Here is a 50,046-nt window from a genome sequence, read left to right as displayed (position 1 = left end):
GTGTTGGTTTAACTTGTTGAAAATTATAGCCTGCTCGGATGGGCTTTTAAATGGATTTTTTACTGGTACTGGAGATTCCGGCTTTCGCCGGAATGACACCGAGGCCGTCATCCTGAACTTGTTTCAGGATCTTTTGAGGTTTTGCACTGTCGGCTGGAGATTCCGGCCTTCGCCGGAATGACAGGGTGTGCGCGGTTGGCTGGAGATTGCCGCATCGTTGCGCTCCACGCAATGCTCGGCATTTTTTAACTTAATGGCCGTGACGCACGGCGTGGGAACGAGGTTAAATGGGCTTAGTCAACTAACTCGGCACAAACAAAAAAGCCACCGCGAAGGTGGCTTTTTTGCATGCAACATAAAGACATTCAGGCTAAGCGGTGGTGTTCACGTTTTGGCCCAAATGACTTGGCAAATGCTTCGCTGGAACAGGTGCAATCCCTTCCAACAACATCAATGCCGCGTCTGATTGCACATCCATCGCTTTCTTTAGCATCCCCACTTGTACTTCACCTTTGTCATAGATCTCTTTTTGCGCGAGCGCCGCAGAGACTGCGCCGGCCGCAGTGACGCCATCAGAAATAGCCATGTTAACTCTCCTTTTTTTCGCTGCTTTTATTATTCTCAACGTCCTCAACAAGCAACGTTGGATCTTTTTTTTCAGATTGGTCATCGCAGCGATGCCCTAACCAACCACATCCACACTCTGGCACAGGGTCAACGCCCCCATCATTCGCTGGGTGACATTTAGCTATGCGTTTAATCGCCAACCATGAACCATATAACACCCCATGCACCTTAAGCGCTTCGATGGTGTAATGAGAACAGGTTGGATAAAACCGACATCTTGGCCCAAGTATTGGGCTAATAAACAATTGATAAAATCGTACCAGCCCAATAAACAACCATTTTATCGGGTTAATTTTTTTCAGCAGTGACCAGATTTTCACTCACATCTTCCTGTGCTTCTTGCTCTGCTGATTTTTCAGCAAAGGCCGCCACTAGTTCTTGGTGGAATTTCTGTACTCGCTCAAACCAGCCTTCACGTGAGTCTTGCTCTGGGAAACGCTGCGCCAAGCTTGCAGACATCATCTGATCAAACATCGCTTGTGCGTTAGCAAACTGTTCATCCAACTTTTCAATCGCCGATTGCCAAGCTTGGAGATAAGGTGGCAAATCACCCATTTCAACGCCGTATTTCTCGGCACTTTCAGCTTGATTTTGGACATCACGGTATTGCGCCAATGCGCCCTGTTGATAGGACACAGCACGGGTTTCTGAGCGAGTTAAATCTAAAGTCATCGATTTGAGCTGACCAAAGTCAATCTTCAAATCCACCGCTTGCTCAAACGCTTTTTCAATGTCGCCATTGTAAAAGTTCTTCGCTAGCTCATCGACCTGCTCGAATACCTCGTAAATCGCACGCAGCTCATCTTCATTTAAATCGCCTTCAACCGAAAACGCAAACCGCTCCTCAAAGGCCGTCATTTCAAGCATTTCACGGCTTTCAAATTGACGCACACCTTTGGGACCTTCCTCCGTCATTTTCTGATGATTCATTTCTTGATATTGAGCATAGAGCTGACGAAAATCGAGTGTAACCTTATCACCTTCTCGCGTTTCAATTTGAAGGCTCATGGTTTGCGAATACTGATAGGCGGCTTGATAGCGCTGCATCGAGGCATTAGAAATTTGTGCTGAGCTAGGTTTAGCCGCATGACTAAGCTGATCGGCTTCATGCTTGGCTTTTACAAGACCGGCCAAGCCTTGGTTCTCATTTTTATCTGACTGTTTATCTGTTGTACCCAACCATTTTGGCAGGGTTTGTAAAGGCGTAATTTGAGACATAACGCGCTCCCTCTTTCTGGTCAACCTTGTGCTGTCGAATATATTTATTTTGTTACTTAAAGTAACGACAGCAGGCCCTATTACTTTAGCCTGCAGGTTAAATACAATAAAAATTCAACATATTTGTTAAACCTTAGCCAATCAGTTTGCAAGATTTGGCATAATACGACAATTCAACAGGATTTAAGGAGCCAAGCATGCAAGCCAACATTTGTTTTATCGGCGCGGGGAATATGAGTCGCAGCTTAATCGGTGGATTGATTCAAAGTGGTTATCCCAAAAATCAGATATGGGCGTCTGACCCTAGCAGCCAAGCCTTAGCCGCTTTAAAGCAAAATTATGGTATTGAAGGTTTTGAGGACAACCTCACGGCTATCGACAAGGCGGATATTATTGTATTAGCGGTCAAGCCTCAGCAACTCAAAGCCTTATGCCAGACAATGGCCGAACCACTCAAAACCAGCTCAAAACTAATCATTTCTGTTGCCGCTGGAATTAAAACCCAATCCATTGATCATTGGTTAGGTGGCCATCAGTCGATTGTGCGCACCATGCCCAACACCCCAGCATTGATTCAAACTGGCGCAACCGGACTCTTTGCCAACCACCATGTCAGCCAACAGCAAAAAGACGATGCGGAAAATATTCTACGCGCCGCAGGCCTGACCATTTGGGTGGATAATGAAGACAAACTGGATGCGGTCACGGCCTTATCAGGCAGCGGCCCCGCCTATTTCTTTTTGTTTATGGAGGCAATGCAAGCCGCCGGTGAAAAACTAGGGCTAGATGCCAAAACCGCCGAACTCTTGACGATGCAGACCGCCTTTGGTGCGGCAAAAATGGCGCTAGAAAGCCATGAAAGCTGTAATGAATTACGCCGAATGGTCACCTCACCGAATGGCACGACTGAACGTGCAATTCAAAGTTTTGAACAGGCCGGGTTAGCCAGTGTCGTTGACAACGCGATGCAAGCCGCCCACCAACGCGCACAACAACTCGCACAAGAATTAGGAGAATAAAATGGGAAGTCCAGTGGATCAAGCGGGATTATTTTTACTGCAGTTTATCGCAGGCCTGGTTATCTTTGTATTAGTTTTGCGTTTTTTGATTCGCGCCACCCATACGGATTGGCGCAATCAAATTGTGATGTTCATTGCCAAAGTCACTAACCCAGTTTGCAAACCTTTTGCGCTGGTATTACCTTCTAAAGGGCGATGGGATTGGGCGGCACTGGCCGCGGCGTTTAGTGTGCAGGTGCTGTTTGTGATATTAATCGGCTGGTTAACGAATCGTGATTTTGGTATCGCACTTATTTTACTCAGCGCTCTAACAGAAATACTCAATGTACTGCTCGACATGGTATTCTGGTTGATTATCATCCAAATCATTCTTAGCTGGTTAGTGCAAAACCATAACCCAAACCTAGATATTTTCCGCCAGCTTACCGCGCCTATTTTAGCGCCGTTTCAGCGTATGATTCCGCCCATGGGTGGCTTTGATTTATCACCCATTGTGGCGATATTGGTGATTAAGCTAGCTCAAATCCTAATCGTTGGCTCAATTGCGCAGTTTGCGCAAACAATGGTGTAGAATACAAAAACTATGACAGACTCTATTGGAATTGTAACCCCCCAAACCTTTGCCGTTGACCAGCCCTTGAAACTGGTTAGTGGTGCAGTATTGCCAAAATTTGACCTAATGTACGAAACCTATGGCCAATTGAATGCCGATGCCAGTAATGCGGTATTAATTTGTCACGCGCTGAGTGGTGATCACCACGTGGCGGGCTACCATGAGGGCAGCGACAAACCTGGCTGGTGGAATGACTATATTGGTCCGAACAAACCGATTGATACCAACAAGCTCTTTGTGGTCTGCTCAAACAATTTGGGCAGCTGCCGAGGCTCTACCGGCCCGACAACGCTCAATCCAGAAACAGGACGTGTCTATGGTTCGGATTTTCCTATTGTCACCTGTCGTGATTGGGTCAATAGCCAAAACCTGCTTCGCGCGCACCTAGGTATCGAGCAATGGGCGGCGATTGTCGGCGGCTCCATGGGGGGCATGCAAGTGATGCAATGGGCGATTGATTACCCTGATAAGCTACGTCACGCTCTAGTCATTGCCGCTGCGCCTAAACTCAGCGCACAGAACATCGCGTTTAACGAAGTGGCACGCCGCGCCATTATGACGGACCCGGAATTCCATGAGGGGCGCTTTATCGAGGCCGGCACCACACCGAAAGGCGGCTTAGCCCTGGCCAGAATGCTCGGTCATTTAACCTATCTATCGGATGACATGATGGGCGCAAAATTTGGCCGTGAGTTACGCACAGAAAGTCTAAAGTATAGCTTTGATGTCGAATTCCAAGTGGAGAGCTATTTGCGTTATCAAGGCGAAAAATTTGCCACCAAGCAAAACTTTGATGCCAACACCTACCTACTAATGACCAAAGCGCTAGATTATTTTGATCCAGCGGCCGAATTTGATAACGACTTAAGCCAAGCTTTTAGTCAAACTCAAGCGAAATTTCTTGTCGTGTCCTTTACCTCAGATTGGCGCTTTTCACCCGCACGCTCACACGAAATCGTACGCGCACTGCTCGACAATGATTTAGATGTGAGCTACGCCGAAGTTGAATCGGAACACGGGCATGATGCCTTTTTACTGCCCAACACGCACTACGAAGGTATTTTCCGCGCCTATATGCAGCGCGTTACGGCGGAGACTGGACGATGAACCCAATAACCCCTGAATTCAAACTGATTGCCGACTGGATTGAGCCTAATAGCCATGTACTTGACTTGGGATGCGGTGATGGTACATTACTCAATCACCTCAAACAAACCCGCTCCATCCGGGGTTATGGCATGGAAATTGATCCGCAAAAAAACATCCAAGCAATGCTTAATGGCATCAATGTTATTCAAAGTAATCTTGACAGTGAAGACCTGATCCATTATTTTGATCCGGAAAGCTTCGATTATGTCATCATGACCCAAGCACTGCAAGTTGTGCGTCGTCCTGATATTTTACTTGACCATATGCTGACCATTGGCAAACAGATCATTATCACTTTCCCTAATTTTGCCCATTGGAAAATGCGCGCGCAACTTTTGTTAAAGGGACGCATGCCAGAAACGGATACGCTACCGTATCATTGGTATGACACACCAAACATTCATTTGTGCACGTTTAACGATTTTGAAGATCTGTGTGAAGAAAAAAATATTGAAGTTGTCGCTAGAACGGTCGTTAATAATCAACACCAGAGTAATTTAGGCATCCGCCTAATGCCCAATTTAATGGGTGAAGTTGCGCTTTATAAGGTGCAAAGGAAATAACAGAGTTCAACTATGCAAAACTCACCTAGAAATGTGCGTCGTTTTTTCAGAATCAATATGCCGCTTCGGACCTATGTCACACCAAGCTCGCCTATTAACGACCGTGATATTTTAGCCACTGGGGCTAACTACATGCCAGCCAGTGTGCAAAACCAAATTAACTATCAGCGCAACCTGGTCAATAGTGCGTTAAATAAAATACAAGACAGCAAAGAAAAAGTGATGGCCATTTTTGGTGAAATCCTCGAACATTTTGAGTTTTACGAAGCTTGTTTGATTGAGTTATCTAAGGGTTATAACCCCAAAAAAGATCCTGCCAAAATATTTAAAATCAACAGCCATTTAGAAGGCATTATTAACCTGAATCGCTTAAAAAGCTCACCCAAAACATATAGTTATTTGCGACTCATTGAACAAAAGTACCTGTATTTTTTACAACGGCTTGATGAGGTTTTATCCCACTCCACACCTGATACCTTTTTTGCACCCAACCCCATACCGGTTGGCTTCAAGCTGGATGAATTTTGTGAAAAAGTATCGGACCCCAAGTATGATAAAATTCCTTTAATGCAAGCGATCGTCCAAACCAGTCATCTCCTTACGCTTTACACCGATATTTTTCGCCAACTTTATGACGACCACAGCCAACGCCAACATCCAGACCAATGGCGACTCGAGGTTTCCAATGTCAGCGCTAGCGGTTTAGCGGTAAATTTAAAAAAAGGCCTGAAACTTAACGAACGCCTTGATGTACTTATTTACTTTAAAGACGCAGACCGACTACTCAAGTTTGATGGCATTGTGGTTAACATTCAAAGCCAGCCCGATACATTTTATGAGCGCGTAGCGATGAACTTTGACTTTCCCAACGGCAGTGATCAAACCTTTTTATTAGCGCAAATTCAAAAGCATGAACTACAGGAGTGTTTTTGATATGCCATCTCACATGCAGGATTATTAGTCATGCCAGGTACGAATCACCAGGTTGAATCTCAGTTTCTTGATAATTTGAGCCTATCGGCCCGTAGTGCAGCAGAAGATATGCTAACACACGACACCTTGAAAAAGTTCTTAAACTACCAAGCTCAAGGGGTAAGCGGTTTTTACACCAAAAAATACCCCAATATCACTCAAATAGAGTGGGACAAAATAATCCGTGCGGTTATTCTTACCAAGCTGTCTTATTTTGAGATCAATAACTACTTTACTAACCAAGAGTTAGACAAGTGGCTGGAGATCGCGCAAGACGCATTTCAACAGCCACATGGCAATCCTGTTACGCTCTATAAAACGGTTGAAAACAAATACTCTGTTTTTGCCAAAGTAGTTAAAACCGCTCTACTGATTAAACAGCAGCGTCTCAAAAAAGCGCAAGCAGCACAAGCCAGGGCACGTTAACATGTCAATTCGCGACTGGCATCAACATGACCGCCCCCGTGAAAAACTAATGAGTTTTGGTGCACAAAGTTTAACCGATGCGGAGTTACTAGCTATCTTCTTACGTGTCGGTGTTAAGGGCAAAAGTGCGGTGGAACTCGCACAAGATCTGCTCGATCATTTCGGCGACCTGCATAGTTTACTCAGCGCCACTCAAGAAGATTTTTGCCAAGCAAAAGGCTTAGGACTCGCCAAATTTGCTCAAATGAACGCGGTGCTCGAAATGGCTCGCCGCCACTTTGAAACTGGCCTTAAAAAAGGCGAGTTATTTAACGCACCCGAGCTCTCTGCGCGCTATTTTTCACAGCACATTGGACACAGTGAGCGTGAACAGTTTGCCTGTATCCTACTGGATCAACAGCACCGAATGATACATTTTGAAATTTTATTTTACGGCACCGTCAACCAAGCAAGTGTGCATCCGCGAGAAATCGTGAAACTTGCACTCAAACACAATGCCGCCGCGATGATTATCAGCCACAACCACCCTTCAGGCCTACCCAACCCCAGTCAATCTGATCATCAAATCACGGATATCATCAAGCAAGCTTTAAGCCTTGTTGAGGTGCGATTACTCGATCACATCATCCTTGGCGACCACGGTCGTTGGCACTCAATGGCACAAGCTGGGCAAATTTAAAAAATAAGACTTGCAATAACCGGCTTATTTATGGATAATTCCGTCTTCTTGTTTTTGGGTAAATGAATGTTTACCGTAATTAGAATTCTTGAACGGGCTTTTGTAAGCCGGTTCTTAAGTTTTCCATCTTTAATGATTGAATAGGGGATTGAGAGATGTCTAAAGTTTGCCAAGTCACAGGAAAACGCCCTGCTGTCGGTAACAATGTTTCCCACTCTCACCGTAAAACACGTCGCCGTTTTTTGCCAAATTTACAAACACACCGTTTTTGGATTGAATCCGAAAGCCGTTTTGTAAAAATACGTCTTACACCAGCTGGTATGCGTACCATCGACAAGAACGGAATTGAAGTTGTGCTAGCAGAGATGCGTGCACGTGGTGAGAAGGTTTAATTAGGAGACGATTATGCGCGATAAAATTAAGTTAGTCTCATCAGCAGGTACAGGTTATTTCTATACCACTGATAAAAACAAACGCACCATGGCCGGCAAGTTTGAAATCAAAAAATACGATCCAGTGGTTCGTAAACACGTGATGTTCAAAGAAGCCAAAATCAAATAATTTATTATTTCGGTTTATGCCTGTTTAAAAGACCAGCCTTGTGCTGGTTTTTTTATGTCTAAATCCACCTCCACAACCAGGCATAGCCCGCATATTTCACAAACTTATAACTCGCTCCCACGCTGTGCGTGGGAGCGCTGTTGCTGGTGTGCACAATAGAATTTCTGGTATTTTACAGTACTAAAAAGTTACACAATCAGTTTAATTTACTCGTTACTGTCTCGAATGGGCTGGCATTCCCACGCACAGCGTGGGAACGAGAAAAGAAGTGTGCATACGTTAGCCAACCAGGCCTGGTTGTTTTACAATAAACTTTTAGTTTTATGGAACTAGCGCACCAATGCTCAAACTCTATACGCGCCAGCAGGCTCAACTGATTGATCAACAGGCTATCGAACAAGACAAGCTAAGCGGCCTTGAATTAATACACCAAGCCGCGGCTTTTGCCCTGGACGTGATACAAACTTACTGGCCAAAAGCCAAACAGATGGCAATTATTTGCGGCACTGGCCATAACGGTGGTGACGGCTATGCGCTAGCCAAACTCGCGCAACAGGCTGGATTAGCCCCCCACCTTTATCAAGTGGGGCCAATGCCTTTGCTGGGTGACGCGGCTAAAGCGCGATTAGAGGCTGGCGCTGTCGGTCTTTTCCCCCAAACACTCACACAAGAAGGCCTCTCACAAGCCGACCTGATTGTAGATGGTTTATTCGGTATCGGCTTAAACCGCCCGATTGAATCACCGTTTAGTGAGGCGATTAATGCCATCAACCACGCAGCGAAACCTGTACTTGCACTTGACATCCCTTCGGGCCTGGATGCCAATAGCGGCCATATTCTGGGCAGCGCTGTAAAAGCCGACATCACCACCAGTTTTATCGTGCACAAAATCGGGTTATTTCAAAATTATGGCCCGGACTTTAGCGGCAAGGTATTACTCAATACGCTAGATTTATCTACCGAACGCCTGACAGCGATACCGCCGACGGCGACCTGCTGGCAAGCCACTGCGCTACCCTCACTAAAACGCATCAAAAACACCCACAAAGGCAGCTATGGTCAAGCCCTACTCATCGGTGGCAATAAACACATGCTGGGTGCGATTGCCCTGGCAGGGCGCGCTTGCTTGCGCGCTGGCACTGGCCTGGTTAAAATCATTAGCCGCGAAGAACACCTTGTTGCATTGACCCAAATGCAACCCGAATTGATGTGCTACCCCACTAAAGACTTTGCGCAGCTCGCATCCCGTGCGACGGCTATTGGAATCGGTCCAGGGCTGGGACAGGATAACTGGGCATGGCAACTGTATGAAGCAACCTGCAAACTCGATCAACCGATGGTGCTGGATGCGGATGCGCTTAACTGTTTGGCGCTCGACCCATTTCATTATGAGCGCTGGGTTTTAACCCCCCACCCTGCCGAAGCCGCACGCCTGTTAGAGAAATCGACACAAGCTATCCAGCAAGACCGTATGGCGGCCATTCACGCCCTACACAAGCGCTATGGTGGCGTGATTGTGTTAAAAGGCACAGGAACGCTGATTTATGACGGTGAACAGCTTGCGCTTTGCCAAGCGGGCAACCCTGGCATGGCGACAGGTGGCATGGGCGATGTGCTAACAGGGCTGATTGCTGGTTATATTGCACAGGGGTTAAGCCTGTTCGATGCCGCACGACTCGGTGTTGAAATTCATGCGCGAGCCGCTGATCGCTGCATAGAAACGCAATCTGAAGCCAGCTTACTACCCAGTGATGTCATTCAACAACTTTCTCGCTTTTGATAGCGCCTATAGCCAACCAGGTCAGGTTACCAACACCACGGTTATTTAGCCGTTACCTCCTCCGCTTCAAAAAATATAAACCTTTGTTTTAAAACAAAAATGTTTGTTTTTGTGATATAGTTAGCATGTATTTTTAGTCTTCAGATACCAAACAGCGTGGACAAGATGTTTTGAAACCCCTTTCAGACCCCATTAACACGCAACCCATTCGATGGACTTTTATAGCCGTTGATCCACAAGACACCTTATTACACACAGGACAAGCCTTTGAGCAATCTACTTTCATTTTCCACCTTAAACCTTCATCCCGACCTGCTCAGCAACCTTGAGACCTTGGGTTATCATCAGCAAACTGAAATTCAGGCGCAAAGCTTGCCACCGATTCTGGCGGGCCAAGACGTCATTGCCCAGGGTAAAACCGGCTCGGGCAAAACCGCGGCATTTGGTTTAGGCTTACTCAATCAGCTGGATAGTAAAAACTTCAACATTCAAGCGATGGTACTCTGCCCGACCCGCGAATTGGCCGATCAAGTGGCCGACGAAATTCGCCGTCTTGCGCGTCGCCTGCCGAACATTAAAGTCATGACGCTATGTGGCGGGATGAACATGGGCGCACAACTCAGCTCATTGCAACAAGGGGCGCATGTGATAGTCGGCACACCGGGACGGATTGAAGAACACCTGCGTAAACAAACGCTTAAGCTTGATGACCTCAAGGTGTTGGTACTCGACGAAGCGGATCGGATGCTGGATATGGGCTTTCAGCCAGCGATTGATGCGATTATGGAAACCGTACCCAGCCCGCGCCAAACCCTGTTATTTAGTGCCACCTTTCCGAGCCAGATTGAACAAATCAGCGAGCGGATTATGCAAACACCCCTGCGCATTCAAGTTGAATCGCAACATGACCATGCCAGCATCGCCCAGCATTTTTATCAGGTTGACACGCCTGAACAACGCCTTACTGCGTTACGTTTATTGCTACTTAAGCATCGCCCTGAATCCAGCGTGGTGTTTTGCAACACCAAAAAAGATGCCCAAATGGTGGCGGATGCTTTGCATAAGGTCGGCTTTGATGTGGAAGCGTTACACGGTGATTTAGAACAGCGTGAGCGAGATCAAACCCTGATTCAATTTGCCAATAAAAGCATTGCGGTGCTCGTCGCCACCGATGTTGCGGCACGGGGTTTGGATATTGATGCGCTCGATGCGGTGATTAACTTTCACCTAGCCCACGACCCTGAAGTCCATGTTCATCGCATTGGCCGTACCGGACGCGCCGGTAGCAAAGGGCTCGCCGCCAGCTTAATCAGCGACAAAGAAAGCTATAAGGTGGCGGTGTTGAGTGAGTATCTCGATCAAGAGATCAAAGCGGAACCCCTACCGGATTTAAGTATTTTGAAACAAACACCCCTGCAAGCCAAAATGGTTACCTTGCAACTTGATGGCGGCAAAAAAATAAAACTACGCCCCGGTGACATTCTAGGCGCACTGACCGCCAATCCGCTGATCACCGGCGAGCAGATCGGCAAAATCAAAATCACCGACATGCGCAGCTATGTCGCGGTGGAACGCGCGATTGCCAAACTCGCGCTTAAACACCTAAGCAGCGAGAAACTAAAAGGCAAAAACGTCCGCGCACGGATTTTGTAATTTATAGCACTAAAAAACCAGCCTGGGCAACCAGGCCTGGTTGATTTAATTTGTGAAATATCACTAAACGTCGGATTAATATTCGGCTTTAATCGCCATTAACTCTTCTTTGGTGATGTCTTTTTTTCGTTTAAGCGTCCAAGCCTCTTCGCCCACCCATGCCTTAAATAAATCAAGATTTTGCTGACGTTGGGTTTCATTGCTACCCAAGTATTGATACATGTTGCCTGGTTTGCCATCTGGTGTGTTTTGGCCATCATCCAACCGACGCATCAGCGCCCCCGTATCTGGCCAAGCGACAAACATCAATAGATCGGCATAGGTATCCATCCGAGGCCCGAGGTTTTGTTTTACATACTTGTCTTCGTTTTCGTCAAACGCCCCCAAATAAGGCGCATTGGCACCATGACAAGCGGCACAACTTGACTGCCATAAGGGCTGAATATGCTCACGATAAGTGATTTCATCCGCCAATACTGAAAAACTAACCAGACTTCCCAATATACCCGCTGTTAATCGTTTCATTTTTTCACCTATTTATCCAATGCCATTAAGTTAAGAAAAAAATGTCATTGCGAGGCGCGCAGCGACGCGGCAATCTCCCAAGGGTGCAGGCCAAATTTCTTTAGGCTGTGTACCAGCGGTGTGAGATTCCGGCCTACGCCGGAATGACGGGGTGTACGCGGTAGGCTGGAAATTGCCGCGTCGCTAGGCTCCTCGCAACGCGATATTTCTTGCCTTTACCCGAATATTTAAATTCGCTACTCTTGATGGTAAGACTTATACACCACGTACATCAAGCTAAAAATAAACGCAAACAGCGCAATTACAACTAAATATTCCATCATAATTCCTTCAGCCTTTTCAGGCATTTAAATACATTGTTATTGATCAACGCAATACCAGCAGATACAAACAAAATAGCCACAAAACAAGCGAACAACAATACAGCATTTTGCGAATCATAGTTTTTAGCAAACCAGGCTAGCAACGATACATCTATGGCAGCAAGCACAGCAAAAACCACCTTATACCAACCAATTTCATGCTCTAATTGCACTTGTTCAGACATATCAATAATCTCAATTTTTCTTATTAGTTTAACTCAGGCAAGCATAAAAATAAAACAACTCATCCGTTTTACACCACCTTCGTCTTTCATTGTTGCCACTGAGAACATCGGCAACCAGGCCTGGTGGTGAGTTATCTTCATTTCTATAGTCAATAGCATTGATTTTAACTTACTCCGGTTGGCCTACCATTAGGGTAAAGAGTTGGTTTGGGTTGATATGACGCTGCTAGGCTTACCCCCCCCTTTGGCATTGCGTTACTCGCAGCCAGCTATGTCGCGGTGGAATGCCCAGGGCAAACGCATCTTAAGTAAATAATAAATCAACAACTTACAACCAGATCTCGCTCCCACGTTGAACGCTAACGTATGCACACTTCTTTTCTCCTAATCTGTTGTTTTTCACTTCACGTTCCTTAGAATTTGGCTTCTACTCGCGCCCAAATGTTGCGGCCAGGTTCCATAACTTTAAACACATGGCCGGTTGTTGGGTCGGTACGGTTTACATGGTTAAAGTAGGCTTTGTCCGTTAAGTTATCCACGCCCGCTTGCAGCATAAAGGTTTTGTTAATTTGATAGCCGCCATAGACATCCAAGGTTTGCCAAGCGGCGGTTTCAGGTTCACCATACGCGCTATTCACTTGGGTTTGCTGGGTCGCTAGGTTGGCGCGCGCGGCGGCGTACCAGTTGCTTTGGACATACTGCGCGCTAAACTGAGCGTTTAGCGGCGCGATATTACTCAAGCGGCGATTATCTGTTGTATTCTTGCCTTGCGTGTAGGCGAGTTGACCACTTAATAACCAGGCCTGGTTGAGACGATAATCCATATCGAATTCGGCGCCATAGATTTGAGCGTCGATATTGACGTAGATATTGTTAATGCCTGATGTATTTGTATTTGGAGCCATGCCAACAGGTCTTGCATTCGCACTTGCTTGGTTTTTAGCCAAATCACGCAAAATATAATCAGAAACCCGATCAAAATAGGCATTCGCTGACCAGTTTAGGTTTTGGCTGGTGTGGTTTAAGCCGAGATCCAGTTGTAGATGTTTTTCGGGTTTTAAATCTGGATTACCCGTCCAATCCGCCCGCGCCATAAAACGCTCGGTTTCATCAGCGGTGCGCGTGGTTAGACTTAACCCACCAAACCAATCGAGTGTATTGTTAAGTTGCTGTTGATAACGTACCAGGCCGTTCCAGTTGGTTTCGGTGATTTTTGTATTTCCTGAGTAACCACTATAGGCGGCGGCATAAAGGTTAACAGGTTCACGGTTGCCCATATTATTATCCGGTGCTTTATTCGCCTCTTTCGCTTCGGCGCTCACACTGTCCACGCGCAAGCCATAAATCACATTTTGACTGGCTGAAAGCGCGGTATTCGCCTCCACAAACAGGCTGTTCTGTTCGGTGGAGGTGTTCGGCCACATTAAAAATTGTGACTGATTATTAACGCGGTTAAACAGTGTCGCTTGTTTTTCAACCGCCTGTAACATGAAACCATAATCAAGTTGGGTTGCACTAAATTGAGACGTGAGTTTTAATTTTCCGCCTTGCGTAGTGACATCAGAGGGCACTTCACTCCTCATTGCACCACTCGGACGCAAACTAAAATTATCCATCACATGCGCCACTTCTGAGCGATAAACCTGCAGATCCACCGCATTCACGGGCCCGGTAAAGTTTTGCCCTTGATAACGCAAGCGAGTCATGCTGCCATCCGACTTTGGTGCGTCCATCCCTGCGCCTTGAAATAGGGCATCGGCGGTATTCGCTATTTCATGCGACAGTTTAAGATGATGATCCTCCGAAGGTGTCCAGCCCAAATCAATATGTCCCTGAGTGGTTTGATAGCTTGAGCGCACCGTGTCACCGTTGCCGTCCTTATAACTTTGCGCATCCTTATAGGCCGCTTGCAAGCGAACATACCCCTGATCCCCGCCCGCCGCTACATCCGTACCGATATCTTGAGTCAAACCATTCGAATTGGTGGCCGCATGTACTTTGCCTTGATAAGCCTTCGCTGCGTCAAACGTGGGCTTTTCTCGCTCCAGCAAAACCGTGCCTCCCGTGCCGCCAACACCATACTGCAAAGATTGGACACCCTTGATGACGGTGATGCTATCAAAGCTGGATATCTCTGAATAAGAGGTCGGCGGATCCATCCGATTCGGGCAGCCGCCTTCTATCTTGCCCCCATCAATCAAAACAGTCACCGCTGATTGACCTTGACCGCGAATCAACACATCCAAACCATGCCCACCCATACGCTGAGCCTCAACCCCAGAAAACTGGCGCAAAATCGCACCCGACTCGGTATTCCCCGAAGACTCAAGCAACACTTCGGTAGACTGACTGTTAGCACTAGGCGCATCGGCCTCAACCTCAATCGGCAGCAATTGACTATTAGCCGAAACCGCCCCGCTAGCTATTAAAGATAAAATGGCAATATTAAGTTTTGAACGTGAGGTCATCATTGTGCTCCATTAAAATGCATCATTAAAAAGAATGACGCCATTCTAAAGCCACAAAAAAACAACAGTATTGAGAAAGTATTACAATCTAAAAATAGACGCGCTCAGTCTGCCAGAGATTGCCACGGCCTTCGGCCTCGCAATGCCCCATTTTTTTTACCCAGAGCCGTCATCCTGCGCGAAGTCCCTGGATCCAGCCGCTGGCGGCAATAGACCCTGCGACTTCGCGCAGGGTGACAGGGCAATTAGCGAGGCTGGGAGCCTGTCGGACTCAAAATACCCTGACTTAGTCCGTTTGCATGGCCCAAAGCGGGCTGACGTTATCGACGGTTGCGGGCATGAGCCATAGCACTTGGTAGGGTTGCAGGCTGAGTGGCTGTTGATTGAGCGAATAGGTTTTTTTCTCCAGCAGGTCAACCCAGTCTTGATGAATCTCGCTGGCCTGTTCAACATGCCCATCCAGGGTTTTAATTTGATTGGTTAGGTTAAACACCGCCAGCAACGGAAAATCGAGTTGATCCAAACCACGCCAAACCACAAAAAAATCCGCACCACAATCGAGTACCTTCTGAGCGGTATCGGGATGAAACGCCTTGTGTTTTTTGCGCTTTTTTAACACTTGCAATAGCCGCGTTAGCACCCGTGAATTCGGGCTGTTTGCAGCATCCAATAGTGGTTGAAGTTGATTCATTTCCCATTTGCGTCGATTAATCGAACGCGTGCGCCCTGTGCGCTCGACACCGGTTTGGTCATTGACGGTGGCAAGCAGGCTATGAATATAGAGCGCAGGAATACCTTGCAGGGTCAGCATAATCATTTGCGAACAAATAAAGCGTTCAACCTGCCATTGGTCTGGGTCAAGCGAACCGGAGATCTCGCGGAATGCACTAAACAGCGCAATATTAATTTCATAGGGCGATTCGCTGCCATCTGGCTTGCTGCGCATCGAGACATAGCCGCCTTGACGATGCATACCGGCAATCAGTTCTTGGATTTCGGCTTCAGGCAAGATGCCTTCTACCGGGCGCAAACCTATGCCGTCATGCGAAGCGGTAAAGTTTAAAAAGCTGCAGCCGGGCGCTGGGGGCTGGAGTTGTTGCGCCCAACGCGTGAGGTATTCGCCATTTGAGCGATAGAGCGCGTGCAGTACCAGCGGCGCAAGACTAAATTGATACACCATGTGCGCTTCGTCCCCCTCACCAAAATAGGATAGGTTTTCATGGTGCGGCACATTGGTTTCGGTTAACACCAGCGCATTCGGGCTAACCAGCTCAAACACATCACGAATCAGCTTGACCACTTCATGGGTTTGAGGCAAATGCACACAGCTAGTACCGAGCTGTTTCCACAAAAACGCGATTGCATCCAACCGCAGGATATGGGTTTTTTGTTTAATATAAAACAACAGCACTTCGATCATTTTGATCAGCACGGCGGGGTTTTCAAAGTTCAAATCAATTTGATCGGCACTAAAGGTCGCCCAAACATATTTGCGCCCCCGATGGGTATAGGCCGGCACTAACAAGGGCGAGTTTCGCGGTCGCGTGACTTGAGACACATCAGCATCCCGCTCCATTTCGATAAAAAATTGATTGAACGGCGCGACATCCGCTTTGTAATCGGTAAACCAAAGGCTTTCACGCGAGATATGATTAATCACCAAATCGGTCATTAGCCGATAGTCTTGTGTAATCGCCGCGACATCACACCAATCACCTAAATCCGGGTCCACCTTGACATAATCAATCACCGAAAAGCCATCATCGGAGCTATAGGGAAAAAACGGCAAAATATGCACGGTATTAATCGCATCCTTTACCTGGTTTTGAAAAAAATGGTGCAGGGTTTTAAGTGGCACTTCGCCCTGATCGTGGTTTTGCAGGCTGTCGCCATAGGTAATCAACACCACATCCTCTTGACTCCACAAGGCTTGATTTTTATGCGGCTCGATGCCGCAAATTTGAATCAATCGATTAAGCTCTTGATAGGTGTCTTTAGCCTGCTCTAACGGGTAGAGTTTCAGCAGGCGCTGTTTAATTCTCTCAAAAATTTGTTCGCTCATTTTATTTACCCCCTGCTGATCTAATTTTAAAAAAGCACTTTCACCCTGTCAGGACAGCGCGCCGCCAAAAAAACCACACGTCATTGCGCAGCTAAAAAACCACTCGTCATTGCGAGGCCAAAGGCCGTGGCAATCTCTTACAAACTGCGCACGCCCTCAACAGATTGCCGCGCTACGCTCGCAATGACGGATTATTTTTTTTCATTCCGGCGAAGGCCGGAATCTTTTTAAAGTTAGGCATTATCGAGTTCAACCGCCTGCTTGAGCTCCTCGAAAATATCAGGAAACGCACTGGCAATGCGGTTCCAGTTCGGCACAAACGGGCGCTCATCATCCATATTGATAAACGCATCACCCGCCAGCGAAATATTATCGGCAAATAACTCCACCACCCGCTCCTCTTGATGACGATCAAGGGTTAAGCCATTCATTTCAGCATCAAACGCATAGGACTCAAGCTGATCCAGTGCGGTGCGGTAATAAACGGCGCGCACACTGCGCAAGGTGGCGCGTGAAAACTGATGACCACGGGTCGCCAGTTTACGGAAGAGGGATTTGGCGATGTCTTGACTCATGCGGGATAAGCCCGCATTGGCATCGTCAAATGACACCGTTTGGTGCTTATGGTCATAACGGTCAGCCACCTCCACCTGACACACCCGACGGGTTGAAAAATTGCGGCGAATTTCGGCCAGAATACCAATTTCCAAACCCCAATCACCTGGAATACGCACGTCTTGCAGGGCATTCACATCCAGCGCAAACTCCCCCGCCAATGGATAGCGAAATGAATCTAAATAACTCAGCAACTCGTCATTGCCACACACCGTTTCTAAAGCGCGTAACAAGGGCGTGACCAATAGCCGTGCCACACGGCCGTTCATTTTGCCCTCCGCGTACCTGGCATAATAGCCCTTGGAAAACGCAAAATTAAAGGTGGGATGGGCGACCGGATACAACAAACGCGCCAACATTTGTCGCTCGTAGGTTAAAATATCGCAATCATGCAACGCCACTACCTGCGCTTGCTTAGACGCCAGCACATACCCAAAACACCCCCATACATTTTTACCTTTACCCGGCTCGGTCGGCGCTAAACCCCGCTCTAGCAATGGGCGCATTACTTCCTGCATCCGAGGGCCATCGTTCCAGAGGATTTTATGCGGTTGAGGCAAACGTGAAAAAAACTTTTTAGCATAATCAAATTGCGCTTTATCGGCACGATCTAACCCTATTACAATTTCGGATAAATAAGGCACCTTTTCCAGTTCATTTAAAATACCTGTTAACGCCTCGCCTTCTAACTCGCTGAACAACGAAGGCAAAATCAACCCCATGGGTTTTTGACGCGAAAAATTAACCAAATCCCACTCCAGCTCATTCAGTGGTCGTCGCGTTAGGTTATGAAAAGTGGTTACTGTACCGTTTTGAAAAAAATCGCTCATAAAGCCTCCTGAAAAATGAAATGGCTAACCGCCTGCGCCCAGCCTACGGGTGCCTGCTGTGGTGCGTGATAAATAATCTGCGGGTTGTTTTGAGGTTCGAGTTGAAGATAATCACCCTGTGCATTGGGCATCACCACCGCAATATCGGCCATCGCCAACATCGCACGGTCGTTACCACCATCGCCTAACGCAAGAATTTTTCTATTCGGGTAATCGGGCTGAAGCTGTTTAAGTGCGCTGGCTTTATCATGCGGCGCCATCACATGATAAAAGCGCCCGCCTTTTTGCAGTTGCAATTGGTTTTGAGCTAAAAACGCCTGAAACTCAACCAGGCCTGGTGGTGAACCCAGCCAAATAATCGGCTCGGTCACATCACGCTGCATTGATGCTTGCGCGGCTTGAGGGTCCAAACCGGTTTGCTCTATTACCTGCTCAAGCGTCCAATCCGCAAAGCCTTCAAACAGCCAACCCTTCTGCGCCCGCCATGCATGAATCAGCGACAAAATGTGCGTTCGAGCAGTGCCAAGATAACGAACGGACTGCGTCGACTGCGCAACAATGCCGCCGTTTTCAGCAATAATAGGATCACTAAGATGAAATGTCTCGCGCCAAGCGCGCAATTCTGCGAGGGTTTTACTTGAATTGAGAAGCAGCGGCACACCCGCCTCTTTAAGCCGTGCCACAACGGGCAATACAGCCTCAAACGCATAACTATGATGATTTAACAGTGTGCCATCTAAATCGGTACTCACCAGCCATTCGGCCATAAAAAGCTCCTGGGAAGGTTTCGTTGCTTTTTATTAAACCACAAAATTTACGACGCATGGCTGGTTTATTATCAATAAACCAGCCTCTACCCGACCAGGCTTGGACAGCGTCACTACCAAGTTAAGGAATGAGTGACACCACGAGCAAAACCAACTTGTATCATTGCAAAGTCAAAAAATCACACGTCATACGAGACCGAAGGCCGCGGCAATCTCTCAAGGGCATGCACAATCGGCAAGAGATTGCCGAGTGGCTTTGCTCCACGCAATGACAGTGATTTTTACTCGTTCCCACGCTCCTGCGTGGGCATGCATACCAACCAGTCCAAGTCACTGCGAACGGAGTGAAGCAATCTTTTGAACCAGTACAGTCGGCGTTATAGCCTCGGTGGGTTCATCGGGGCTTTTCGCTTTTAAGAACCCTATAGACTTGAAGTACCTACACCCACCTCACACATGAATGCCGATATGCCGCCCATCAGGCAGTTGCACATCTAAAGACAATTTGCCGCCCAGTGCCTCAACATAGCGTTTCAGCGAAGAAAGCTTCACTTCATGCCCGCGCTTTTCTAAATTCGCTACTGAAGGCTGAGAAATACCTAAACGCTCCGCCATTTCAACTTGCGATAATGCTAACTGTTCGCGCAAATAGGCCAAACGCCACGCCAAAACATCTTCTTCCGCTTGTTTTTGCGCGGCTTCAACAATTGCCGGATCGATTTTTTGCAATAAATCAGCTAAAGGTTTTGCCATGATTTTCTCCTAATCCAGTTTTTCAAGATGTGCGATAAATTCACGCTCGGCAATCGGAATCATCCTGTCGTAAAAACGTTTATCATCGGTTTTATCTCCGCCACACAACATAACCGCTTGACGCTTAGGGTCAAAAGCAAACAACACACGATAAGGTTTACCTTTATGCTGAACCCGCAATTCTTTTAAATTTTTAACCGTTTGCAACCCTGAAAGCGTATCCACATCAGGACGACCTAATAAAGGCCCAATCGCTTGCAATTTAAAAATGCCAGTCAAAATGCTTTGCTGTTCTGCTAAGCTTAGCGATAAAAACCAATCATCAAAATAATCAACCGTCACTACCTGCCACATATAAACCTCATTATAACCTAAAGACTATATAGCTTATAAGATATTTTAGACTATCTGCATCACCCCAAAAACCCATCAAAATAATCCGAATCCAAGGTTTTAACTTGATAAGTCTCTTTCACGCTCACACCGACATTATGCTCAATCATTAACTCGGCCAGCTTTTTCCCATCCACCAATACCACCGACAGATTTACTCGTTCCCACGCTCCTGCGTGGGAACGAGTACCAACCTACCAGGCGCGTACAACATCGAGCAAACTCGGTTGCCCCGCATAATTCCGTGCACTGGAATATCGCCAATGCTCCGCTAAATCAACACAGCCTCGTTTAATTAAGAGCTACCCTCAAATAACTAATGCTTATAGCCTAAAACACATGTATTTTACTCACTGTCGGTCTGCATTCCCACACGGGAGCGTGGGAACGAGATAATGCATCATGGCGAGGAGCGCCGTGATGCGGGGGGTGCAATCGAATAGCCTAAAAAACACCTGTAGTTTAATGACTATCGGTCTGCATTCCCACGCGGGAGCGTGGGAACGAGATATGTATTTTACACACTATCAGTCTGCATTCCCACGCGGGAGCGTGGGAACGAGATACTTCGCGCAGGATGACGTACAGACCTGCCAGCCTTTTATGCGCTCTACCTTAAACTAGGAGCCAACCTGTTTAGTGATGGACGATTTAGCGCATGGTGACCAGTTCTTCGGATGAAGATGGGTGAATGGCTATGGTGGCGTCTAGGTCGGCTTTGGTGGCGTTCATTTGCACCGCGACTGCGAAGCCTTGTAGCATTTCGTCTGCGCCATCACCGACTATGTGAATACCGACAACACGTTCGTCTTCACCCGTCACCACTAGCTTCAACGCGGTTTTGATTTGGTGTTCGGTGAAGGCATAGCGCATTGGGGTAAACACGGAAGTATAAACCTTCACGTTATCATGTCCGTATTTTTTGCGCGCATCATGTTCGGCTAAACCCACTGTGCCGACGGGAGGATGCGAGAAAATGACGGTGGGTACAGCATGTAAATCTAACTTTAAATGGGGTTTATTATTGTATAGGCGCTCTGCAAGGAAACGACCTGCGCGGATGGCCACGGGTGTAAGCTGAGGCTGTCCTGTAACATCGCCGATGGCAAACACATTCGGTACGTTGGTTCGATGCTCGTCATCGACTTCAATATAACCATGCCCATTCGGGGTAATGCCAACATTTTCTAGTTTTAGCGGCTCTATTAAGCTGGTGCGCCCTACGGCCCAAACTACTTGATCAAAGCCTTCTAAATGCTGACCATCTTCGCTTTCAACGGTAAGCGTGCCGTCTTCGGCTTTAAATAGGCGCGCTACTCTGAAGTGGTATTCTTTGTGAATACCGCTTGTAATCATCGCATTGGTTAGGTTTTCGCGGATCATGTCATCAAAGCCGCGCAATACCAAATCCTTTCGGCTCAGTAAACTAACCTCCGTGCCCAAGGCTTGAAACACACCTGCCAACTCAACCGCGATATAGCCGCTGCCGATCACGGCTACTTTTTTTGGTTGTTCGGTTAGGGCAAAGAAGCCATCTGAGGTAATGCCGAGTTCGCCGCCTTCGGTTTCTTGTGGAATCAGTGGCGTGCCGCCCGGTGCGATGACGATGGTTTCGGCGGTGTAGTGCTTGCCATCGACTTCAACCGTATGTGCGTCGACAAAGCTACCCCAGCCCTCTAGTAGGGCAACGCCCTTGTCTTTCATATAGCCTGAGTACCAGGTGTTGATGTTTTTTATATACTGTTCACGCTGTTTGACTAGTTTGCTCCATGAAAAACCTTTTACATCGAGGTCAAAGCCAAAGTCTGGTGCATCGCGCAGGGCTTCGGCGATATGGGCGCCAAACCACATGACTTTTTTCGGCACACAGCCGATGTTGACACAGGTGCCGCCTATTTTTTTTGCTTCAACCACGGCACATTTGTAGCCGTATTCGGCTGCACGTTCCACCACCGATAAACCACCGCTGCCCGCACCGATAGCTATTAAATCATAATCGTATTTCATGGGGTATTTCCTTTTATTTGAAAGCCTGTTGGGTTTGTCTTTTGTTTTTTTTACAAATGGGTTGTCAAACCCAACAAGCCTTATAAAAAAGGAGCCTTACGACTCCTTTTTTAACACAATTTAACAGTCTTAACGCTTAAGATTAGCCTTTTAAATAGGCTTCTAGGTCGTCAGAACCACCAATGTGTTTACCTTCGATGAACACTTGTGGCACGGTATCACGATTCGCTACCGCACGCAATGTACGTGAAGTCAAACCGCTGTTGCTGATCTTGATTTCTTCGTACTTGATGCCTGCATCTTCTAGCGCGGCTTTCGCTTTCGCGCAGAATGGGCAACCTACTTTTGTGAAGATGGTCGCAACCGGTGGCTTTTTCGCATTGGCATTGATGTAGTTCAACATGGTGTCGGCATCTGACACTTCAAAGGGGTCACCTTCTACTTCTGGCTCGATGAACATTTTTGCCACAACGCCGTCTTTAACCAGCATGGAATAACGCCATGAACGCTTACCAAAACCTAGGTTGTTTTTGTCAACCAACATCCCCATGCCTTCAGAGAACTCGCCATTGCCATCAGGCAGTAGAATCACGTTGTTGGCTTCTTGATCTTTTGCCCATTCGTTCATGACGAAGGTATCGTTAACAGACAAGCAAACAATGCTGTCTACGCCGTTTTCAAAGAAAACCGGTGCTAATTCATTGTAACGTGGAAGGTGGGTTGAAGAACAGGTTGGGGTGAACGCGCCTGGAAGTGCAAACACAACGACCGTTTTGCCTTTGAAAAGATCATCGGTAGTTACATTAACCCATTCACCGTTCTGACGGGTTGGGAAAGTGACCTGAGGAACTGCTTGACCTTCTTTGTTTGGTAATGCCATCTGTAATCTCCATTGGTTAAATTAAACAAGAGTAAAATTTGATATAAAAATCGATCTAGGCTTTCATTAAAACCTGATTAACTCGCTTGATGGTTAGTGTAGTGATTTTTATATCATTAGTAAAATTAAATATTCAAATAAAGTTGATAGCTTTTGACTATCAATCTTATTTTTTGTCTACCAACGTTAACTCTACGCGACGATTATCTGCTCGGCCCTGAGCTGTTGAATTATCTGCAATCGGTTGAGTAAACCCCTTACCTTTTGTTGTAATACGTTCAGCCGAAATCCCTTTTCCAGTCATATAGTTTTTAACCGCAAGCGCACGTTTTTCAGATAAGCCCTGATTGTAATCGGCTGTACCCCTGTTGTCGGTATGGCCTATAACGACTAGCTGTCTTGTTGGATAAGCGCTCATATACTCAATATAAGCATCCAACTTAATGAGATCTAAGTTGGATAACACATCACTTTTCGTCGCAAAAAACCCTATAAAAGCAGCCGGTCTTTCAACACTTAGCTTCTCGGCAACCGGTGCAGGGGCTGGATCCACAACGGGCATTGGCGCTGGCGCTGCAACCGGCGCTGGCGCCACAACCGGAATTGGAGCCGCAACTGGCGCGGGAGTTGCAACCCTCACCTCTGGTTCAGGCCAACCTTCGCATTGTGCAATCGCTTTTTCTTTCGTCCATTCAATCGTTCGCACACAGCCACCAAACTGATCGCGAACGATTGAACCATAGGAGTCCCAAACATAAGCATTGTTACCCTGATGTGGAATATTGTTGGACGCCTGAACTTGCGACACACCAAACACTAAACACGAAGCCATCGCCATTTTTAACTTTGTACCCATTTTCGCTCTCCTTTCTTTTAAAGGTAAAGTTTAGAAATCATTAACCCTACCTACATTAAATAATTACAAAACACTTTATTGCAACGCCCCACCTTGTAGTGCTTTCATAAACCAGTCTAATTCGTCTCGTTCTTGGGCATATTTCATCATCACGCCTAGCAAGGCCTGGTCTTCGTGCTTGGAGGCGATGCGTGCAGCCAGCTGAAATTCACGTTCTACCACGCTGCCCTTGTAGGCTTGCAATTCAATTAAGGCCGCCGCTACGCCGATATTTTGCAATAAACACGCAGCTTGCAGTGGCTTCACCGCTTCGCCAGCGGCATCTTGCGCCAGCGTTTGCTGCGGATCAACGCCAAACTCTTCAATTAAAATCCGCGCCATCCAGTAGTTCATCTGTGGCTCTTCCGTGCTTTCCAGCACATTCATAAAAATCTCATCTGGCTTGAGCTGATGTTCTTTTACCAAGGTCTGCAGGGTTTTAACAAACGCCGCCCGATTAGCGACATCAAAATTCAATAAATTCATTTGTTATCCAGGTCAATAAAAACAAGGCACATTATACCACCTGCGCGCAAGCCTGGCCGCTGGCCCAGGCCCATTGGAAATTATAGCCACCGAGATGGCCGGTTACATCTAGCACTTCGCCGATAAAATACAGGCCTGGCTGTTGCAGTGCTTCGAAGGTTTTGGACGACACGGCATCGGTATCCACACCGCCTAATGACACCTCGGCCTTATTGTAACCGGCGGTGTCCTCTGGGTACAATGTCCAATGGGTCAGGTTGCGCGCATAGTCTTGCAACGCTTGATCTGTGGCCGTGGCTAAGGCGTTATCAAACGGGTATTTTTGCAACCAGGCCTGGCTGAAACTTTTGGTAACTTTTTGCGCTAACCATTTAGCCAGCGGGCGATTTTGTGCTTTGAGTTGTTTCAGTTCGGCATAGACATCACACTGCGGAAACAGGTTGATCATAATAGGTCGCCCAGGCTGCCAATAATTTGACACCTGTAACACCACAGGTCCACTGATGCCCTGATGGGTAATTAACATCGCCTCACGGAACACCTTCCCCTGGCAAGTCATCTCCACTTCAAGACTTAGTCCTGCTAGGTTAGCAAACCATTCTTTCCAGGGCGATTTGAACACCAAGGGCACCAGGCCTGGTTGTGATTTGATCACATTTAACCCAAATTGCTGGGCAATCTGCATGCCAAAATTCGATGCTTTGAGCTTCGGATACGCCAGCCCACCGGTTGCGATGACCAGCGATTGACAATACACATCGCCCTGCGAAGTGGCGAGCGCATAACCCCCTTCAAGCGCACTCACTCGCTGAATTTGACAACCCAGCACTAATTCCACCCCCGCCCAATCGGCCTCGGTTCGCAACATTTGAATAATCTGCCCGGCACCCTGCGTGGTGAACAATTGTCCATGGGCGCGTTGTTCATAGTCTATACCGTGGCGCTCAACCAACTCGATAAACACGGATGAAGGATAGCGCGCCAGCGCGGATTTTACAAAATGCGGATTAGTACAAATATAATGCTCAGGCTTGACATCAAGATTGGTGAAGTTGCATTTGCCGCCGCCTGAAATCCGAATCTTGGCCGCCGCTTTTGGTGCATGATCTAACACCAACACCGAACGAGCGCGATAACCGGCTTGAGCGGCACACATTAATCCCGCCGCGCCCGCACCAATAATAATCACATCATAATGTTTTTGGTTAAACCCAAGCTGGTCTGTCATACGGATTGAACCGTTAAGGGCAACCAGGCCTGGTTGCGTTTTTGGATTTCTTGCATGATCAGATTCATCCCTGTTTGCGCTAGATCTGGCTCGCCTTCGACACCTAATTCGATAAAACGCTGTCCATCCGGGGCGATATGTGGCAAGCTAAATAAGCGCAAATCGGGAAATTGGCGCTCAAAGTCTTCCATAAAATCCACCCACGCCGATTCGGCCCCATTCACCAGCTTCACCGCGAGTTCAATGCGTGGGGTTTGATTAAAATCGGCATAATAGGTATTGAGCACCCACTCCATCATCGGCTGGGTCATCTGCGGAAAGCCGGGCATAAAATAGTGCTGCTGAATCGAAAAGCCCGCCACGCGATTAAAAAAATTCGGAATAATCGCCGCCCCCGCTGGAAAGTCCGCCATCTTGGCGCGATTGGGATAAGCCTCTTCACCAAATTTCGCTTCGAGTTCCGCTAACGCTTCGGGATGACGTACCAGCGGCAACCCCAAGGCTTGCGCCGCACTTTGGCGTGTGCGATCATCCGGGGTTGCACCAATTCCACCGCAACAAAAAACCACATCGCCACTGGCAAAGCTCTGCTTTAGGCTATCAACCAACAAGCCTGCTTCATCACCCAACACCTTAAACCAACTCAGCGCCAAACCGCGAGGTTTGAGCAGCGCATTCAAATTCGCAAGATGCCTGTCTTGGCGCTTGCTCGATAGAATTTCGTCACCGATTACTAACAAACCAAAGCGTGTTTGTTGCTGTGTTTCTTTTGTCATAGCGGTTGCTCCATGATTTTAGGTTTGATGCGTGAGATTATATCCGCAAGCAGATCACAATAGGCGTTGGTTTTTGGTTGATTTGAGTCAACAAACGCGCGGTCTTACTTGACACCCCTGTTCGATTAAAACACAATGGTTAATATTTTTCTGACCAGGAATGCCAACAATAATGCTTATAAGGCCATTACACATCTTTATGTGCTTTATGCTGTCCATCTACAGTCTAGTCGCTGTATCGGCAACAGCGACGCCAATGCCGTCGGTTGACTCTTCCGCACCCACCGTTGGCGTTTTAGCCTTTCGCTCCATTGAACAAACTGAACAACGCTGGCAACCCCTCATTGAACACATTAATCACTATCTGGCCACACAAAATAGACCTGAACGTTTAAGACTGAAGGTTTTATTTTATGGCGATTTAAATCGTGCGATGGAAAACAACACGCTCGATTATGTGTTTACCAACCCCCAACACTTTGCCATTTTAAGATACCAGTCAGGCCTCTCTCCACTTGCTACACTGATGCCGCTTGCAGAAGGCGTACCGGTGGCCGATTTTGGTGGCGTGATCTTTACGCGCGCGGATAATCATGCCATTAACACCCTTAAAGACCTGGAAAAAGCCCGCATCGCCGCTACCTTTCATCAATCCTTTGGCGGTTATCTGATGCAACAGTGGGAAATGTTTAAACAAGGCTACCAAATCAACGATACCCTTTTTACGGGCATGCCGCACGACAATGTGGTCAAAGCGGTGTTAAACCATCAGGCTGATGCGGGTTTTATTCGCACGGGAATACTTGAAGCGATGGTGAGAGAGGGCCATCTGCAGTGGGCTCAAATTAAACTCATTAATCCGATCACACCCACCCCCTTCCCCCAGGTGCACTCAACCGAGCTTTACCCTGAATGGCCTTTTGCCGCGGTCATCAACAGTGACAAAAGCCTTGACCGCTTGATTAGCCTTGCACTATTTAATATCAGCGCCGATAGCGCACCCGCGCAACAAGGACAGTTTTATGGCTTTACACCACCGGGCAACTATGCACCGATTGAAGCCCTTATGATTCGCTTAAACCTATTACCTGACAAAGACATAGATTGGCGAGACGTGATTCAGCGCTATGCGTTTGTTTTATTTGTGAGTTTAACTTTAATCGGCTTACTCCTGAGTGCATTGGTCAGTATATTAATTCGTAACAATCAAAAACTCATCCGAACCTCAAGCGAACGAGATACCGCCATTAACGAATTACAAACACTCAATCAGCAACTTGAACAACGGGTTGCGCGGCGCACACAATCGCTGTTAGAAAATGAGCAGCGCTTTCAGCAAATGTTTGACCATCATGGCTCGCCGATGCTCTTTATTGATCCAGACTCCGGTGAAATTATCAATGCAAACGAAGCCGCTGCCGATTTGTATGGCTACACGATTGAACAATTGCAAGCGATGAACATTCATCAAATCAATACGCTATCGAAAGAAAAAATTGAGCAAGAACGTCAACGCGCGAAACAAGAAGCGCGCAACTATTTTATATTCCCACACCAGCTCAGATCGGGCGAAGTGCGTCAAGTAGAGGTTCACTCCTCTCCGATTCAAATGCGCGGTCGCACTTTTTTATTTTCGATTATTCATGATATTTCAGACCGCATTAAATCTGAACAAAAAATTCAAAACCTCGCGTTTTATGATCCTCTCACACAACTGCCTAATCGTCGGCTATTAATTGACCGCCTAATGAACAATCTAGCCCATATGCGTCGCCACCCGTTTCATGGCGCATTATTTTTTATCGACTTAGATCATTTTAAAATTTTAAATGACAGCCACGGCCATCAAATCGGCGATCAACTATTAATCGAGGTGGCGAAGCGCATTAGCGGCTGTATGCGTGCAGGTGACACGGTATCACGTTTTGGCGGAGATGAGTTTGTGGTGCTGCTAACAGACCTTGATGAAGATCCGATTCATGCAGCCCAAGAGGCACGCATTATCGCCGAGAAAATGCGTCAAGCGATCAATCAACCCTACTTGCTACTCAATAGTGAAAACGCCCCCGCGATAGAACATCGCACCAGTGCTAGCATCGGTATTTCGCTCTTCAACGGCCAAGATGAAACGATTGATGATTTAATGAAATGGACCGATCTTGCCATGTACCAAGCTAAAAATGCAGGGCGCAATGAAATCTGTCTATTTGATCCAGAAATGCAAAAAACACTCGATTACCGTGCGAGTATCGAGGTGGATTTACGTAAAGCCATGGAACAAAATCAGCTCGAACTTTACTTTCAACCACAAGTGGATATCAACCAACGTATTATTGGTGCCGAGGCCTTGCTACGCTGGCCGCATCCAGAAAAAGGCTTTATCTCTCCTGCTGTGTTTATCCCCCTCGCTGAAGAATCTGGACTTATTTTAGATCTGAGCGACTGGGTGTTAGATAGAGCCTGCGAAGAACTGGCGCAATGGCGCTACCACCCCAAACTCTGTACTATCCAACTAGCGGTCAATATCAGTGCAAAACAATTGCGTGAACCCGATTTTGTCGAATCGATTGCACAACGATTAAAAGCCTACGATGTCAACCCGCTCATGCTAAAACTAGAGTTAACCGAAGGGGTGTTTTTAGCCAATAAAGAAGACTCTATTGCTAAAATGAAGGCCCTGCGTTTACTGGGTATTCAATTCTCCATGGATGATTTTGGCACCGGCTATTCCTCATTGTCTTACTTAAAACAATTGCCGCTATCCCAGCTGAAAATTGATCAATCGTTTGTACGTGACCTTGGCGAAGATTACATGGATAATGTGATGGTGCAAACCATTATTACTTTGGGCCGTAATTTTAATTTGAGCATTGTCGCCGAAGGCGTGGAAACCCCTGAGCAGCTCGCGTTTTTGACGCGGTTTAAGTGCGAGATATTTCAAGGCTACTTATTCAGCAAGCCAGTTCCAATTCATGCGTTTAAGCAAAAAGTGATAGGCTAAAAATCACAGACAATCTTCATCAGCCAGCTGTTACCAAAGGAACACCTATGTCAATTGAAATCACCATTCAAAATGACTATATTTTATCGAGCACCACCAATCCTCAAGGCATTATTACCAGTGCCTCGGATCACTTTCTAGAGGTATCGGGTTACACGCGTGAAGAAATGATCGGCCAACCCCATAATATCTTACGCCATCCAGACGTGCCTAAACAGGTCTTTGCTGATATGTGGGCCACCATCCAGCGCAAACAAAACTGGACAGGTATTGTTAAAAACAAAACCAAACAAGGCAACTATTATTATGTGCAGGCGAATGTATCGCCCATCCTACAAAATAACGAGATTATTGGCTATGTTTCCATTCGCACCCCGGCTGATGCAAAAGATATTTCAGCCATCAACCGCACTTATCCTCAGATTATGCAAGGCAAGAAGCGCATGGTGCACGGTGTCATACGCAATCGCTGGCAACAACTCACTGACCGTTTTCAGCTAAAAGGGCCTCTTGTAAAAACCCTGAGCCTTGCCTCCTTCATTCACCTCATACTGGCCCTCATCATTATCGCCAGCCTATTTTATCGTTTTCAGCTTTCAAAGGTTGAACCCAAGCTACTGGCTATTGAAGAGCTTGCGATTGCACAGCATATTGACCACCTCATTTCAGAAAAAATTGAAGGGGTTAAAAACATTGCCTTTGCCTATGCCTCACGCCCGACCCTGCATCATGCACTCCAAGACCCCAGCAAAGAAACCCTGTCCATCGCACGAGAGGAGATTGAGTCGATCCGTGCCCATTTTGCCGCTATTTCAGACTACCGTCGATTGCGCGCCAGCTTAATTAACCTAGATGGCGAGGCATTGGTTAACTCGTACGAAGCCGAACCCAGCGGCACCGCCCGCTTTGCATTGTTTGACGCTGTAACACGCACCTATCAAGGCGTTGGCGGCTTATCATGGGGCGCGAATGATATCGGCTTTGGCGTCAGTGGCTATGGCCCTATTTTTAACGATGCAGGCCAGCTCATAGGTGCGATTGTCGTATCAGGGGGGCTAGGAAGCATGGCACGCGAACTACGCAAACAAAATCGAGATTGGCTATTATGGTTAGACGCCGATGCTATTTCTGGATCGGCAGGGGCGCTGCCTGCAAGCCTCCTCCACAATCATAAGCTGAGCGATACCATGTTACTCGCAAACAATCACTGGTTTGAACAACCCATGATTGAATTTGTAACCCAACATCAACAACAGCTCAATTCCGCACCCAAGACACAAGGCGCCATGCTGCTGGAAGGTTACATGGTAATCCAACTACCGGTCTTCGATGATCAAGGCCAGCCTATTGGCCGCCATATTTTTAAACAAAACAACAGCCAACTTATACAGGCACGCAACCAAGAATATCAACAAACGCTTTTATTCTTGATCGCGATTAGTCTGTCTATCCTTGTCATCATGAGTTTATCGATTTTTTCTGTTTACCGACGCGTGGTCGCACCGGTTAAACGCGCCACCGATTTTTTAGAAAAAACAGCAAAAACCTACCGCTTTAATGAGCGTATTATTGAGTTTGATCGCGCAGATGAAGTCAGCAAAATCTTTCAAGCTTACAACCAACAAGCCAATACACTCCAACACGCGTTTTCCGAAATCAATGATGTGATGCATGCGGTACAAAAAGGCGACTATACGCAGCGTGTACAGGCCGAGCTCAAAGGTGATTTGCGCACGATTAAACAGAACATTAACCATGCAATTGAAGCGATTGATTTAAATCTCGCTGCCCATCGCACATCATCCAGTGCGGCATCACAAGCAGCGATTCAAAAAACAAATACCGATTACCTCATCATGGCACACCATTTACTCAACCAACTTATCCGCACGCATGCCGACATCAAGTCGATGGCTGCGGAGTGCCAACATGAAAACGAACGCGCCAAAGCACTGGCTAACCAACTTGACGCGCTTATTCAGCAATCCGTGACTGAAAAAAGCACTAACAACAGGCCAAGAAAAAATGAAATACCCGAAATAGGGCAGAAAATAATGCGTTGAAAACCAAGCGGCCGCACAAAGGCGGCCGCTCTACTAGATGTGTCGATTCAACTAAACGCGTTGTTCACTGGTCGTTTGATAGAGTTTCACGACAGGGTAAATCCACAGAATCGATGCCGCCGCATAACCGGCTGACATCATCACCAATAACACCCAGTCTAACCAATAGCCCATGTATGCAAAGCTTGAGCCTGTTAACCCAGGTAAGCTGACAAACAAAAGACCGAGCATAATAAAGTAGCCAATCGCGGCCATTTTAAACGCGGCTTTGTTAAAAAATCCACCCGCCTTAGACAGGGCTAGCAGGTTAAGCACCAAGGCGCCAACAAAAAATACCGTCACTACAATCCAGTTAATTTGGGCATAACCCAGTAACATATAAAACATCAATCCTAGTTGTTCCATCGCAACACGTTCCTTTTTTTAAACTCTGCCTCTAAGCATTTGTTGATAAGCGGGCTTTAACATTTGATCTTTCATAATCCATGCCATCCAAGATTCTTTTTTCGGATCAATCATCGGGAAAGTAGGTGTCAAATTACCGTTATAGTCAAACTCAATTAGCATCGCTGCGCCAAAACGCGTCAACAACGGGCAAGATGTATAGCCATCAAAAGTAGCAGAAGGGTCACGGCCATCGATCACCGCCAATAGGTTCTCAACAACAATCGGCACCGACATTTTGACTGTCGCGGCTGTTTTACCACGCGGGGTACCATTAACGTCACCGCAGCCAAACACCTCTGGATAGGTCATATGCTGTAGCGTATCCTTATCCACGGCTAACCAGCCACCGGCGGCCATGTTGCCTTCGGTCCAAGCCAAGTTCGAGTTACGCACCACTTCGGGCGCACGCATCGGCGGCACGACGTGCAATAAATCATAAGTCTGGGTGCGTGTGTCACCCTCCGCTTGCCTAAAGGTTGCCTGGCGTGCTGCCACATCGACAGCAATCAGCTCACTGCGCAGGTTGACCTGCGTGTTGTTGTTAGCAAACTCGTCCAGCAAAAACTGGTTGTGGAAGGGAATACCAAATAAGCCATTGGTGCCAGAATGGAAGTGCATATTAGACTTGTCAAAGCCACCGTTTTGACGCATACGATCAAGGGTTAGCAGCGCCATTTTCAGTGGCGCGCCGGCGCAACGAATCGGTGTACTGGGCAAGGTAAAAATACCTTCTCCACCCTGCTGACTAAAGGTCTTGATCACATCCCAACTTTTTGCCGCCGCATCTGGACTTTGATAGACGCTCGCAAGGCCATTTTGACCTATCGCGTTAATATCCATCCCTTCTATCGCACCATAGTGATACTCGACACCATTGGCAACTACCAAATAATCATAATCAACCTTACGCCCAGCATCCGTGGTGACACGCTTAGCATCGGGATCAATTTCACGCGCCATCTCTTTTACCCAGTTTACACGGCTCGGCATAAAGCTACGATTATGATCTAGCACTTTACTTTTTGGCCATGCACCCGTCGCCACTAGGGTTAACCCTGGCCAATAGTAATGGGTTTCTTTACGCTCAATCACTGTAATGTCGGCATTTTTCAATGCACGGCTCAGTCGATTGGCAATACTAATGCCCGCCGCACCGCCCCCGACAATCACAATGCGTGGTGCACTTTCTGCCGCACGGGCGCTAATCGACGTCAGGCCTGTCGCTGTAGCGAGCGCCGCCGCGCCGCCTGCTAAAAACTTACGGCGACTGAGCGCCGACAACTTAACCATGTTTGTCATAATGTTTTCCAATGAGTCTAAAAATGAAACGACTGAATAATAAGTGCAGTCTATGCATTAACAAGAAAATTATATAGCGCTGGATTGATAGGGTCAAACCTGCGGCGAAATCACCACGAAGCCTGACCTGAAAAAGTGAGCAGGCAACGCGCTAAATTAGCTTAAATCTGCTTTAATTTCATTATCTAACGGACGTTGATATTTAAATGCGATTAAATTTTGAATTGTGGTTTCGGCGATATGCTCCAACGCTTCATGCGTAAAATAAGCTTGATGCCCCGTAACCAGTACATTCGGAAAGGTCAATAAACGCTCAAACTTATCATCAAGGATAATGTCATTTGAGTGATCCTCAAAAAACAGCGCGCCCTCTTCCTCATAAACATCTAACCCAACATAACCCACCTTGCGGCTCTTAAGTGCCTTAATTAATGCTTTCGTATCAATTAACCCGCCTCGTCCAGTATTAACAATCATCACATTCGCGCGCATTTGATCCAACGCATCTTCGTTAATCATGTTTTTTGTTTGGTTAGTTAACGGGCAATGCAACGTAATGATATGCGACTCAGCGTACAACTGCGCTAACGTAACCTGCTTAAAACCCTGCTCATCACACGTTTTACAAAGGAAGGGGTCATAGACCAAAACCTCACAACCAAACGCCTTCAGACGCTCACCGACCAACAAACCAATTTTGCCCGCGCCAATAATGCCAACGGTTTTATCATGCATATCAAAACCCAATAAACCATTAAGCGAAAAGTTACCTTCTCGCACACGGTTATAGGACTTATAAAGCTTACGGTTAAGCGCAAGCATCAAGCCAATCGTGTGCTCGGCCACCGCATAAGGTGAATAAGCCGGCACCCGCACAATGCGTACACCAAATTTGGCCGCCGCCGCCAAGTCAACGTTATTAAACCCCGCGCAACGCAATGCAATCAGCTTAATACCGTACTCCGCCAAGCGCTCAATCGTGGCCTCGCCCAAATCATCATTCACAAACGCGCTCACCGCGCCAAAGCCCTGTGCATAATGCACGGTAGCGATATTGAGCGGCACTTCAAAGTAGCTCAAGTCAACCTCGTCATTATCGTAATGACGCAAGGCTTCCTTGTCATAAGGCTTAGTACTAAAAACAGCAACCTTCATATCCATCTCCAAAAGTGTATTGGCTACAACCAGGCCTGGTTAATAAAACAGCCTCTAATAGGCATTTATTTGCACTCAAACTAGTTTGACACAAATCGGTGTCATGAGTGTGACATTTTTAGCCGCCCAAAAAACACATATTTTAAAATATATGCTAAAGCAATAGGTTAGTGTCGATAGACACCGAGCTCACGTACACACAAGGTCACTGGACCGGGTTGACCAATGGCCAACAATCCAAAACGAGAGGCCTGTTGAACATCCAATGGAATACCTGTTCGATAGGGTGCAAATTGCGTGAAAGGCCAATAGTCAGTTTTCCAGTCTGTCGAAGGAAATACCGTGTTTTTATACGACTGCCAAGGTTGACGTAAATCCGTTGTTTTTAAATGTGCCGCTACCGCTGGCGCCTCACCTCGCCAAGTCAAATAGAGCCCCTCAAACCTAGCAAGATTATCAATAGATGACAAATCAAACTGCATTTGGATAAAGCCACCGTTGTTATCCAAACGCACCTCGCCCGCTAAGCAGGTCACCCAACCCATACCCTCTTGGTGTTGTTCAAGCTGTCCAGATGACAGCCCTCCCATTACCTGGTCACTCATATAATCCCAAGCCTCCCCACTGTCTGCAGACAACGGATCAAGCGGATATAAACGATAGTGCATCACACCTCCTAAGGCTCAAACGCCTGGCCTAAAAAATCAAACAACAACCCTGAATCGGCTGGCGTACGCTCACGCATCACGTTTAACAAACACGCCGCCGTATAATCTGGAGTTTGCAACTGCGCCGCAGGCACACGTGTTGTAAAAGGGGCTGACAACTCGCTTTGGGTCGTGCCGGGCTGAAAACCGACAAGTGTAACCAGTGGATGACTGCGCTTCAATTCAATCGCCATGTTTTTAATCAACATATTTAGCGCCGCTTTGCTTGCACGATAACTATGCCACCCGCCCAATCGATTGTCACTAATACTGCCTACTCGTGCCGACAAGACCCCAATTTTAAGCGGTGCGCGTCGCGGCCAGTGTCGCAACCATTGCGATAAAAACAACATCGGCGCCACCGCATTCATTTGAAAAGCGAACTGTAATGCCGCTGAGCTCATTTGCTCATGTCGGCGCTCTGGGGTAAATTGACGACTATGCAAAAACCCTGTCGCTATCCACAACTGCGTGACCGACTTCATCGGATTATGCGTATTGGCTTGTTGCAACCAGGCCTGGTAGGCCGTTTGCCACTGCTGCTCAATCGCCGCTTTGGCGGTGTAATCTAACGTTAAGTCCACAGCAGGTATGGCTAAGGGAGCTAAGGCCAAAGGACGATGGCTAAAGCGCACGCATTGATTACACAATCCTTGCGCAATGGCCTGTTCAATCAGCGCAGAACCAATCGCCCCTTTCGCCCCCACCACCGCAAACGTTGAGTCAACCATCATGCACTCCTTAAAAAAATCTTATTAGACAATAGTTTCATACAAGCTATACAATAGCATATTATCTCACACAAAATGAAATCCATTATGAATAATAATCAAGCCAATCTACCTAGCCACCGCCTCAGCCGCCTAGCACGCCTTGGCAAACTCGCCAGCGGCGTGGCCGGGTCCATGCTCTACCAAGGCAGCAAGCAATGGCTAAAAGGTGAAACCCCCAATAAACAAGACCTGCTACTCAGCCCACAAAACCTACAACGCTTTAGTCAAGAGCTCGCCAAACTGCGCGGCGCGGCGATGAAAGTTGGGCAGCTGCTATCGATGGATGCCGGTGATCTATTGCCACCCGAGCTGGCAAGCCTGCTTGCTAACCTGCGCAATCAAGCCCCTTCGATGCCCCTCTCTCAGCTACAAAAACAACTTGCGCAACACTGGGGACAAAACTGGTCTGAACAATTCACACAATTTAGCTTCTACCCGATTGCCGCGGCGTCTATCGGCCAAGTGCACCGCGCCCGCAATCTTGAAGGGTATGAGTTAGCGATTAAAATCCAATACCCTGGCGTCGCACAAAGCATTAGCAGCGATGTCGACAACCTCGCAACCCTACTGAGCTGGTCACGCTTAATACCCGCTGATGTGGATTTAAAGCCGATTATCGAAGAGGCCAAGCAACAACTACTGCTTGAAGCCGACTATCAACATGAGGCCCAAGCCATGGCCAAAATAGCGAACAACATAACGCAACGGGGTTTAGAAGAAAAATTCGCCGTACCTACGTGTCAACCACAACACAGCAATGCACAGATTTTAGCCATGTCATTTATGGCTGGCGAACCTATTGAGCAACTCAAACACAAACCGCAAGCCGAGCGTGATCGCGCCATGTCTCACTTATTTGAATTGCTATTTTTAGAGCTATTTGACTGGCAACTCGTTCAAACGGATCCTAACTTTGCTAACTTTCTCTACCAGCCAGACACACAACGCATTGGGCTACTTGACTTTGGTGCTACCCGTAAATACAACCCAGCCATTGCGCAAGGCTACCGCCAGCTCATCTCCGGCGCACTGGAGCAAAATCTGGGCGTCATGGAACAGGCCGCGGAGCAAATTGGATTCTTTCAAAAAAATATTTTGCCCGAACAAAAAGCCAGTGTAATGCAACTTTTTCATCAAGCCTGTGAACCCCTATGCCAAACCGGTACGTTTGATTTTGCCAACAGTGACTTAATTGCGCGCATCAAACAAAAAGGCATGGCGCTCAGTTTTGAACAAAACTACTGGCACAGCCCACCTGCAGACGCCTTGTTTTTTCACCGAAAACTGGGCGGACTCTACCTGCTCGCGGCACAATTGGGCGCACGGGTTAACCTACAATCGCTATTTGAACCCTATCGAATCTCGATGGTTTAAACGCCTATTACCTTCTGAGGACAAAACAATGCGCTATTGGATATTAATCACATTTACACTGCTCACAGGCTGTGCTCAACTGAGCGAAAAAACCGACCTATCGACCCAGCAAGTTTTACAGACGCACAAAACGATTGACATCGCCCCAAACACGACACGGCGCTTTATTCAGCATGGCGAGCTGACCACGCGCTTTGGGTTTGACCGACGCGAACAGCACTGTCGACTAGAATTACGCACCTTCGCGACACACGGCCGCACGGTTCAACCCGACCAGTTCTTAATCACCCGAATCCGATTCGATTCAGAAGCGATTGCGATGCGCCCCCACTTGTTGGCGGCTGGGCAAGGCGTTAACTTAATGCTAGCGATGGAGGACAACGGCCCGCCCGACATGATGGAATTAATTATTATTGATCTCGCGTCCACGCGCCAGCCCGATGTCATGCGCCTCATCTGCGCAGGTGCTTTAAGCAATGGAAACCCCATCGACTACCCAAGAAACCTACGGCCACAGTTAAAACAAATTAACAGCATACTAGGCGACTACGGGCAGGTTAAGATACCCTAAATAACAGATCGCAACTGATCTCCGCCAACAGCTCGCAACCCACCCGCGTCATAGCGAAACGCAGTGAAGCAATCTCTCAAACCAGCGCGAAGTCGGTCAGAAATTGCCACCGCCTTGAGAGGTTTCCGCCGCCTTCGGCCTCGCAATGACCCATTTCTTTTACCCAAAGCCGTCATCCTGCGCGATCATAACCCGAATTTATGAATCGAAGAAAGCGAAGCTAAACATCCGGGTTAATTGCACTGATTTTACTCCGGCTGGCCTACCATTAGGGTAAAGAGTTGGTCGGGGTTGATATGACGCTGCCAGGCGGCGAGTACCTCCGCTTTACTCAGTTGCTCGATTTGGCGCGGAAAGGCGTCTAGGTAATCGAGCGGTAAATCATAAAATCCGATCATACTGATATAGCCGAGGATTTTGCTGTTGCTATCCATTCGCAACGGCCAGCCGCCGATCAAGTTGCTTTTGATGTCAGCGAGTTTTTGCTCGTCAAAGTCTTTCATAAAACCCTGTAGCGTTTGTTTAACCACTTCATCGGCTTGCATCGCTTGGCTATTCGCGGTGGATAAACCCACAATCCAAGGACCGGCTACACGCATCGGGGCAAAGTAACTATAAACGCTGTAGACCAATCCGCGTTTTTCGCGCACTTCTTCAACTAACAAAGACGCAAAGCCACTACCGCCTAATAAATGATTGCCTAAAAACAACGCATAATAATCAGGATGCCCCCGCTCAACAGCTAATTGACCGGCAAAGTATTGCGTTTGCGCCGCTTGAAAATCAATCACCTCGGTTTTAGGTTCGTTTTTAGCCTCATTCTTAGCTTGGGTTAAAGGCTTAGGTTGCGCGAGCGCAGCCGGCTTTTCCCCCTTAGGCATTGCGGCGGTTAATTGTTCCGCCAGCTTTTCCGCTTGCTGACGTGTAATCGCGCCGACCATCGCAATTTGCGCGTTTTGTGCCACATAGTAACGCTGCTTAAAGGCTTCAAGGTCTTTGATATTCAACGAGTCGACCGATTCGACCGTGCCTGATACCGGATGGGCATAGGCGTGTTCACCGTACAAGCCCTGCCAAAACGCACGTTGCGCGACGCGAGCGGGCTGCTCTTCGGCTTGCTGTAAGCCTTGAATGAGTCGCTGGCGATCGCGCTGAAAAATGGTTTCTGAAAAAGCGGCCTGATTAATCACCTGCTCAAATAAATCTAACGCGGGGTTCAACAAATCGGCTCGCGTTAAACTGCGCAGACTAAAGCTAGCCGCATCACGATTCACATCGCCGCCAAACTGCGCACCTAGGTCATTAAAGCCATCCGCAATCGCCTGCTCGGTTAATTGAGCGGTTTGCGTACCGATCATATTCGCAGTAAAGCTCGCCAGGCCTGGTTGTCGATTATCACGCGCACTGCCGGCGTCAAACTTAAGTTCAATGTCGATCATAGGCAATTCCGGTGCTTCAACAAACAGTACCTTGGTGCCTTTGCTGGTGGTCCAAGTTTGAATATCAACCGAAGCCTGCAGACTCCAGCTGGTGAGTCCAAATACGAAGGCTATAACGTAAATTGATTTTTTCATTAGTGTGATCTCCCGCCAAAATCAGGTTTGGCTGTAGGGCGACGATTGGTTTCGCCACTGGGACGTAAAATCCCAACCGTCATGTTATCCGTCTGCAAATATTTTTTGGCCACCGCCTGCAATTGCGCCGGGGTGACTTGGCGTAGGTTATCCACCCAGGTTTCCATCGTATCCGCAGGCAAGCCGACACTGACCATCATGCCAATCGACATGGCTTGCGCTTGCACCGAATCCTGATTGTAGACATATTGTGCTTCGGCTTGCGCCAGTACGCGGTTGAGCGCCTGTTGGCTCATCGGCTCGGTTTTAATCCGCTCAATTTGCTTGATTAACTCCGCCTCCAATTGCTCGATGTCAACGCCAGCTTGTGGCTGAGCGCTGAAAAAGAATTGGGAGCCTAAACGACCATTGGCACGATAAAAGGTGCCAATCGAGCTGGCGATCTGCTGCTCACGCACCATTTCTTGGGTTAAGCGTCCGGAGTCACCATCTAACACACTCGCTAAAACCGACAAGGCATAGACCTCATCCGCGCTGTCTGCCGTCACCAGCGAAGGCACATGAAACCCTAGGATAATGCTCGGTACCGGTGTCGCATCTTTTAATTCAATCCGGCGCATCCCCTGCTGTTGGATTTCTGGCTGTAAACGCGGCTGAATAATGTCGCGCGCAGGATATTGACCATAGGTTTGTTTCGCTAACTCTACAACCTCGTGCGGATCGACATCGCCCACCACCACCAACGTGGCATTATTGGGGGCGTACCAACGGTCATACCAATCCTGCAAATCGGCCAATTGGTAATTTTTGATATCCGCCATCCAGCCGATAACCGGATTGCGTTCAGGACTACTTAGAAAAGCGGTCGCTTTAAACTGCTCAAACAGTTTAGAGCTAGGTCGGTCTTCCACCGCCCATAAGCGCTCTTGAATCACCACATCGCGTTCAGGCTGAAATTGCGCTTCGCTCAATTTTAAATTAGCCATACGATCCGATTCCATCTGCATCACTTCGGCAAGATGCTGTTTACCGACGATTTGAAAATAGGCGGTGAAATTGGAGGAGGTGAAGGCATTTTCACGCCCCCCCATTTGCGAGACACGTCGTGAAAACGCACCCGGCTCCATAGTCTCGGTACCCTTAAACATCATATGTTCAAGCATATGCGACACCCCGGTTACACCCTGTGGTTCATAATTAGCCCCAACGCGATACCACATTTGATGCACCACCACGGGCGCACGTTGATCTTGCTTGACGACGATCTGCAGTCCGTTATCTAACTGGGCTTCAAACAAGCGCGGCGCTTCCGCCGCTTGAACCAGCCCAACAACCAACCAGCTCATCCATCCTATTGTGAGTAGCTTTAAATTCATAACCCATCCTTTTAACCCGAATAGTTCAACAAGCCTTTTGCATTGACGCCAAAGGTCTCTTTCTATAGCAAATTACTTTATAATGTGTGCAATCATTTTTTACAAGTTTACAAATATGGAACTTTTCGGCACTAGCCGATAAGATTACCCAGCCTACAGAGGTTATAGAGATTATGTTTGGATTTTTTCGCAAAAAAGATAAAAAACAAGAAGCACCCCAAGACGAGCAGGATCAAAAAGCCATTATTTCTGACCAGCCTGGCGCTGCTGAGGCGATGCCTGAGATCGTCGTCCAGCACGAGCCTGTGCCCGAAAAACACCAACCTACGCCAATAGAATCGGTAAAAGACCCTGAGCCGAGTGTTACTGAAAAACCGCCTGAGAGTAAGACTACACCCCAAGTCGAAACTAAATCGATAGAAAAAGCGGAAATTAAGCCAGCCCAAAAACTAGAAGAAAAGCCAGAAGAAAAGCCCACAAAACTTGGCTTATTTGCCCGTTTAAAAAACCAGCTCACTAAAACACGCCAAGCCTTCAGCGATGGTTTAGCCAACCTCATTTTAGGCAAAAAAGAAATCGACCAAGACCTGCTCGATGACCTAGAGATGCTATTGCTGACGGCGGATGTTGGGGTCGATGCAACCGATCAAATCATTCAAAACCTGACCGGACAAGTGTCGCGCAAAGAGCTTAAAGACCCTCAAGCACTGATTGATGCGCTCAAACAACAACTGGCCGATTTGCTCACCCCCGTCAACCAACCCCTAGTGATTGACACAAGTCAAAAACCCTTTGTTATTTTAATGGTTGGCGTGAATGGTGTTGGCAAAACCACCACCATTGGTAAACTGGCGAAAAAATTTCAGCTAGAAGGCAAATCCGTGATGCTCGCGGCGGGCGACACCTTCCGTGCGGCCGCGGTGGAGCAACTACAGACTTGGGGCGAGCGCAATAATGTGCCGGTTATCGCACAGGGTACAGGCGCCGACTCTGCCGCCGTTATCTTTGATGCGATTCAATCGGCGAAGGCGAAAAAAATCGACATTCTGATTGCCGATACCGCGGGGCGTTTGCATACCCAAAGTAATCTGATGGAAGAACTTAAAAAAGTGCGCCGTGTGATTCAAAAAGTTGAAGCGAGCGCACCGCATGAAGTCATGTTGGTGCTGGATGCCGGCACGGGACAGAACGCGATTAGCCAAGCCAAGCAATTTAACGCCGCGATGCAGCTTTCAGGCCTGGTGCTATCAAAACTGGATGGCACGGCAAAAGGCGGCATTATTTTCTCTTTGGCACAACAATTGCCTATCCCTGTTCGCTATATCGGTGTCGGTGAAAAAATTGATGACCTACGCGAGTTTAATGCGAAGGAGTTTACCGATGCGCTTTTTGCAAAATCAGAAAAACTAAAACAGGAGTAACCCATGCCGAGCCAACTTAAAACCCATTTCCGTTTTTCATTCATCAGTTTTTTTTCACTGATGGTTGTATTAGGTTTACTGTCAGGTTGCAGCACGACACCGCCACCGGCCAGCAGTCACAACAATATTTGCCAAATTATTGAACATGACCCGAGATGGTATAAAGCCGCTAAAAAATCAGAAGAAAAATGGGGTACGTCTGTAGCTATTCAAAAGGCCTTTGTTCACCAAGAATCGCGCTTTGTGCATAATGCACGACCTCCAAGAGATTATGCGCTAGGCTTTATCCCACTGCCACGTAAATCCAGCGCGTTTGGCTATGCACAAGCGCAAAACCCCGCATGGTATGACTATCAAAAAGCTACCGGCAATTATCGCGCACGCCGGGATAATATCTATGATGCCCTCGACTTTATCGGCTGGTATAACTCGGTTTCCAACCAGCGAAATGGCATTTCTTTGCGTGATCCCTACAACCTCTACCTCGCCTACCACGAAGGTCATGGTGGCTATCGGCGCAAAACCTATAACCAAAAACCCTGGCTAATCGAAGTAGCTAAAAAAGTAGACCGCCAATCTAAACTCTACGATCAGCAACTCAGAAGCTGTAACAACCTACCAAGACGCTTTTGCATCTGGCCATTTTGTTAACACAGATGTTTCATAGATTCGCGTGCACTTTATGAAATATGCGGGTTAAGTGTTAACGCTTGATAACCCGGTTTTTCACAACCAGGCCTGGTTGCAAACAGTCACAAAAAAAGCCCCGCCAGTGCTTCACTGACGGGGCTTTTTATTAGGCTAAATGTTTAGCTTAATGTAATCGGATCGATTACATCATGCCGCCCATTCCTCCCATGCCGCCCATGTCTGCGCCGCCTGCTGAACCCCCGTCTTTTTTCGGTAGATCAGCAATCATCGCTTCGGTCGTGATGATCAAACCTGCAATCGATGCCGCGTTTTGTAAAGCCGTACGCGTTACTTTTGCTGGGTCGATAATCCCCATCTCTAACATATCGCCATAGGCTTCTGTGGCCGCATTAAAGCCAAAATTACCTTCGCCTTCTTTTACCTTGTTCACAACCACTGACCCTTCTAGGCCGCAGTTTTGCACAATTTGACGCAGGGGCTCTTCCATTGCACGCATCGCAATTTGAATACCGACGTCTTGGTCATGGTTATCACCCTGAACCGTCACGTTCGCTTTAGCACGCACCAAGGCTACACCGCCACCGGGTACAATGCCTTCTTGAACCGCTGCACGCGTGGCATGCAATGCATCGTCAACACGGTCTTTTTTCTCTTTCATTTCCATCTCAGTGGCCGCGCCCAACTTGATCACCGCCACACCACCAGCAAGTTTAGCCAAACGCTCTTGTAGCTTCTCTTTGTCATAATCAGATGTAGTGTTTGCCAACTGAGATTGAATCTGCGCACAACGTGCTTCGATATCGGCTTTTGCACCGGCACCATCAATCACCGTGGTTGAATCTTTAGCGACATTCACGTTTTTCGCTTGACCTAAGTCCTCTAGCGTAATCGCTTCCAGTGTCATGCCCACTTCTTCAGAAACGACAGTACCACCGGTCAATACCGCGATATCTTGTAACATCGCTTTACGACGCTCACCAAAACCAGGTGCTTTGACCGCGGCGACCTTAACGATACCACGCATATTGTTGATTACTAGGGTAGCGAGTGCTTCGCCCTCAACGTCTTCCGCAATAATTAACAACGGACGACCTGATTTTGCTACCGCTTCTAGAGTGGGTAACAATTCACGGATATTCGAGATTTTCTTGTCCGTTAATAGGATGTAAGGATTCTCCATTTCCGCAACCATTTTCTCTTGGTTGGTCGCGAAATAAGGTGATAGGTAACCGCGGTCAAACTCCATCCCTTCAACGACTTCAAGTTCATCATGCAATGAAGAACCTTCTTCAACCGTAATCACGCCTTCTTTACCCACACGCTCCATCGCATCGGCAATCAACTTACCTACTGTGCTGTCAGAGTTGGCCGAAATTGTACCGACTTGTGCAATTGAATCAGTGGTTTCGCAAGGCTTAGACATATTAGAGATTTCAGCCACTACCGCTTCAACCGCTTTGTGAATACCCCGGTTTAAGTCCATTGGGTTCATACCGGCGGCAACTGATTTCATGCCTTCACGCACGATAGCTTGCGCTAATACGGTTGCGGTTGTTGTACCGTCACCGGCAACATCATTGGTTTTAGAAGCGACTTCTTTAACCATTTGCGCGCCCATGTTTTGAAACTTATCTTCTAACTCAATTTCACGTGCCACAGACACACCGTCTTTAGTCACAGAAGGTGCGCCAAATGATTTTTCAATCACCACGTTACGGCCTTTAGGACCTAGGGTAACTTTAACGGCGTCTGCTAGGATATTAATCCCTTCAACCATACGCTCACGTGCTTCAATACCAAATTTAACTTGTTTAGCCATTTGTAATTTTCCTCAATTTAATGTGTTAAGACAATCTAAGTGTAACTATACGTCAACGAAAAATTAACCGCGAATCGCGATAATGTCGTCTTCACGCATCACTAATAGTTCTTCACCATCGACTTTTACTTCTTGACCTGAATATTTGCCGAACAAGACCTTGTCGCCGACTTTAACGCTCATGGCAACCACTGTGCCACTGTCAGACGCTTTACCTGGGCCTACAGCCACCACTTCGCCTTCGGCTGGTTTTTCTTTTGCTGAATCAGGTAGTACGATGCCGCCCGCTGATACTTTTTCTTCTTCCAAGCGACGCACTACAACGCGATCATGCAAAGGTTTAATGCTCATAGATAGTTCTCCTAACATTGTTAAATTTAATCGTGAGGTTTAATCCAGATAATTTTAAATCTGGGTTTGGGCCGATTCACGCAATGCAAATCGGCTAAATTTATTAAGACAGGGCTAATATGGGGCTAGGAAAAATAGATTCAAGGGGCAGGATTAAAAAATTTTGAATTTAAGAAAAACCATCAGGTCGTGGCAATATCTCAAATCCGGGTTTAGCAAAATAATAACCTTGCATTAAACGCACCCCCAGATCTTGATAAAACGCCACTTCTTCTTTGGTTTCTAAGCCTTCGGCTAGTACAGTAATATTCAGATCGTTGCAAATTTGCATTAAACCCCTAGCAATCGATTGCTTGATTTTATTCCGGTCAATATCGCGAACCAGCTCCATATCAATTTTTAGAATTTGCGGTACAAAACTCGCCAACAAATTTAAGCCTGCGTGCCCCGCACCAAAGTCATCCAGCGCGGTAGTGAAACCCTGGGCTTGGTATTCTGAAAAAATACGTGTCAGATGTGCCACATCAGCAACATGTTCCGATTCGGTAATCTCAAACATTAAACGTTCAGTTGGAAAATTATATTGCTTGGCCGCTTCTAACGTACTGCGAATACAATGCCTTGGCTCATACACCGCATTCGGTAAAAAATTAATACTGAGCATCCGGTCAAGCTTGAGTTCGCTGGCGAGCTGAATCGCTTTGACCCGGCAGGCCTGGTCGAACGCGTAACGATTCTGATCATTCACCTTGCTGAGCACTTGATAAGCGCCTTCACCCTGACAGCCTCGTACCAGCGCTTCATATCCGAATAGCGTTTTATTTTTGATGTCAACTATTGGTTGAAATGCAAATGTAAATTCAAATCCAAGGGGCTGGTGACATTGCTTACACCCCGAAACAATTTCTTCAACTGGAAAAAAAGTAGACATCACGCACTCCAACAACATTTTAATAATGGGCTAATCATACCTTGATTGCACAATGAATTAAATCAAATTGATTGCGAACTTTAAGCCTAAACTGTATTTTAATTGCGTCTAGTCGGCATCCTATCCTCACTTCAAAAACATTTTCCATCTGCTTTTGCGTTAAAATAATCAACTTTTGAATTGAACAACAAATGGATTTGCTATGAATCGTCTGCAACGGATTGCCTTACTAAAACAATTACTGACTGAACGTGTGCTAGTACTCGATGGTGCAATGGGCACAATGATTCAGGGTTTAAATCTGTCGGAAGAGGATTTCCGTGGCGAGCGTTTTGCGGACTTTCACATGGACATCAAGGGCAACAATGACATTTTGGTCATCACCAAACCTGACGCGATTCGCGACATCCATTTGAGCTTTTTGCGCAAGGGCGTAGATATCCTTGAAACCAATTCGTTTAACGCCACCACCATTGCGCAAGCCGATTACGATATGCAAGACCAAGTGCGCGATATTAATATTTACGCCGCGCAGGTGGCCCGCCAGGCCTGCGATATCGCTGAACAAGAAGACGGCAAACCGCGTTTTGTCGCTGGGGTGCTTGGCCCAACAAACCGCACCGCTTCGATCTCACCGGATGTGAACGATCCTGGCTTTCGCAATACCCATTTTGATGAACTGGTCGAAGCCTATGTGCAGGCGACGAATGCACTATTAGAAGGCGGCGCAGATGTCATCTTAATTGAAACCATTTTTGATACCTTGAACGCCAAAGCGGCGATTTTCGCGGTTAAGCAGGTGGAAGATACCTTGGGCGAAGAGGTGCCGATTATGATTTCGGGCACCATTACCGATGCGTCTGGTCGCACCTTGTCGGGGCAAACGACCGAAGCCTTTTATAATGCGATTCGTCATGCTAAGCCTTTATCCGTTGGCCTAAACTGTGCGCTTGGCCCGAACGAGTTGCGCCCTTATGTTGAAGAACTCAGCCGCATTTGTGAAACCTATGTGTCGGTTCACCCAAACGCCGGCCTGCCGAATGAGTTTGGTGAGTATGATGAAACCCCAGAGCAAATGGCAAAAGAAATTCAAACCTGGGCTGAAAATGGCTGGCTAAATATTATTGGCGGCTGTTGTGGCACCACCCCTGAGCATGTCGAAGCGATGGCAAAGGCGGCGCAGGCTTATCCTCAGCGCACCCTCCCTAAGGTTAAAGTAGCCTGCCGTTTGTCTGGGCTTGAGCCGATGACGATTGATGACTCCACGTTATTTGTTAATGTCGGTGAGCGCAATAACGTCACCGGCTCGGCCTTGTTTAAGCGCTTGATTATTGAAGATAACTACGAGCAAGCGGTTGAAATCGCGGTTAAACAGGTCAATGACGGCGCGCAAATTATTGACGTTAATATGGACGAAGGCATGTTGGATGCTAAAGCCTGTATGACGCGTTTTTTAAATATGATGGCCGGTGAACCCGATGCTGCGCGTGTACCTGTGATGATTGACTCATCAAAATGGGAGGCGATTGAGGCGGGTTTAAAATGTATTCAAGGAAAAGGCATTGTTAACTCCATCTCCTTGAAAGAAGGCGAAGAAAACTTCCTCGCCCAAGCCAAACTGATTCAGCGTTATGGCGCAGCAACGATTGTGATGGCGTTTGATGAGGATGGCCAAGCGGATACCTTTGCGCGCAAAACGGAAATCTGTAAACGTTCGTATGACTTATTGGTGGCGAATGGCTTCCCGCCCGAAGACATTATCTTTGATCCGAATATTTTTGCCATTGCGACGGGTATTGATGAGCACAATAACTATGCGATGGACTTTATTAACGCGGTGGAGTGGATTAAGAACCATCTGCCCCATGCGTTAATTTCGGGCGGTGTTTCTAACGTATCTTTTTCTTTCCGTGGCAATAACCCGGTGCGTGAAGCGATTCATTCGGTTTTCCTTTACTATGCGATTCAAAAAGGCATGGATATGGGCATCGTTAATGCCTCACAAATGGCGGTGTATGACGACCTTGATCCAGAACTGAAGCAAGCGGTGGAAGATGTTGTTTTGAATAAGGATGATGGCGCGGCCGATCGCTTACTGGAAGTGGCAGAAAAATTCCGTGGCGATGGTTCGGTGCAAAGCAAAGAGTCCGATATTGCATGGCGTGATGCGAGTGTAGAAAAACGCTTGGAACATTCTTTGGTTAAAGGCATTACCGACTTTATTGAAGCGGATACCGAAGAAGCCCGCACCACCCTCGGTTCACCGCTTCAGGTGATTGAGGGACCTTTGATGGATGGCATGAATGTGGTCGGCGACCTGTTTGGCGCAGGCAAAATGTTCTTGCCACAGGTAGTGAAATCAGCGCGGGTCATGAAACGCGCGGTGGCTTATCTACAACCCTTCCTTGAAGAAGAAAAGGCCTCAGGTCAAGCCAAGGGTAAGATTGTGATGGCGACGGTGAAAGGTGATGTGCATGACATCGGCAAAAACATTGTCGGCGTGGTGTTGCAGTGTAATAACTTTGAGGTGATTGATCTGGGTGTGATGGTGCCCGCGGAGAAAATTCTCGACACCGCATTACGTGAAGGTGCGAATGTGATTGGCTTGTCAGGTCTCATCACCCCGTCACTCGAAGAAATGGTGCATGTTGCTAAAGAAATGCAACGTCGTGGCATGTCGATACCGCTACTAATTGGCGGCGCAACCACCTCTAAAGCCCATACCGCGGTCAAAATTGAACCGCAATACGATCATCCGGTGGTCTATGTAAAAGATGCGTCGCGAGCCGTGGGGGTAGCGCAAAGTTTGATTTCCAATGACCTCAAAGCCGACTTTGCCGCTAAAATTCGTGAAGAATATGTGCAGTTACGTGAAGAGCGCAAAGCACGCGCCAAACAAGTCAAACGCACGCCGCTGAACAAAGCGCGTGAAAACCCGATCCCTATAGACTGGTCAGACTACACACCGCCCAAGCCAAGCTTTTTAGGTAAAAAAGTATTCGACACGATCGACCTCGCTGATTTGGTGCCCCGGATAGATTGGTCACCCTTCTTCCAATCTTGGGATTTGCACGGCCTCTATCCACGCATTTTAGACGACAAGATTGTCGGCGAAGAAGCGAAGAAGGTGTTTGCTGATGCGCAAGCCATGCTTCAGAAAATTATTGACGAAAAATGGCTGACAGCCCGTGCCGTGATTGGGTTTTATCCCGCGAATGCCGTGGACGATGATATTGAACTTTATACTGACGAAACGCGCACAACACCGCTTTGTCGCTTACACAACCTGCGCCAACAGGCGGAGAAAAAGGCGGGGCAATATAATCAATGTTTAAGCGATTACATTGCGCCCAAAAACTTGAAAGACCAACCAGGCCTGGTTATTAATGATTACATTGGCGCCTTTGCGGTAACGGCAGGCATTGGCATTGATGAGCATATTGCACGCTTTGAAGCCGAGCATGATGACTATCACTCGATTATGATTAAAGCGCTTGCAGACCGTTTAGCCGAAGCATTGGCCGAGCATATGCACGAGCTAGTTCGCAAAGAATTTTGGGGTTATGCGAAAGATGAAAATCTAACCAATGAGGAACTCATCAAAGAGAAATACCAAGGCATACGCCCAGCGCCCGGTTACCCTGCCAACCCAGAGCACACTGAAAAAGGCACGCTATGGGACTTACTAAAACCGGATGAAGAAATTGGCTTAGAACTGACCTCCAGCTATGCAATGACACCCACCGCGGCGGTGTCAGGTTGGTATTATGCCCATCCGCAAAGCAAGTATTTTGGGGTCGGCTCAATTGGTCGAGATCAAGCCGAAGACTACGCACATCGCAAAGGCTGGACGATTGCTGAGGCTGAAAAATGGCTAGCACCCAATTTAGGGTACGACCCAGAAGATTTTGCTTAGTAGGTTGATTCAAGGAAAACGCATCTTAAATGTAAGCGTCCGACCGTGCCCATACTTTACAGCACAGACCTCATCGCCTAACATACGTCCATGTTGATTAAGCGTGGTGTTTAGGTTTCTGGAAG

The 50,046-nt window shown here is 47.4% G+C and carries 46 protein-coding genes; 19 read left to right on the top strand and 27 right to left on the bottom strand.

Annotated elements, in window-relative coordinates; genetic code table 11:
• Positions 1 to 181: hypothetical protein (locus NA59_RS15575; RefSeq protein ID WP_232504066.1), on the top strand; the 181-nt coding region annotated here is incomplete at its 5' end.
• Positions 182 to 370: 189 nt separating this feature from the next.
• Here the strand turns inward: NA59_RS15575 and NA59_RS08775 are convergent.
• From NA59_RS08775 to NA59_RS08765, 3 genes are read right to left on the bottom strand one after another with little or no spacing between them, the layout of a single operon-like run.
• Positions 371 to 586 (bottom strand): YjfB family protein, encoded by a 216-nt coding sequence (locus NA59_RS08775; protein ID WP_044411127.1) that lies wholly within the window; start codon positions 584 to 586, stop codon positions 371 to 373.
• 1 nt (position 587) lies between these two features.
• The gene (gene yidD, locus NA59_RS08770; protein WP_407701053.1) at positions 588 to 947 is read right to left on the bottom strand and encodes a membrane protein insertion efficiency factor YidD; all 360 of its coding nucleotides are present in this window, start codon (positions 945 to 947) and stop codon (positions 588 to 590) included.
• Positions 916 to 1,845, bottom strand: a complete 930-nt coding sequence (locus NA59_RS08765) for a hypothetical protein (RefSeq protein ID WP_052501567.1) — start codon at positions 1,843 to 1,845, stop codon at positions 916 to 918. Before NA59_RS08765 ends, yidD begins: the two co-directional genes overlap by 32 nt.
• Before the next feature lie 197 nt (positions 1,846 to 2,042).
• Here NA59_RS08765 and proC point away from each other — a divergent pair, with 197 nt between their 5' ends.
• The 11 genes from proC to dbpA all read left to right on the top strand — a co-directional run bounded on the left by proC (position 2,043) and on the right by dbpA (position 11,260).
• Entirely contained in the window at positions 2,043 to 2,864 is an 822-nt protein-coding gene (proC, locus tag NA59_RS08760) for a pyrroline-5-carboxylate reductase (RefSeq protein WP_044411124.1), read from the top strand.
• A 1-nt stretch (position 2,865) separates the two neighbouring features.
• Positions 2,866 to 3,435 (top strand): YggT family protein, encoded by a 570-nt coding sequence (locus tag NA59_RS08755; RefSeq protein ID WP_044411121.1) that lies wholly within the window; start codon positions 2,866 to 2,868, stop codon positions 3,433 to 3,435.
• Between the two features lie 12 nt (positions 3,436 to 3,447).
• Complete coding sequence (gene metX, locus NA59_RS08750) at positions 3,448 to 4,584, top strand: homoserine O-succinyltransferase MetX (protein WP_044411118.1); 1,137 nt, start codon at positions 3,448 to 3,450, stop codon at positions 4,582 to 4,584.
• The gene (gene metW / locus NA59_RS08745) at positions 4,581 to 5,189 is read left to right on the top strand and encodes a methionine biosynthesis protein MetW (RefSeq protein ID WP_044411115.1); all 609 of its coding nucleotides are present in this window, start codon (positions 4,581 to 4,583) and stop codon (positions 5,187 to 5,189) included. Before metX ends, metW begins: the two co-directional genes overlap by 4 nt.
• A 12-nt stretch (positions 5,190 to 5,201) precedes the next feature.
• Positions 5,202 to 6,122: a PilZ domain-containing protein gene (locus tag NA59_RS08740; RefSeq protein ID WP_044411110.1), complete on the top strand. Its 921-nt coding sequence runs from the start codon at positions 5,202 to 5,204 to the stop codon at positions 6,120 to 6,122.
• 30 nt (positions 6,123 to 6,152) lie between these two features.
• Positions 6,153 to 6,587, top strand: coding sequence for a hypothetical protein (locus tag NA59_RS08735; RefSeq protein WP_044411102.1), 435 nt, complete (start codon positions 6,153 to 6,155; stop codon positions 6,585 to 6,587).
• A 1-nt stretch (position 6,588) separates the two neighbouring features.
• Complete coding sequence (gene radC, locus NA59_RS08730) at positions 6,589 to 7,266, top strand: RadC family protein (protein ID WP_044411100.1); 678 nt, start codon at positions 6,589 to 6,591, stop codon at positions 7,264 to 7,266.
• Positions 7,267 to 7,421: 155 nt separating this feature from the next.
• Positions 7,422 to 7,658 (top strand): 50S ribosomal protein L28, encoded by a 237-nt coding sequence (gene rpmB, locus NA59_RS08725; protein ID WP_044411097.1) that lies wholly within the window; start codon positions 7,422 to 7,424, stop codon positions 7,656 to 7,658.
• 13 nt (positions 7,659 to 7,671) lie between these two features.
• Entirely contained in the window at positions 7,672 to 7,827 is a 156-nt protein-coding gene (gene rpmG / locus NA59_RS08720; RefSeq protein WP_006459786.1) for a 50S ribosomal protein L33, read from the top strand.
• 340 nt (positions 7,828 to 8,167) lie between these two features.
• Positions 8,168 to 9,607: a bifunctional ADP-dependent NAD(P)H-hydrate dehydratase/NAD(P)H-hydrate epimerase gene (locus NA59_RS08715; RefSeq protein ID WP_044411083.1), complete on the top strand. Its 1,440-nt coding sequence runs from the start codon at positions 8,168 to 8,170 to the stop codon at positions 9,605 to 9,607.
• A gap of 267 nt (positions 9,608 to 9,874) precedes the next feature.
• Positions 9,875 to 11,260, top strand: a complete 1,386-nt coding sequence (dbpA, locus tag NA59_RS08710; RefSeq protein ID WP_044411080.1) for an ATP-dependent RNA helicase DbpA — start codon at positions 9,875 to 9,877, stop codon at positions 11,258 to 11,260.
• A 75-nt stretch (positions 11,261 to 11,335) separates the two neighbouring features.
• Here the strand turns inward: dbpA and NA59_RS08705 are convergent, their stop codons facing one another.
• The 14 genes from NA59_RS08705 to NA59_RS08640 form a co-directional block, all read right to left on the bottom strand.
• Positions 11,336 to 11,785, bottom strand: a complete 450-nt coding sequence (locus tag NA59_RS08705) for a hypothetical protein (RefSeq protein WP_044411077.1) — start codon at positions 11,783 to 11,785, stop codon at positions 11,336 to 11,338.
• Positions 11,786 to 12,104: 319 nt separating this feature from the next.
• Entirely contained in the window at positions 12,105 to 12,332 is a 228-nt protein-coding gene (locus tag NA59_RS08700; protein WP_044411075.1) for a hypothetical protein, read from the bottom strand.
• A 413-nt stretch (positions 12,333 to 12,745) separates the two neighbouring features.
• On the bottom strand, positions 12,746 to 14,800 hold the full coding sequence (locus tag NA59_RS08695; protein WP_044411073.1) for a TonB-dependent receptor domain-containing protein: 2,055 nt from the start codon (positions 14,798 to 14,800) through the stop codon (positions 12,746 to 12,748).
• Between the two features lie 286 nt (positions 14,801 to 15,086).
• A complete protein-coding gene (locus NA59_RS08690; RefSeq protein ID WP_044411071.1) occupies positions 15,087 to 16,862 on the bottom strand; it encodes a sugar phosphorylase in 1,776 nt (591 codons plus the stop codon).
• Positions 16,863 to 17,095: 233 nt separating this feature from the next.
• Positions 17,096 to 18,307, bottom strand: coding sequence for a glycosyltransferase family protein (locus NA59_RS08685; RefSeq protein ID WP_044411070.1), 1,212 nt, complete (start codon positions 18,305 to 18,307; stop codon positions 17,096 to 17,098).
• Positions 18,304 to 19,074 carry an HAD-IIB family hydrolase gene (locus NA59_RS08680; RefSeq protein WP_044411069.1) on the bottom strand — a complete coding sequence of 257 codons (771 nt, stop codon included), beginning with the start codon at positions 19,072 to 19,074 and terminating at the stop codon, positions 18,304 to 18,306. The genes NA59_RS08685 and NA59_RS08680 overlap by 4 nt, the downstream gene beginning before the upstream one ends.
• 450 nt (positions 19,075 to 19,524) lie before the next feature.
• Positions 19,525 to 19,827, bottom strand: a complete 303-nt coding sequence (locus NA59_RS08675; protein ID WP_044411067.1) for a helix-turn-helix domain-containing protein — start codon at positions 19,825 to 19,827, stop codon at positions 19,525 to 19,527.
• Between the two features lie 9 nt (positions 19,828 to 19,836).
• On the bottom strand, positions 19,837 to 20,181 hold the full coding sequence (locus tag NA59_RS08670; protein ID WP_044411064.1) for a type II toxin-antitoxin system RelE/ParE family toxin: 345 nt from the start codon (positions 20,179 to 20,181) through the stop codon (positions 19,837 to 19,839).
• A gap of 690 nt (positions 20,182 to 20,871) precedes the next feature.
• Entirely contained in the window at positions 20,872 to 22,227 is a 1,356-nt protein-coding gene (gorA, locus tag NA59_RS08665) for a glutathione-disulfide reductase (protein WP_044411061.1), read from the bottom strand.
• 142 nt (positions 22,228 to 22,369) lie between these two features.
• Positions 22,370 to 23,107, bottom strand: a complete 738-nt coding sequence (locus tag NA59_RS15705) for a glutathione peroxidase (RefSeq protein ID WP_044411059.1) — start codon at positions 23,105 to 23,107, stop codon at positions 22,370 to 22,372.
• A gap of 166 nt (positions 23,108 to 23,273) precedes the next feature.
• Positions 23,274 to 23,963 (bottom strand): OmpA family protein, encoded by a 690-nt coding sequence (locus NA59_RS08655; protein ID WP_052501566.1) that lies wholly within the window; start codon positions 23,961 to 23,963, stop codon positions 23,274 to 23,276.
• A 75-nt stretch (positions 23,964 to 24,038) separates the two neighbouring features.
• On the bottom strand, positions 24,039 to 24,488 hold the full coding sequence (locus NA59_RS08650; protein ID WP_044411056.1) for a hypothetical protein: 450 nt from the start codon (positions 24,486 to 24,488) through the stop codon (positions 24,039 to 24,041).
• A 31-nt stretch (positions 24,489 to 24,519) separates the two neighbouring features.
• Positions 24,520 to 25,716, bottom strand: coding sequence for a BaiN/RdsA family NAD(P)/FAD-dependent oxidoreductase (locus NA59_RS08645; protein WP_044411053.1), 1,197 nt, complete (start codon positions 25,714 to 25,716; stop codon positions 24,520 to 24,522).
• Entirely contained in the window at positions 25,713 to 26,492 is a 780-nt protein-coding gene (locus tag NA59_RS08640; RefSeq protein WP_044411052.1) for a competence/damage-inducible protein A, read from the bottom strand. The genes NA59_RS08645 and NA59_RS08640 overlap by 4 nt, the downstream gene beginning before the upstream one ends.
• A 208-nt stretch (positions 26,493 to 26,700) precedes the next feature.
• Between NA59_RS08640 and NA59_RS14355 the strand changes: the two genes are divergently transcribed.
• Positions 26,701 to 29,493 (top strand): EAL domain-containing protein, encoded by a 2,793-nt coding sequence (locus tag NA59_RS14355; protein WP_198401082.1) that lies wholly within the window; start codon positions 26,701 to 26,703, stop codon positions 29,491 to 29,493.
• Between the two features lie 47 nt (positions 29,494 to 29,540).
• Positions 29,541 to 31,556 (top strand): PAS domain-containing protein, encoded by a 2,016-nt coding sequence (locus NA59_RS08630; RefSeq protein WP_044411051.1) that lies wholly within the window; start codon positions 29,541 to 29,543, stop codon positions 31,554 to 31,556.
• Between the two features lie 51 nt (positions 31,557 to 31,607).
• Here the strand turns inward: NA59_RS08630 and NA59_RS08625 are convergent, their stop codons facing one another.
• The 5 genes from NA59_RS08625 to NA59_RS08605 all read right to left on the bottom strand — a co-directional run bounded on the left by NA59_RS08625 (position 31,608) and on the right by NA59_RS08605 (position 35,895).
• Positions 31,608 to 31,961 carry a hypothetical protein gene (locus NA59_RS08625; protein ID WP_044411050.1) on the bottom strand — a complete coding sequence of 118 codons (354 nt, stop codon included), beginning with the start codon at positions 31,959 to 31,961 and terminating at the stop codon, positions 31,608 to 31,610.
• An 18-nt stretch (positions 31,962 to 31,979) separates the two neighbouring features.
• Positions 31,980 to 33,302 carry an NAD(P)/FAD-dependent oxidoreductase gene (locus NA59_RS08620; protein WP_044411049.1) on the bottom strand — a complete coding sequence of 441 codons (1,323 nt, stop codon included), beginning with the start codon at positions 33,300 to 33,302 and terminating at the stop codon, positions 31,980 to 31,982.
• A gap of 156 nt (positions 33,303 to 33,458) precedes the next feature.
• On the bottom strand, positions 33,459 to 34,457 hold the full coding sequence (locus NA59_RS08615) for a 2-hydroxyacid dehydrogenase (RefSeq protein WP_044411048.1): 999 nt from the start codon (positions 34,455 to 34,457) through the stop codon (positions 33,459 to 33,461).
• A 167-nt stretch (positions 34,458 to 34,624) separates the two neighbouring features.
• The gene (locus NA59_RS08610; protein WP_044411047.1) at positions 34,625 to 35,125 is read right to left on the bottom strand and encodes a CIA30 family protein; all 501 of its coding nucleotides are present in this window, start codon (positions 35,123 to 35,125) and stop codon (positions 34,625 to 34,627) included.
• Positions 35,126 to 35,133: 8 nt separating this feature from the next.
• A complete protein-coding gene (locus tag NA59_RS08605; RefSeq protein ID WP_044411042.1) occupies positions 35,134 to 35,895 on the bottom strand; it encodes an SDR family NAD(P)-dependent oxidoreductase in 762 nt (253 codons plus the stop codon).
• An 87-nt stretch (positions 35,896 to 35,982) separates the two neighbouring features.
• On the opposite strand from NA59_RS08605, the gene NA59_RS08600 reads away from it, so the two are divergent.
• Both NA59_RS08600 and NA59_RS08595 read left to right on the top strand, forming a co-directional pair.
• Positions 35,983 to 37,311 carry an ABC1 kinase family protein gene (locus tag NA59_RS08600; RefSeq protein ID WP_044411041.1) on the top strand — a complete coding sequence of 443 codons (1,329 nt, stop codon included), beginning with the start codon at positions 35,983 to 35,985 and terminating at the stop codon, positions 37,309 to 37,311.
• A 28-nt stretch (positions 37,312 to 37,339) separates the two neighbouring features.
• Complete coding sequence (locus NA59_RS08595) at positions 37,340 to 37,882, top strand: hypothetical protein (protein WP_044411040.1); 543 nt, start codon at positions 37,340 to 37,342, stop codon at positions 37,880 to 37,882.
• Between the two features lie 248 nt (positions 37,883 to 38,130).
• Here NA59_RS08595 and NA59_RS08590 read toward each other — a convergent pair whose 3' ends face one another.
• Both NA59_RS08590 and NA59_RS08585 read right to left on the bottom strand, forming a co-directional pair.
• Positions 38,131 to 39,456 (bottom strand): M16 family metallopeptidase, encoded by a 1,326-nt coding sequence (locus NA59_RS08590; RefSeq protein ID WP_044411038.1) that lies wholly within the window; start codon positions 39,454 to 39,456, stop codon positions 38,131 to 38,133.
• Positions 39,456 to 40,832 (bottom strand): M16 family metallopeptidase, encoded by a 1,377-nt coding sequence (locus NA59_RS08585; RefSeq protein WP_044411036.1) that lies wholly within the window; start codon positions 40,830 to 40,832, stop codon positions 39,456 to 39,458. Before NA59_RS08585 ends, NA59_RS08590 begins: the two co-directional genes overlap by 1 nt.
• Before the next feature lie 173 nt (positions 40,833 to 41,005).
• On the opposite strand from NA59_RS08585, the gene ftsY reads away from it, so the two are divergent.
• Together ftsY and NA59_RS08575 are read left to right on the top strand one after the other, a co-directional pair.
• A complete protein-coding gene (gene ftsY / locus NA59_RS08580) occupies positions 41,006 to 42,253 on the top strand; it encodes a signal recognition particle-docking protein FtsY (RefSeq protein ID WP_044411130.1) in 1,248 nt (415 codons plus the stop codon).
• Between the two features lie 3 nt (positions 42,254 to 42,256).
• Entirely contained in the window at positions 42,257 to 42,904 is a 648-nt protein-coding gene (locus NA59_RS08575) for a transglycosylase SLT domain-containing protein (RefSeq protein ID WP_044411034.1), read from the top strand.
• A gap of 181 nt (positions 42,905 to 43,085) precedes the next feature.
• Here the strand turns inward: NA59_RS08575 and groL are convergent, their stop codons facing one another.
• The 3 genes from groL to NA59_RS08560 form a co-directional block, all read right to left on the bottom strand.
• Positions 43,086 to 44,723: a chaperonin GroEL gene (gene groL, locus NA59_RS08570; protein ID WP_044411032.1), complete on the bottom strand. Its 1,638-nt coding sequence runs from the start codon at positions 44,721 to 44,723 to the stop codon at positions 43,086 to 43,088.
• A 63-nt stretch (positions 44,724 to 44,786) separates the two neighbouring features.
• Positions 44,787 to 45,074 (bottom strand): co-chaperone GroES, encoded by a 288-nt coding sequence (groES, locus tag NA59_RS08565; RefSeq protein WP_044411030.1) that lies wholly within the window; start codon positions 45,072 to 45,074, stop codon positions 44,787 to 44,789.
• A 169-nt stretch (positions 45,075 to 45,243) separates the two neighbouring features.
• Complete coding sequence (locus NA59_RS08560; RefSeq protein WP_044411028.1) at positions 45,244 to 46,005, bottom strand: EAL domain-containing protein; 762 nt, start codon at positions 46,003 to 46,005, stop codon at positions 45,244 to 45,246.
• Positions 46,006 to 46,207: 202 nt separating this feature from the next.
• Here NA59_RS08560 and metH point away from each other — a divergent pair, with 202 nt between their 5' ends.
• Positions 46,208 to 49,921: a methionine synthase gene (gene metH, locus NA59_RS08555; RefSeq protein ID WP_044411026.1), complete on the top strand. Its 3,714-nt coding sequence runs from the start codon at positions 46,208 to 46,210 to the stop codon at positions 49,919 to 49,921.
• The last annotated feature ends 125 nt before the right edge of the window (positions 49,922 to 50,046 follow it).

This window comes from Thiomicrospira microaerophila (genome assembly GCF_000934765.1).
In the GTDB taxonomy this organism is placed as follows: Bacteria; Pseudomonadota; Gammaproteobacteria; order Thiomicrospirales; family Thiomicrospiraceae; genus Thiomicrospira; species Thiomicrospira microaerophila.
The sequence above is the reverse complement of the archived record's forward strand: the minus strand, read 5'-3'. Positions and strand labels throughout refer to the sequence as shown.

Excerpts from the sequence above, each read along its gene's own strand:
- NA59_RS08610 (WP_044411047.1), bottom strand. The coding sequence starts at position 35,125 with ATGCACTATCGTTTATATCCGCTTGATCCGTTGTCTGCAGACAGTGGG.
- groL (WP_044411032.1), bottom strand. The coding sequence starts at position 44,723 with ATGGCTAAACAAGTTAAATTTGGTATTGAAGCACGTGAGCGTATGGTT.
- groES (WP_044411030.1), bottom strand. The coding sequence starts at position 45,074 with ATGAGCATTAAACCTTTGCATGATCGCGTTGTAGTGCGTCGCTTGGAA.
- NA59_RS08615 (WP_044411048.1), bottom strand. The coding sequence starts at position 34,457 with ATGAAGGTTGCTGTTTTTAGTACTAAGCCTTATGACAAGGAAGCCTTG.
- NA59_RS08600 (WP_044411041.1), top strand. The coding sequence starts at position 35,983 with ATGAATAATAATCAAGCCAATCTACCTAGCCACCGCCTCAGCCGCCTA.
- NA59_RS08755 (WP_044411121.1), top strand. The coding sequence starts at position 2,866 with ATGGGAAGTCCAGTGGATCAAGCGGGATTATTTTTACTGCAGTTTATC.
- NA59_RS08670 (WP_044411064.1), bottom strand. The coding sequence starts at position 20,181 with ATGTGGCAGGTAGTGACGGTTGATTATTTTGATGATTGGTTTTTATCG.
- NA59_RS08765 (WP_052501567.1), bottom strand. The coding sequence starts at position 1,845 with ATGTCTCAAATTACGCCTTTACAAACCCTGCCAAAATGGTTGGGTACA.
- NA59_RS08695 (WP_044411073.1), bottom strand. The coding sequence starts at position 14,800 with ATGACCTCACGTTCAAAACTTAATATTGCCATTTTATCTTTAATAGCT.
- gorA (WP_044411061.1), bottom strand. The coding sequence starts at position 22,227 with ATGAAATACGATTATGATTTAATAGCTATCGGTGCGGGCAGCGGTGGT.
- NA59_RS08735 (WP_044411102.1), top strand. The coding sequence starts at position 6,153 with ATGCCAGGTACGAATCACCAGGTTGAATCTCAGTTTCTTGATAATTTG.
- NA59_RS08715 (WP_044411083.1), top strand. The coding sequence starts at position 8,168 with ATGCTCAAACTCTATACGCGCCAGCAGGCTCAACTGATTGATCAACAG.
- rpmB (WP_044411097.1), top strand. The coding sequence starts at position 7,422 with ATGTCTAAAGTTTGCCAAGTCACAGGAAAACGCCCTGCTGTCGGTAAC.
- metX (WP_044411118.1), top strand. The coding sequence starts at position 3,448 with ATGACAGACTCTATTGGAATTGTAACCCCCCAAACCTTTGCCGTTGAC.
- NA59_RS08685 (WP_044411070.1), bottom strand. The coding sequence starts at position 18,307 with ATGAGCGATTTTTTTCAAAACGGTACAGTAACCACTTTTCATAACCTA.
- NA59_RS08575 (WP_044411034.1), top strand. The coding sequence starts at position 42,257 with ATGCCGAGCCAACTTAAAACCCATTTCCGTTTTTCATTCATCAGTTTT.
- ftsY (WP_044411130.1), top strand. The coding sequence starts at position 41,006 with ATGTTTGGATTTTTTCGCAAAAAAGATAAAAAACAAGAAGCACCCCAA.
- NA59_RS14355 (WP_198401082.1), top strand. The coding sequence starts at position 26,701 with ATGCTGTCCATCTACAGTCTAGTCGCTGTATCGGCAACAGCGACGCCA.
- NA59_RS08605 (WP_044411042.1), bottom strand. The coding sequence starts at position 35,895 with ATGGTTGACTCAACGTTTGCGGTGGTGGGGGCGAAAGGGGCGATTGGT.
- NA59_RS08625 (WP_044411050.1), bottom strand. The coding sequence starts at position 31,961 with ATGGAACAACTAGGATTGATGTTTTATATGTTACTGGGTTATGCCCAA.
- metW (WP_044411115.1), top strand. The coding sequence starts at position 4,581 with ATGAACCCAATAACCCCTGAATTCAAACTGATTGCCGACTGGATTGAG.
- NA59_RS08620 (WP_044411049.1), bottom strand. The coding sequence starts at position 33,302 with ATGACAAACATGGTTAAGTTGTCGGCGCTCAGTCGCCGTAAGTTTTTA.
- NA59_RS08690 (WP_044411071.1), bottom strand. The coding sequence starts at position 16,862 with ATGAGCGAACAAATTTTTGAGAGAATTAAACAGCGCCTGCTGAAACTC.
- NA59_RS08675 (WP_044411067.1), bottom strand. The coding sequence starts at position 19,827 with ATGGCAAAACCTTTAGCTGATTTATTGCAAAAAATCGATCCGGCAATT.
- rpmG (WP_006459786.1), top strand. The coding sequence starts at position 7,672 with ATGCGCGATAAAATTAAGTTAGTCTCATCAGCAGGTACAGGTTATTTC.
- NA59_RS08655 (WP_052501566.1), bottom strand. The coding sequence starts at position 23,963 with ATGGGTACAAAGTTAAAAATGGCGATGGCTTCGTGTTTAGTGTTTGGT.
- NA59_RS15705 (WP_044411059.1), bottom strand. The coding sequence starts at position 23,107 with ATGGCATTACCAAACAAAGAAGGTCAAGCAGTTCCTCAGGTCACTTTC.
- NA59_RS08630 (WP_044411051.1), top strand. The coding sequence starts at position 29,541 with ATGTCAATTGAAATCACCATTCAAAATGACTATATTTTATCGAGCACC.
- NA59_RS08595 (WP_044411040.1), top strand. The coding sequence starts at position 37,340 with ATGCGCTATTGGATATTAATCACATTTACACTGCTCACAGGCTGTGCT.
- NA59_RS08645 (WP_044411053.1), bottom strand. The coding sequence starts at position 25,716 with ATGACAGACCAGCTTGGGTTTAACCAAAAACATTATGATGTGATTATT.
- NA59_RS08560 (WP_044411028.1), bottom strand. The coding sequence starts at position 46,005 with ATGTCTACTTTTTTTCCAGTTGAAGAAATTGTTTCGGGGTGTAAGCAA.
- NA59_RS08590 (WP_044411038.1), bottom strand. The coding sequence starts at position 39,456 with ATGAAAAAATCAATTTACGTTATAGCCTTCGTATTTGGACTCACCAGC.
- NA59_RS08775 (WP_044411127.1), bottom strand. The coding sequence starts at position 586 with ATGGCTATTTCTGATGGCGTCACTGCGGCCGGCGCAGTCTCTGCGGCG.
- NA59_RS08700 (WP_044411075.1), bottom strand. The coding sequence starts at position 12,332 with ATGTCTGAACAAGTGCAATTAGAGCATGAAATTGGTTGGTATAAGGTG.
- radC (WP_044411100.1), top strand. The coding sequence starts at position 6,589 with ATGTCAATTCGCGACTGGCATCAACATGACCGCCCCCGTGAAAAACTA.
- NA59_RS08740 (WP_044411110.1), top strand. The coding sequence starts at position 5,202 with ATGCAAAACTCACCTAGAAATGTGCGTCGTTTTTTCAGAATCAATATG.
- NA59_RS08705 (WP_044411077.1), bottom strand. The coding sequence starts at position 11,785 with ATGAAACGATTAACAGCGGGTATATTGGGAAGTCTGGTTAGTTTTTCA.
- metH (WP_044411026.1), top strand. The coding sequence starts at position 46,208 with ATGAATCGTCTGCAACGGATTGCCTTACTAAAACAATTACTGACTGAA.
- NA59_RS08650 (WP_044411056.1), bottom strand. The coding sequence starts at position 24,488 with ATGAATTTATTGAATTTTGATGTCGCTAATCGGGCGGCGTTTGTTAAA.
- NA59_RS08680 (WP_044411069.1), bottom strand. The coding sequence starts at position 19,074 with ATGGCCGAATGGCTGGTGAGTACCGATTTAGATGGCACACTGTTAAAT.
- NA59_RS08585 (WP_044411036.1), bottom strand. The coding sequence starts at position 40,832 with ATGAATTTAAAGCTACTCACAATAGGATGGATGAGCTGGTTGGTTGTT.
- NA59_RS08640 (WP_044411052.1), bottom strand. The coding sequence starts at position 26,492 with ATGACAAAAGAAACACAGCAACAAACACGCTTTGGTTTGTTAGTAATC.
- proC (WP_044411124.1), top strand. The coding sequence starts at position 2,043 with ATGCAAGCCAACATTTGTTTTATCGGCGCGGGGAATATGAGTCGCAGC.